Source organism: Microbispora sp. KK1-11 (genome assembly GCF_006874435.1).
Lineage (GTDB): Bacteria > Actinomycetota > Actinomycetes > Streptosporangiales > Streptosporangiaceae > Microbispora > Microbispora catharanthi.
In genome coordinates, this window is record NZ_VIRJ01000046.1 from 1 (window position 1) to 54,921 (window position 54,921).

Sequence of the window (54,921 nt, forward strand, 5' to 3'; positions counted from 1 at the left end):
CCCGACCAGACCAAGACCGTCGACCCCTGCAACCTGCAGCTGCTCTACCAGGGCCGCAGCCCCAGCTCCGGCGGCGACTACGGCCTCCTGCCCTACCGGCCGGGCCTGCTGACCCTGCAGCGCTGACCGCATGACGCCTGCCCGGGACGTTCGCGGCCACGTACACCGCATCAGGACCGGGTGGATCTGGAACGGCGGGCTCGGTGCACGACCGGGCCCGCCCGCGTCACGCGGCGACAGTCGATACCTGTGGATCGGTTGGGGTGTTGCCGAGTCAGTGAAGTTGTCCGGCCTGGTGCAGGTGATCGAAGATGATCTGGTCGACCGGGGACACGCGGTCGCGGTCGGCGTAGCTCAGCCAGGTGATTTCCTCGATCTCGCTGCTGGGCGCCGGCACGCCGTGATGGTCGGCGGTGTAGCAGGTCATCCGTACGGTGATGCCCTCGGCGTGGCCGTGTGCCTGGGCCTGGTAGGTGCCCACGTGGGTGGCGGTGGCGGGGACGATGGTGACGGAGAGTTCCTCGTCGATCTCGCGGACGAGGGTGTCGAGGTCGCTTTCGCCGGGTTCGCGTTTGCCGCCGGGGATGTAGTAGGCGTTCTTGCCTCGTGATCGGGTGCTGAGGATCTTGCCGTCGTCCAGGTGGATCCAGGCGATCTTGTCGATGATGCTGTTCACCGTGGTGCTCCTGTAGTCGGGGCAGAGGGACAGGTTTCGGTCATTGCTCATGCCGGGTAGGCGTGGGTCTCGGTGGCTTTGACCGAGGCCCAGATCCGCTGACCCGGGCTCAGCCGGAGGTCGGCCAGGGCCGCGGGGGTGATGTCGGCGAAGGCGGTGATCGGGCCGTCGAGGTGGACGCGGACGTTGTCGCCGTGCCGCTCGATGCCGCCGATCGTGGCCTGCCACAGGTTGCGGGGGCTGCCGTCGGGGCGGGTGCGATAGAGGGCCACGGCGGCGGGCGAGAAGGCCACGAACGCGGACCCGTCGAGCTGTTCGGAGGTGTGCAGCAGCAGTTCGCCGACCTTGACCCGGGCGCCGTCGCCGAGCCCGCGGTAGAGGTTGAGCCCGACGAGGCGGGCCACGTAGTCGGTGCGCGGACGGCGGGCGACCTCGGCGGGGGTGCCCTGCTGGACGATGCCGCCGGCCTCGACGACGACCAGCCGGTCGGCCAGCACCATCGCGTCGAGCGGGTCGTGCGTGACCAGCACGGTGGCGCCGTCGAAGTCGGCCAGGTGGCGGCGCAGCTGGGAGCGGATCTCCAGCCGGGTGTGCGCGTCCAGCGCGGCCAGCGGCTCGTCCAGCAGCATCAGCCGGGGCCGTACGGCCAGCGCCCGGGCGAGGGCGACGCGCTGTGCCTGCCCGCCGGACAGCTGACGAGGCTTGGCCGCCGCCCGGTCGGCCAGGCCGACGCGCTCCAGCAGTGCCGCGGCGACGCGGCGCGCCTCGGCTTTGGGGACGCCCTGACAGCGGGGCCCGAAGGCGACGTTGTCGAGCGCGGACAGGTGCGGGAAAAGCAGGTAGTCCTGGAAGACCATGCCGATCGGGCGCTGCTCGGGGGGCACGCTGTGCAGCGGCCGGCCGTCCAGGCTGATGTGCCCGCCGGACATGGCGGTCAGCCCGGCCAGGGCGCGCAGCGCGGTGGTCTTGCCCGCGCCGTTCGGCCCGAGCAGCGCGACGACCTCTCCTGGTGCGACGTCGAGCGTGATGTCCAGGGTGAAGGCGGATCGGTGGACGACCAGGGTCGCCCGCAGGCCGTCGGTGGTCATGGGCTGTTCACCCACCGATCGCGCAGGCTGGCCAGGATGACCACCGAGACGGCCAGCAGGACCAGGCTGAGCACGATGGCCGCGTCGGGCTCGGTTTCCAGCGCCAGATAAACGGCCAGCGGCATCGTACGGGTGGTGCCGGGGAAGTTGCCGGCGAAGGTGATGGTGGCGCCGAACTCACCGAGCGCCCGCGCCCAGCACAACACCGCTCCGGCCACGACGCCGGGCATGATGAGCGGCAGGGTGACCCGCAGGAAGACGGTCCAGCGGGAGGCGCCCAGCGTGGCGGCGGCCTCCTCGAACCGCCGGTCCGCGGCGCGCAGCGCCCCCTCGACGCTGATCACCAGGAACGGCATGGCCACGAACGCCTCGGCGACGATCACGCCGGCGGTCGTGAAGGGCAGCGTGATCCCGAAGGCGGACTCCAGCCACTGCCCGACCAGCCCGCGCCGCCCCAGCACCAGCAGCAGCGCCACCCCGCCCACCACCGGCGGCAGGACCAGCGGCACGGTCACCAGTGCCCGCACCACCCGCCGGCCCGGGAACTCGACCCGGGCCAGCAGCCATGCCAGCGGCACCCCGAACAGCACGCAGACGGCCGTGGCGGCGGTGGCGCACACCAGCGACAGCCGCAACGCCTCCAGCACCTGCGGCTCGGCCAGCCGCTGGAGCAGCGTGGACCAGGGCGCCCGGATCAGCAGCCCGGCCAGCGGCAGCACCAGGAAGGCCAGCCCCACCACGGCCGGTAGGACCAGCATCCACGGCAGACGACCGGAGACCTCACGGCGGGCGGCCGAGTGGCCGGCCGCACCGCCGCCGGGTGTGTCCGAGCGGCCGGGGCGCCGCGCCTGCGAAGAGGTCATGCCGGTCCGGGGGCCTCGAAGCCGGCCTTGGTCAGCACGTCCTTGCCCTGCTGCGACAGCACGAGATCGACGAACTGCTTGGCCACGTCGCCGGCGGGAGCGTTCGACAAGGTCGCGATCGGATAGTCGTTGATCGCTTTGTCCGCCTCGGGGAAGGCGACGCCCCGCACCTTGCCCGCCGCGGCGATCACGTCGGTCGTGTAGACCAGGGCGGCGTCCACCTCGCCCAGCTCGACCTTGGTCAGCGTGGCCTTGACGTCCTGCTCCAGGGTGACCGGCGTGACCTTCAGCCCGGCCGCGTCCAGCGCCTTGACGGCCGCCGCCCCGCACGGCACCTGCTCGGCGCACAACGCCACCTTCACCTTGGGATCGGTCAGGTCCTTCAGCTCGTCCACCTTGGCCGGGTTGTCCTTCGGTACGGCGATCTCCAGCTTGTTACGCGCGAAGGTGGTCGGCCCGCTCGCCAGCGACGCGTCGGTGACGGTCTTCATCGTGGCCGGGCTGGCCGCGGCGAACACGTCGGCCGGAGCTCCCTGGACGATCTGCTGGGCCAGCGTCGCGCTGGAACCGAAGTTGAACTTCACCGTCGTACCCGGGTGGGCGGCCTCGAAGGTCCTGCCGAGCTCGGTGAACGTCTCGGTCAGCGACGCGGCCGCGAACACGTTCACCTCCTTGGCCCCAGCGGCGGCCGAGGTCGCAGCGGGAGCGGACGACGTGGACCCGGCCGTATCACTCGAGCCGCAACCGGACAGCCCGGCGATCATCAACGCGACCGGCACGGCGACCGCCCATCGCGAAAGACGCCTGAACACCAAGGGAGCTCCTCATGGAGTAGTGGCCACGCGCTCGTGACCGGGAATCTCGACGACGACGTTGGTGGACTTGATCACGGCGACCGCCACCACCCCCGCCTCCAGGCCCAGCTCGTCGGCGGCCTGCCGGCTCATCAGCGACACCACCCGAAACGGCCCGGCGGCGATCTCCACCTGAGCCATCACCGCGTCCCTGATGACCTCGGTGACGATCCCGCGGAAGCGGTTACGCGCCGAGGACCGCCTGCCGTCGCCGGTCGCCTCGACCTGCGATCGGGCGAAGGCGGCCAGGTCGGCCCCGCTGATCTGCCGGTGGCCGTGCTCGTCCCGTACCGCGGCCAGCCGGCCCGCGTCCACCCACCGGCGGACGGTGTCGGAGCTGACCCCGAGCAACGCGGCGGCCTCGCTGATCCGAAACGTCGTCACAGACCTCACCTTACCTTTCGCACATTCCAGCCTGAATACCTCTCTGTCATAGCAGGAGCGATCCGGCCCACGTAGTTCTCATGGCATTCACGAGATCTGAGAGCACGCACCCCATCGGGGTGGGCTCCGTGCGCCGCCGGGGCGCCACGTCGGTGCTCGCGGCCGTGCCGCTGACCACGCTCACCCCACGGCCACCGCCGCCGTCACCGCTACTGCCGCCGGGCCATCCTTCACCGTCCGGGCGACGCCCGAAGCGGCGCCGGTCCCCGCCGGACGGGAACGACGACCTCGCCTCCCCCATGCGCCTGCCACTGGGCGGCCCGCTCTCCGGCACACCTCGCGTACGTCGTATGTCAGTGGCGGCGTCAGGACGGCGACAGCCCGGTATCAGCGCGGTCGGCGATGGTGGACATCGAAAGAACACCCCACAAGGAGCACATCATGCAGAAGTTCGACACCCCCGCCCCGATCTCCGCCGTCCTGAACATCCCCGCGGGACGCGTCCAGATCATCGCCGCCGACCGGGCCGACACCGTGGTCGAGGTCCGGCCCGCGAACGCCTCGAAGAGCCGCGACGTGAAGACGGCCGAGCAGACCACGGTCGAATACGCCGACGGCGTCCTGCGCATCGAGACCTCGGTGAAGAACCAGTACCTCGGCCCCTCCGGATCCGTCGACGTGACGGTCGAGCTGCCCGCCGGTTCCCAGGTCGAGGCGAAGACGGCCAGCGCCGAGCTCCGGACCGTCGGGCGCCTGGGCGACGTCGCCTTCGAAGGCGCGTACCGCCAGATCAGGCTCGACGAGACCGCACGCCTCCACCTCACCGCGACCGACGGAGACGTCGAGGTCGGCCGGCTGGGCGGCCCGGCGGAGATCAGCACCGCACGGGGCGACATCCGGATCGCCGAGGCCACCGGCGGCAAGGTCGTGCTCCGCACCCAGTCGGGCGACATCTCGATCGCCGCTGCCGGCGGAGTCTCGGCCGCCCTGGACGCCGGCACCACCCACGGCCGCATCACCAACGCCCTCAAGAACGACGGCACCGCCGAACTCGACATCCACGCCACCACCTCCAGCGGCGACATCACCGCCCGCAGCCTGTGACGACCTACCGGTTGGCCAGGTCGGCTCACCGCTGTCCCTGCGGCCGGAGGGCCGGTGCCCGCGGCCGCACCATCGGCCGCACCATCGGCCGCACCATGGCCCGGCCCCGGACCGCGGGATAGCATCCTGCTGTGTCCATCGCCATCCGCCTCGCCCCCGGGTGCCGGCCGCGCGGTTGCCGGGCCCCGGCGCGGCGCGTGCTCGGACGCAAGGTGCGGTATGTGCTCGGTGCCGAGGCCGGTCAGGTGAACGGGATGCGGTGGTCCGGCACCCCCCGTGCCGTGCGAGGTATCTGAGCGAGATCGCTCTCCTCGGTTCCGCCGTTCCCGTCCCGGAATCCGGGACGACGAGGCTTACTCAAGCTTCCTTACCAGCCGCCTAGAGCCGGGCGTGGCCCGCGCCAGGAGCGTATGTGCGATGAGCAGCAAATTCTTCTTCCCGGCGTTGCCGGACGAATCCCCCAGCGGGGACGGATGTTTCGGGGCGTTCGGCGGCACGTTCATCCCGGAGGCGCTTGTCGCCGCCGTGGACGAGGTCGCCGCCGAGTACGAGAAGGCCAAGGCGGATCCCGGGTTCGCCGCGGAGTTCGAGCAACTGCCCGCCCACTACGCAGGCCGTCCGAGCGTGCTCACCGAAGTCCCCGGATTCGCCAGGCACGCCACCGGGCGCGGCGAATTCCGCCCGGTCACCGACGCCGCCGGGGCGGAGGGAGCGCGGAAGTGAGCGGAAACCTGCGGCTTCTGGCCGACACGCTGGCCCGGGCGAAGCAAGAGAACCGGGCCGCGCTCATCACGTACATGACAGCCGGCTTTCCGACCGTCGACGACGGCATCGCCGCGACCCGGGCGATGCTGAACAGCGGAGCCGACATCGTCGAGATCGGCCTGCCGCACAGCGACCCGGTACTCGACGGGCCGGTCATCCAGGCCGCCGACGACATCGCCCTGCGCGCCGGCTTCCGGATCGCCGACGTCATCCGCACCGTGCGAGAGGCATACCAGGCGACCGGCAAGCCGGTCCTGGTCATGTCCTACTGGAACCCGATCGACAAGTACGGCGCCGAGCGCTTCGGCAGCGAGCTGGCCGAGGCAGGCGGCGCAGGATGCATCTTTCCCGACCTGCCCGTACAGGAGTCGGCGCTGTGGCGCGAAACCGCGGCCAGGTATGGCCTCGCCACCGTCTTCGTGGCCGCGCCGAATACCACCGACGAGCGGCTGCGGGAACTCACCGCGGCAGGGACAGGGTTCGTCTACGCCTCATCGCTGATGGGAGTCACCGGCGTCCGGGACGCTGTCGGCACCGCCGCCGGCTCGCTGGTGCGGCGCATCAGGGCGACCACCGAACTCCCCGTCTGCGTCGGAATCGGGATTTCCGACGCGGCGCAGGCTGCCCGGGTGGCTCGCTTCGCCGACGGCGTGATCGTCGCGTCCGTACTGGTCAAGGCCATGCTCGACGCACCCGATGCCGCCGCGGGAACCGCGGCCGTGGCGGAACTCACCGCCGAGCTCAGCCGGGCAACCCGTCGGCACGCGGATTGACCGGCATGGGTGTCATGGCGCGCTCGCCCGCCAGGCGAAAGTCGCACCTCAGCGCTGCGGGCTGCGATACCGGGTAAGGCGGGGCTCATCGCGCGGCTATAGGCGAGAACGAGCGGAAGGCGCAACATCGACATATGTCGGATAAGCCCCGCATGACTGGCCCGACCGTGAAAGTGATCGGAATCTTCCTCGCGGAACCGGACAGGGAGTTCTACGGGCTGGAATTACGCGCGGCCACCGGGCTGGCGAACGGAACGCTCTACCAGCGACTGATGGACCTGGAAGCGTACGGGTGGTTGGAGAGCCGGTGGGAGTACCCGGACTCGGACGAGCGCGCCGGGCGTCCACCGCGCAGGTACTACCGCCTGACAGAAGAAGGCGCCGTACGGGCCCGCGAGAAGGTGGAACGGGCTGCTCGCGCTCGGTTGAGAGGCGGCCTTCGCGCCCGGCTCGGAACGCAGGGGGCATGACCGTGGAGACGACGATCGGACCACTGCTCAGCCGGCTTGAGGATCGCTTCGGCGACGGTGACCTGGAGCTGGTCGATCTGGCCTACCAGCGCGCGGCGAAGCACCATGATGGCCGGCTCCGCCATAGCGGTGACCCGTACATCACGCACCCCATCGAGGTCGCGTCGCTGGCCGCGACGGCGAAGGCCGACGCGGCGACCGTCTGTGCGGCCCTGCTTCACGACCTCGTGGCCACGGGGTACGACCTCCACGTCCTGCACGCGGAGTTCGGCGCCGAGATCGCGGGACTCGTGGCTTCTGCCATGGCCGTGGATCCGGGCCGGCCGATGCCGTGCGACCGGCGGGTCCTGCTCCTCAAGCTCTTCGACCGTCTGCACAACATGCGGACGATCGAGTATCTGCCACGCCAGAAGCAGCGCCTCAAGAGCCTGGACACGTTGGGATGGTTCGTGCCCGTGGCGCGGCGACTCGGTCTGGAGCCCATCGCCGTCGAGCTGGAGTGCTTGGCCCACGAACGGCTGGATCCAGGCCCGGGGTTCATGACGGTACGTGCGGCATCTATGGTCTTTCCCCCGTCCGCGCGCAGCCGTTATCTGAGGGAATGGTCGGTCCAGTTCGCTGAAGTGGACACTCGCCGAGGCGCCTACATCCTCGAAACGCTCCGCGGTGTGCCTGGCATGGCGGTCCTTCTCTGGCGCCCCCATGCGCGCGTCCTGATCCGAAAGGTTCTCACTCCCGCATTTGCGACCCGTGGCCGGCCATGGCTCGTTCTCGCGCCTTCCCTTGCCTGGCTGACCTACCAGATGGGCCGCTCAAGCCTCGCCGACGCGTTCGCCTTCGTTCTGACCATCCCTCCCGCTCTGTCCACACTGATCATCAGGATCCGGATCCATCTCGGCCTTGAGCGGAAACGCGACAGCGAGAGCGGCTAGAAGGCCACTGAAGATCTTGCGTTGTGGTCTCGTTCTTCGCGGGATGAGGCCACAGTGGTTGCTGTCCAGGGATTCGGCGGTGCTGGACGATGCGGTGGCCACCCAGGACACTGTCGCCCAATTGATCGCCGCGATCCGGCGGCCACCGCTGTGGACCTGCTCGCCGAAGAGACCAGCCCGGTGGAGGTCTTCGGCGACGCCGCCTACTCCACCGGGGCCTGCCGTCAAGCGCTGATGGACGCGGCGCTGTGGCGGGCGGTCGTGGGCATGCCGGCGTCGACCGGCAGGAGGATCGGCACCGCCCTCGAGTTCGTCCCCGGCGACGACCCCGGCATGCTGGCCGGTGAGGCCGCCACCCTGCGGGCGCTGCTCGGCGGGCCGGCCGCCTCCGGTGGGGGAAGGTAGGCGGTGTATCCGGTGCCCCGGAGCCGGTGGGCGGACCAACCACGGGCGTAGCCGGGAGGCCCGGAGCGTGTTCTGGCGAGGGCGGCGGTGAGTTCGGTGTCCGCGCGGCGCAGCAGGGCGGCTTCTGTGGTGTTGCGGTTGTTGCCGCTGACGTCGGCGGAGGCGCAGCCGGCGTAGTAGCCGATCGGCTGGGAGTGGCTGCCGGTGACCAGGCAGGGCGGGTGCAGGCCGAGGCGGCGCAGGCCGTCGGCGACCGCCTGGTAGCGGTCGGAGGTGGCTCGTGCGTCGGCGGCCCTCTCCTGGAGAACCTCGCACTGCACTGTCAGGTGCACGACCAGCAGCGCGGCGAGGACGCCGGCGACGGCGCCACGCGCGGGGGCCGAGCGGCCGGCTCGCACCGTACGGCCGGCCAGGGTGGCGACGGGCAGGGCAAGCAGGGCGTAGACGGGCAGGAAGAAGCGCGGCGCGGAGTAGTCGATGAGGACGAGGTAGGGGACGCTCAGCGCGGCGGCGCACGCGACGGGCAGCACGGTTTCCGCAGGCCGCCCGGCGCGCAGGGCCACCGCGCATGCTGCCAGCGCGAGCACGGGAAGAGCCAGCCACCACGACGTGAATTCCGGGTGGGTCAGCGGGACGGTGCAGGGACGGCACAGCAGGGGTCCGTTGAGGCTGCGCCAGGCGTCGCCACCGGCCCAGTGCAGGCCCATGCCGCCCTCCGTGGCGCTGGAGGCGTGCAGGCGGGCGCCGATGCCGCCCCACCGTACGTACGCCTCGGTGATCCACTGGGCGCCTCCCGCGGCGAGCCCGGTCGCGACGGCGAGGGCGGGGGCCGGGCGCCGCCAGGCGGGCACCGCCGCGCAGGCGGCCAGCAGCGGCGCCGCGAGCCAGACGCCGTCGGAGAAGCGGAAAAGCGTGGCTACCGCGACGGCGCCGCCCAGGCCGAGGAGCACGGCCCCGGACGCGCCTGGCCGATGGGCGCGCAGGAACCAGCCGACCGCGGCCACTGCCGACAGCGCCACCCACAGGTTGGGCATGGCTTGCGGCCCGTACAGCACGGTGGTCCACAGGCCCGCGAACAGCAGGGCGGCAAGCGCGGTCCTGCGGGGCCCGAGCAGCGGCCGCCAGACGCGGTACGCCGCATAGAGCGCGGCGGCCGACAGCAGTGCCAGCACGGTCCTGATCACGGGGGTGGAGCCGGTGACGGCCAGCACGGGGGCCACCAGGAAGCTGATGCCCCGCGAACGCGGCGCGCTGAAGTAGGCGGCCGGGTTACGTGGGTCGACCTGGGACAGGTACACCGTCTCGTCCCAGCCGAGCCCGAGATGCGGCGCGGCGAGCGCCAGCTGGGCCGCCCCGTAGCAGGCGGCCACCAGGGCGAGCCATGGGATCCGCCGGTGCCAGGCGACCCGTACGGTCATGCGTGGACCACTCCGGCGCCCAGCAGCGCGAACAGCGCCACCCCGACGACGATCCGGTAGACCACGAAGGCGTTGAACGAGTGCCGGGCGACGTACCGCAGCAGCCAGGCGATGGAGGCGTAGGCGACGACGAAGGACACCGCCGTGCCCACCACCAGTGACGCCACGCCGATCCCGGCGCCGACGGCGTCCTTGAGCTCGTACAGACCGGCCCCCGTCAGAGCGGGGATCCCGAGGAGGAACGACAGCCGGGTGGCCGCGACCCTGTCCAGGTCCAGGAGGAGGGCGGTGGACATCGTCGCTCCTGAGCGGGAGAAGCCGGGGAACAGGAGGGCGAGAATCTGCGAGGAGCCCACCAGCATGGCGTCCTTCAAGCCGGTGTCGGCCTCGCCGCGCTTGTGGCGGCCCATCCGGTCGGCGAGCCACATCACCGCGCTGCCGGCCAGCAGCGAGCCGGCCACCACCCACAGCGAGGCGAGCGGGCCCTCAATGAGCGGCTTGGCGGCAAGCCCCACGACCACGATCGGGATCGTGGCGCAGATGACCCACCAGGCGAAGGCGTAGTCGCGGTCCTGCCGCTCCGCCGACCGGAACAGGCCGCGAAACCAGGCGGAGACGATGCGGACGATGTCGGGGAAGAAGTAGACCAGCGCGGCGGCGATCGCCCCGACCTGGATCACCGCGGTGAAGGCGACCACTGCGGCGTCGTCCACTGGGACGCCCATCAGGCCCTCGGCGATTTTCAGGTGGCCGGTGGAGGAGACCGGCAGGAACTCGGTCACCCCTTCGACGACGCCGAGCACCACGGCCTGCAGGAGACTGATATCACTCATCGGCGGTCCGGCTCTTTCTCACGGGAAGGGACAAAGACGAAACGGCAAGAGGCGGGCGCGAGTACGCGGCATGGGCCGACGGGCTTCTCCTCACCGGGCGCTCGGCGGACGGCGGGCCGAAGCGGCACGTATGCCGTCGCGCCATCGAAGACGGTGAGAGTCCGGCTACGAACTGTGCTCACGGGTCCGCTGCGCCGTGGGGCGGGTACGGCGGCGGCTCCGCAGCGCCTCCAGAGCGAGTGGCAGCAGCGAGACGGCGACGATCACGCCGATCAGGGGCAACAGGTAGCGGTCGACGTTGGGGACGCTGGCCCCCAACGCGTATCCGGCGAGCACGAGGCCGACCGTCCACACCAGCCCGCCGAGAACCTGCCAGAGCGTGAAGGTGCGCGCCGGCACGGCGACCACCCCGGCGAGCGGGTTGAGCACGGTTCGCACCAGAGGGATGAACCGGGCCAGGAAAACCGCCTTCCCGTGGCCATAGCGGCCGAGCAGGACCTCGGCCCGTGCCGCGCCGCGCAGCAGATGCTGGTTCCGGGTACGGCCCAGCAGAGCCGGGCCCACACGACGGCCGATCACGTAGCCGGTTTGCGCGCCGAGCAGCGCCCCCAAGGCTGCGGCGATCAGCACCGCCGGCAGGGAAAGGCGGACGCCGCCGACCGTGGTGGCGCACAGCAGACCCGCGGTGAACAGCAGCGAGTCTCCAGGCAGGAAGAACCCGATCAGCAGGCCGGTCTCGGCGAACAGCACCACGAACACGCCCGCGGCTCCGAAGGCCGTCAGCAGCGAGGTGGCATCCAGCGGATTGAACGCCTGCGACATTCGGCGGTCCTTTCCCTGCCTGCCCCTGTCCGCTGGGACAGGGCGCATGGCACACTCGGAGCACGGCGACTTTTACACCGCCGTAGAAGTTCTACACGACTGTAAAAGATGGGCAAGGAAAACGACAACCCATGAGCGCCACTCCACAAGGACGAGGCCCCAGGCGCGCCAACGGGGAGCGCGAGGCCGAGATCCTCGACGTGCTGCTGCACGCCGGCACCGCGCTGACCCCCGGAGAGGTCGCCGAGCGTCTCGGCGGCGGGCTGACCTACAGCACGGTGGTGACCATCCTCACCCGCTTGTACGCCAAGCAGTTGCTCGTCCGGCATCCGCGCGGCCGGGCCTACGCTTACGCCCCCGTCACGGACGAGGACGGATTCGCCGCCCGCCGCATGCGCAGCGTTCTTGAGGAACGGCCCGACCGTCAGGCCGTGCTCGCCCGTTTCGCCGACGGCCTGTCCCCCTCCGACGCCGACCTGCTGCGCCGGCTGCTCGGGTCCGACCCGCACGACGGGCGGTAGAGGACTCGGGATGCGCATCGCCGTCTATCTTCCGCTGCTGCTGTCGCTGCTGGCCCCGCTCGGCGCGCGAGTCCTGTCAGAACGGTGCGAACCCCGCCTGGCGACCTGGCTGCTCACCGTCTCGGCATTGGTGCTGGGCGCGGCGAGCACCCTCTCGCTGGGCCTGCTGGCCGTCACCGGGCTGATCCGCATCCCCCTGCTCGCCGACCTGGGCCACTGGTCGGTCCACGCCGTCCAGCGGGACGACCCCACCCGCCTGCCGGTCGCCGTGGTCGCGGGCCTTCTGCTCGGCGGCGCCGTACTCGCCGCCGCCCGGATGCTGTGGACCCGCGCCCGCTCACTGGCCGCCGCGGCCCAGCAGGCCGCCTGCATGCCCGCCCACGACGGCCTGGTCGTCATCGAGGACGAAACCCCCGACGCGTACGCTCTGCCGGGGCTGCCCGGACGCGTCGTGGTGTCCACCGGCATGCTGCACCTGCTGGACGACGGTGAGCACGACATCCTGCTCGCCCACGAACGCGCCCACCTGGCGGCCCATCACTACCTGTTTGTCGCCCTCGCCGGGCTGGGCGCCGCCGCCAACCCACTCCTGCGCCCGCTCGCTGCCGCCGTCACCTACACCGTCGAACGCTGGGCCGACGAACGCGCCGCCGCCGCGACCGGTGACCGCGCCCGGGTCGCCCACACCCTCGGCAAAGCCGCCCTGGCCGCGCCCCGCACCGCCGGGAGCCGTCTTCCGGGGTACGCCCTGGGCATTTTCGGCCGTCGCGGCCTGCCGCGGGATGCGGGCCCGGTGCCCCGCCGGGTCGCCGCCCTGCTCGCACCGCCCCTGCGCCACCGTCCCGCAATCACCATCGCCGCCGGCGTGGTCCTCGTCGCCGCCACCTGCTCCATCTCCGAAGCCACCCACGACCTGCACCTGCTGCTGGAGCTCATCGGCGCCTGACACTCCCGGGGCGCCGTACGCAACCATCTGCGACTACGGTCAGCGAGACCCGGGGGCTCCGGCCCGCCGCCAGGCGGCGTCTCGCAACAGGCGCAGCCCGTTGAGGCCGACGATGACGGTGGAGCCTTCGTGCCCGGCTACGCCGAGCGGCAGTGGCAGGTCGCCGAGCAGGTCCCAGGCCACCAGCACGGCGATGAACGCGGCGGCGATGACGAGGTTGGCGATGACCAGGCGGCGGGCGCGGCGGGCCAGGGCGATCACGGCGGGTACGGTTGCCAGCTCGTCGCGGGTGATGACGGCATCGGCGGCGTCCAGGGTCAGGTCGGCGCCGGTGCGGCCCATCGCGATACCGGTGTGTGCGGTGGCCAGTGCGGGGGCGTCGTTGACGCCGTCGCCGACCAAAGCCACCTGTGCCCCCTGCCGCTGTAGTGCGCGTACGGCGTCGACCTTGTGCTCGGGCAGCAGACCGGCGCGGACGTCGGCGATGCCGGTCTGGGCGGCCAGCCGGGCGGCGGCGCGGGGGTTGTCGCCGGTCAGCAGCACCGGCGCGGCGTGTGTGAGGGCGGTCAAGCGGGCCACGGCGTCGGCGGCGCCGGGCCGGATCCGGTCGGCCAGGGCCAGCACCGCAGCGGGGCGGCCGTCCAGCAGCATCACCACCGCGGTGTGCCCGCCGTCTTCCAGTTCGGCCGCCAGGGCGCGGGCCGGGCCGCCGATCCCTTCGGGTAGCAGGTGGGCGGGGCTGCCGATCTCGACCAGGTGTCCGCGGATGTGGGCGCGCACGCCCCGTCCGGGCATCGCCGCGAACCCGGTGGCCGGGGGCAGGTGCAGGCCCTTGTCGCGGGCGGCGGCGGTGACGGCCCGGCCCAGTGGGTGTTCCGAGCCGTCCTCGGCCGCGGCGGCGAGCGTGAGCAGTTCGCCCTCGCCGAGGGTGGTGCCGGGCAGAGCGCGGATGTGAGTCAGGTGGGGGCGGCCCTCGGTGAGGGTGCCGGTCTTGTCGAAGGCCACCTGGGTGACGCCGGCAAGCTGTTCCATGACCACGGCGGACTTGACCAGCACGCCGTGGCGGCCGGCGGTGGCGATGGCGGCCAGCAACGGCGGCATGGTGGCCAGCACCACCGCGCACGGCGAGGCGACGATCATGAAGGTCATCGCGCGGAGCAGGCTGCCCCGCAGGTCCTGGCCCAAGGCCAGCGGAACGGCGAACAGCGCGAGGGTGGCGGCGACCATGACCAGCGAGTAGCGCTGCTCGACCTTCTCGATGAACAGCTGGGTGCGTGCCTTCGTGTCGCGGGCCTGTTCGACCATGGCCACGATCCGGGCGATCACCGTCTCACCGGCCGGGCGGCCCACGCGCACCCGCAGCACGCCGGAGCCGTTGACGGTGCCGGCGAACACCTCGTCGCCGGCCCGCTTGTCCACCGGAAAGCTCTCGCCGGTGATGGTCGCCTGGTCGACGTCACTGGCCCCGTCGATCACCTGGCCGTCGGCGCCGATGCGCTCCCCCGGCCTGACCACGATGATGTCGCCGACGGCCAGGCCGGCGGTCTCGACGAACTCTTCTTGTCCCGCCGGGTCCAGCCGGGTCGCCTTTTCGGGGGCGAGGGTCAGCAGAGTGCGCACCGAGTCGGCGGTGCGTTTGGTCGCCACCGCCTCCAGCGCGCCGGAGGTGGCGAAGATGACGATCAGCAGCGCACCGTCGAAGACCTGCCCGATCGCGGCGGCGCCGATCGCCGCGGCGACCATCAGCAGGTCGACGTCCAGCGTCCGCTCGCGCAGCGCCCGCAGCCCGGCCAGCCCGGGCTCCCACCCACCTGTGGCATAGCAGCTCAGATACAGCCCCCACCACAGCCAGGAGGGCGCTCCGGCCAGCTGGCAGATGCCGCCGGCGGCGAACATGGCGGTCGCGGCGATCGCCCAGCGCACCTCGGGCAGCGATCCGGCCCCGGATCGCCACCACGTCCATCGGCGGCCGGGTGCGGCCGCCGCCCCGGAAGACGGGCGCGTCATCAGATCTGTCATCACCCTGCCAGCCTATATGCGCACTCATGCAGTTACGCAAATAGTGGGGTTCGGGGCTATGCTGACGGCATGCACACCTCGCTGCCCGACTTCGAGATGCCGAACGAGGAACAGGTGCACCTGGCCGCCGAGTCGTTCCGGCTGCTGTCCGACCCCACCCGCATCAAGATCTTGTGGGCGTTGCTGCAGGGCGAGTCGTCGGTGGCCTGCCTGGCCGAGCTCGCGGGCGCCGCCCCGACCGCGGTCAGCCAGCACCTGGCCAAGCTGCGCCTGGCCGGGCTGGTCAAGGGCCGACGCGAGGGGACCTTCGTCTACTACAGCGCCGCCGACGAGCACGTGCGCCGCCTGCTGGCCGAGGGCCTGTTCCACGCCGACCACATCGACCGGGGCGACCAGGACTCCGCCGCAGCACGCACCGCATCCTGACGCCGGCAAGCACGGCACCGACGGCCACCTCAGGTCCTCACCGTCATCCCCGCGCTCGTCATCCAGACCGGTCGTCCAGCACCGCGCCTGCCGGGTAAGAGCATGGACGATCTCCGCGTCATCGCCGAGTCCGCCGTCGCGCTGAGTGCGGCCCCGTCGCCGCGCGAACGCGGCGTGGCCGTGCCTTACATCGCAGAGCTGACCAGCCCTGTCTGATAAGCGATGACGACCAGTTGCGCACGGTCGCGCGCACCCAGTTTCGCCATCGCACGGCTGACATGGGTGCGCGCGGTGGCCGGGCTGAGAAACAACTCGCCCCCGATCTCGTGGTTGCTCAGTCCCCGTCCCACCAGGGCCAGCACTTCGCGCTCGCGCTCGGTCAGCACCGCGAGCCGGTCCTCCGCGGCCCGGGCAGCCGTTCGCAGCGCGGCGAACCGGCCGATGAGGCGTCGGGTGATCCGCGGCGCGAGCAGCGCGTCTCCGGCGGCGACCACCCGGATGGCGTGCAGGAGCTCGGCCGGCCCGGCGTCTTTGAGCAGGAAGCCGCTGGCGCCGGCTTGCAATGCGTCGAAGACGTACTCGTCGGTGTCGTAGGTGGTGAGGATGAGGACTCGGACCTGCTCCAACCCGCGCGTCTCGGCGATCTGGGCGGTGGCTTGAATCCCGTCCAGCTTGGGCATGCGGATGTCCATGAGGACGACGTCGGGGCGGGCGGCACGGGCCCGTTCGACGGCTTCGGCGCCGTTGGTGGCTTCCCCCACCACCGTGATGTCGTCCTCGAGGTCGAGCAGGACCTTGAACCCGGAACGCACGAGACCCTCGTCATCGGCGAGCAGCACCTTGATCTGCGCGTTGGTCGACGGTGAAGCGGCCGCGTTCACAGGCGCGGCCCGGTGGACGCGAGGGGCAGTCGTGCCCTGACTTCGAACCCGCCGCCCGGAAGCGGCCCGGCGTCGAGTTCCCCGCCCAGCAGCCGGCAGCGCTCGCGCATGCCGGCGATGCCGCGGCCGGGCTTGGCCGAGCCTCCGGCGCCGCTCGGATGCGGGGCAGGCAGGCGCGGATCCGCGGAGTCATGACCTGCGGCGGCGCGGCGGCCCTCATCGGTCACGCGGATCTCCAAGGCCTCGATCCCGGGGCTCAGCGCTACCGTCACCCGAGTCGGCCCGACGTGGCGGACCACGTTGGTGATCGATTCCTGAACGATTCGGTAGGCGGCACTGCCCACCGCGCTGGGCAACGGCGCCGCGGGCGAGGCCTCCTCGACCTCGATGTCGAGTCCCGCCTCGCGTGCCTTGGCGGCCAGTTCGTCGATCTGCCCCAGCCCGGGGTACGGCCCCCGCCCCTCGTTGTCGTCCCCGTCGTCGTCACGGAGCACCCCGAGGATGGCCCGCATCTCCCGCAGCGCCCGGGAACTGGTCTGCTCGATGGCGCGCAGCGCCTCGCGCGCCACCTCCGGCCGCTTGCCGAGCACGTGCGCGGTGACACCGGACTGGACGTTGATGATCGCTATGGCGTGCGCGACGGTGTCGTGGACCTCGCGCGCGATCCGGAGCCGTTCGGCGTCCACACGCGCCCGCGCCTCCTCCTCGCGACTCCGTTCAGCCAGCTCGGCGCGCTCCTGGGCCTCGGCCGCGATGACCTGCCGGGACCGGACGGACTCGCCAAGGGCCGCGCTCATGACCGACGCGCCGATACGGAAGAACACCCAGCCGACGGCGGCGCGTGGCTCGATGTCGGCCGCGGCGACCAGCCAGCCGATGGCGAGCACCGAGGTGCCCACGCCGGCGATCACCAGCGACCGGCGCCCGTCCCCGTAGGCGGCGAGGGTGTACAGCGCGACGAAGAGCCCGAGCCAGCCGGGCCCGTCCGGGAAGTCGAGGCCGTAGTACACCAAGCTGGCGAGCGCGGCGGTGACGAACACCGGCACCGGCCACCGGCGGCGGACGGCGACGACCAGACCACTCACGATCAGCAGGACATATCCCAGGTTTCCGAGGTCGGTAAGGGGACGCTGTACCACCTCGCCGGCATTGCGGACTATCGTGCCCTGAACCTGCATCACGGTGATGAACAGCGCGAGCGACATGTCCTGCGCCGGCACCGGCAGGCGCAACGACACCACGCGGTGTTCCATGCCGCGATCCTACGGTTCCCTGCGTGCGGGACCACTGCGCCCAGACGCGCGACGCCCTACCGCCGGGAGCGTACGTGGGTGCGAGTCGTCTACGCAGAACTGCGTAGACGCTGCCGTCTTCTGCCGGAGGCCCCGGCGGCCTCGAGACGCGACGATCGATTCCGTGAAGCCCCTCCCAGGCGCTCCGCACCGGCGCCTCGGCCGGCATAGGCCGAGTCAGCGTCCCGCACACGCCGCCGGCTCCCGTCATCCCACCGAAAGGATCCTCATGTCCCTCCGTCACCTAACGGCCACCGCCGCAGCCGCCCTGCTCGGAATCGTGGGGCTCGCCACACCGGCAGCCGCGCACGTTCTGGTCCAGCCCGTCGGTGCTTACACCTTGACCGCCGGGCGTCTCTGGTCCGTGGTGGCCGGGCTGCTGGGGCTGGCCGGCGTCGTCATCGGCGGACTCGCTCTGGCCCGCTCCGCGGGTCGTATCGGCGCCGGCACCGGGAGAAGGGGAGCCATCGCGGCCCTGGCGGCGGGGCTTGCCTGCACGGTCATCGGCGGGCTGGTTGTGGCCGCCGCCGACGGCGGCCCCGGGACCGGCTACGGCATAGTCGGGGGCTACGTGGACCTGGTGGTCGGGCCGATCGCCATGCTCCTCGGTGGGCTGGCTCTGGCCCGCTCCCGCCGCACCGCCTGACCCGGTCCCGGCGCCGGCGCCGATGGGCGGATCGCGACCGGCCCCTACCGGGTCGACTCGATGAAGCCGTTGACGATCGCGGCGAGTCTGGGGCCCTGGTCTTCCTGGACGAAGTGGCCCGCGTCGGCGATGGTGGTGTGCGGCTGGCCTTGGGCGCCCGGAATGCGCTCGCGCAACCACTGGTCGGGATTGGGGACGGCGTAGCTCGGGTCGTCGGTGTTCGGCGCCTGCGGCAGCAGGATCACGTGGTCGCTGAACGCGCACAGGAACGGTATGGACAGCGTTTGCAGCACAGCCCAGGCGTTGCGGTTGGGAACGGTGGCCTCGTCCCAGGGCGTGACGGGCACCAGGAGGGGGAACTGGCGGGCGCCCTGCCGATAGGTCTCGTCCGGGAACGGCGCATCGTATCCGGCCTTCACCGCTGGGCTGAGCTCGCTGATCGTGCCCGCCTCGACGACGGATCCGGCGTCGAACGGGTCGGCCCGCTGACTGTACTGCGTCCACGCGTGAAAGGCCCGGCCGGCGTCCTGGTCCCCGGTCGGAAGATAGGTGTTCGTCGCCACCACGCGGCGGAACCGGCCGGGATGTTCGGCCAGCAGCCGCAGCCCCAGCAGGCCACCCCAGTCGTGACACACCATTGTCACATCGAGCAGGCCGAGCCTGTCGAACACCGCTTCGCGCAGCCAGTCCACATGACGCTGGTAGGTATAGGCGAAACGGGACGCGGGCTTGTCGGAGCGGCCGAAGCCGACCAGGTCGGGGGCGATGCAGCGGTGCCCGGCGGCCACGAGCGGCGGGATCACGTGCCGGTAGAGGTAACTCCAGGACGGTTCCCCATGCAGAAGCAGGATCGTCTGCCCGGACGGCTTCACCGCGTCAGGCGGCCGCTCGTCGACGTAATGCATCCGCAGCCGGCCACCGGTGCCGTCGCCGGCGTCGACATGGACGTAGTGCGGCTCGAACGGGTAGTCGGCCAGGTCCCGGAATCGAGACTCCGGCGTACGCAACACCTTCACGTGGGGGGCCGGTGCCGATCGCGGCTGCCCGTCATGCGCCGGGGGCGGGAATCGGAGCAGACCGCTCGCCGCGGCGGCGGTTCCGACGCCGAGCATGTGGCGGCGGGTCAAGAAGGCCGGCGCGGGAGCGTCGTCGCGGTCGTCTGGGCGATTTGCGGTCATCGTGTTCCTCAGGGTCGTGGCCGATACGTCGGCCGGGTGGGCCGGCGGCGCCGTACGCGGCCGGGATGTCGTGCACGATCGATCGAGGCGGGGCCTCGGGCTTTCAGACGGTGATGAGATCGGCCGTCATCGCCATGTCCTGGTGCGCCGTCGTACCCCGGCACAGCAGGTACGGCCAGCGGCGGACGCGTCCGGAATCTCGCACGCCATCTGTCACGACAGACCCTCTTTCCGGTTCGCAGGCATGGTGAGGCCGTGCGGGACGGCACCCCTGGCGTGTCGACGGCGAGGCCGACCGACGTCAAGTTGAACACCTATGTTCAATTTCTGACGCTACCACCAATTCGAACATCTGCGTCCGACTTAGCGTCCTCGCAGGGCGGCACCGGGAAGGCCCGGACTTCTCACGCCGCCTCCTCCGGCCGTCGCCGTCAGGGCGAGGAAGCGGTACGCAGCGGCAACGTGAACTAAACTGTTCGAATTGCTCGGGAACGTCGGCTCAGGGAGCGCAGGAGCGGAAATGGCAGCCACACCGCGCGGCTCCGGTGACAGGTCGCGGTCCGCGCAGCGCCCCGCGGCGCAGGCCGAGCGGCGAGCCGACGCCCGGCGCAACATCAGGTCCATCCTGGACGCGGCCCAGCTTTGCCTGGCCCGCGACGCCGACGCCAGCGTCGCCGACATCGCCAAGGCGGCGGGGGTCGGCCGGGTCACGCTCTACGGGCACTTCAAAACCCGGGCGGATCTCGTCGACGCCGTCCTGACGCGCACGATGGAGCAGTCCGACGCCGCGCTCGACGCGACCGACACCACCGGTGACCCACGCCAGGCGCTGACCCGGCTCGTCGGCGCCTCATGGCAGATCATCCACCAGTTTCACTCCGTGCTTCAGGCCGCCCAGCGCGAACTGCCCCCGGAGCGGATCCAGGCCGTCCACGACCGGACCCTGCAACGGGTCCAGACGATCATCGATCGCGGGCGAAGCACCGGCGCCTTCCGCGACGACCTGCCCAAGAGGTGGCTCGTCACGACCGTGTTCAGCCTGATGCACGCCGCGGCGCAGGACACCGCCGCCGGCAGGCTGGACGCCGACGATGCCGCACGGGTCATCTCGGCGACGCTGCTCGCCGCCCTCACCGCGCCCGGCACGGCCGTACCCACGCCGGCCCCGTAACCGCCGGCGTCACCGGTCCCATCCCCGGTCGCGCACGCCGACCCCGCGACCACGCGGCACGGCATGGTCTCCGCCAGGAGACACCTCAGGACGCCAGGCCTCCTCACCACCGTGCCACGACCGCGCACGCCTCTTCCCAAGCGACAGCGGCCCGAACGCGAACATATGTGTACGAGTTAGCTGCTAGCCTGAAAACCGAACATGCTTGTTCAGGTTAGTCGGCGAATCGCGAATACCTTCCCCCGACTCGGCGGCGCACCCGGGCCGCCGCCCCGTCCACCGTCGCCGCCGCCGCGCTGAGCGCGTTCGTCGTGCCCGCGCGCCCCAACGCAACGAGATCCAGGAGAACGACGATGAGTAGCCACCGCTCGGCGCACGATGGCGCCGGCACGACGACACCGCCCCGCCCCCCTCGCCACCACGGCGCCGAGGACGACACCCGGTACGTACGGGTGATGGTGAAGCTCACCGCGATGATCGGGGGCCCGTTCTTCCTGCTCACCGTCGTCCTACACCCGGCCCGCGACGGGCACGACATCGCGGCGGGCGCGCAGTGGTACGCCTTCACCCATTCCATGGAGGCCATCAGCCTGCTGGTCCAGGCGACCTGCCTGGCCGGTGTCCTGGCTCTGGTCATGAACAGGTTCGGTCTGCGCGGACTCATCACGCTGTACACCGCCCTGGCCGGGACCATGCTCTGGTTCGGTCTGATCGTCTTCGACGGCGGCCACAACCCGGTGACGGCCAAGTACGCGCCCGACCTCGTGCACACCTCGAAGGACATCGACATCGAGGGCGGCATCATCGTGCTGGCCGCGAACATCGTCTTCCCTCTGGGATACGTGCTGCTCGCCCTGCTGCTCAACCGGTACGGACAACGGTGGACCGGCCTGCTCCTGGGATTCGGCGGCGTCGTCTACGCGATCGGCGGGACCGCGTCCCTGTTCGGCTTCGGACCGCACTCGGTGATCACATCAGTCGTCGAGATCATCGGTGCCGCCCCGTACGCGTTGGGCTACGTGCTGCTCGGCCGCGCCTTCGGACGGGCCCGGCACCTGTCCACCTGACGCCCTGGTCGCGCCTTCCCCCCTGTGACCGTCGTCACACATGAATCCGAACACTGATGTACGACTTAGTGCTAGAGTCAAACTCGAACATAGTTGTTCAGGTTAGTCGGGGGTCATGTCGCCCGCGATCGCCGTTGACGCACTCCCCCGCGACCATCTTCGCCACATGAGACTTCCCACCCTCAGGGAGGTGAATCGCCATGACCTCGTACCCCAAGGGCTGGTTTCCCAGCTAGACAGGCATGACCCAAGAAGTTGATCTCAGTCCGATTCGGTCACGAGATCGTCGTGCCGGGTCCGAGAGGCAGAATGCCGCGGCAGTCGTGCCGCCTCTCGGACCCGGCTTCGGCGCCCGCGGATACCTGCTGTGACCGTTATGACAGGGAAAAGCGAATCTCCGCATGGCAGAACCCTCCTCCGCGACCGAATCGCAGGACGCCTCGGCGGCCTCACGAAGCCGAGCACGCGTCAAAGCCGGATACGGCGCCGTGTTCGCGGTCAAGGAATTCCGGGCGATTTTCACGGCCCACGTTCTTTCCATGCTGGGAAGCGTCTTCGCCGACGCCTCACTGGCCGTGCTGGTATTCCGGCGGACCGGTTCGGCGCCGCTGACGGCGCTCGTCTTCGCCCTCGGCTTCCTGCCGTACGCTCTCAGCGGGATCCTGCTCTCCGACGTCGCCGACCGATACCCCGCCCGCCGGGTGCTGGTGGCCTGCGACCTGCTCTCGGCCGGCTGCGTGGCGTTGATGGCCGTTCCGGTGACTCCGCTCGCGGTGTTGTTCGTCCTCCGCTTCGCCGTCTCGATGATGTCGCCGTTGTTCACCGGCACCCGGGCGGCGAGCCTGGCCGACATCCTGCCGGATGACTTGTACGTCCTGGGCCGCTCGCTGGTGCGGATGGTCTCGCAGGGGTCCCAGATCATCGGCTACGGACTCGGCGGACTGGCCCTGGTATGGCTGTCACCCCGCACCGCGCTTTACGTGACCGCCGGCACCTTTCTCGGTTCCGCGCTGCTCCTGCGTCTGGGCACCCGCGGCCGCCCGGCCCGTGCATCGGGGGTCGAGGCGATGATGCGCGCTTCGATCACCTCCGCCCGGCGGTTGCTCGGCGTCCCCCGGGTCCGCGCGCTGCTGCTGATGTGGTGGATCCCGCCGATGTTCTTCATCGTCGCCGAAGGAACCGCCGCACCTTTCGCGGAGGCCGCGGGTGCGGGCTCGGCGGGGTTCGGGCTCCTCATGGCCGCGATGCCCGCGGGGACCGCGGTGGGCGAGGTGCTGGCCGGCACCCTGCTCGGGCCCGCCGCCCGCGAGCGGATCGCACTGCCGCTGGCAGCGGGGTCGATGCTGCCGATGGCCGCGTTCGCCGTCCATCCGCCGTTGCCGCTCGCGGTCGCGCTCCTGTTGCTCACAGGGCTGTGCGCCGCCTACACGCTCGGCATCGACCAGTGGTTCGTGCACGCGGTGCCTGCGACGATGCGGGGCAGCGCGATGTCCCTGCTGGGCGCCGGGCTCATGACCCTCCAGGGGCTCGGCGTGGCCGCCGGCGGCGCCATCGCCGCGTTGATTCCCCCGTACGCGGTGATCTGCGGAGCCGGCGCGGCCGGGACGGCCTGTATGGTCGTCATCCTGCGATCGGTGCGCGCGACGCGGACGACGGCGCCGGCCACGGACGCGCAAACGTAGACGCGATACCCCGCCGCCGCTCCGCAGCCTCTGACCGAGAAACTCCCGCAGCGAATCTCAGATCCGACCTGGTTCGCGCTGCCCGTCCCCGCTCCCGTCCGCACGCACGGCGTCGCACAGCAGCACGGTGAGCACGGCCGCGGCGGCGGCCATCGCCCAGCCGAGCGGCGGCAGCGGCACGAGAGCGAGCGGCGCCCCGAGCACGGGCACCGCCGTCACGAGGGCCTGCAGGACCAGCGTGACCGACACGGCCGCCGCCACCGCGCGGCCGTGCCACCAGTCCCGCTCGAACGTCCAGCGGCGCGCCCTGACCACGTACGCGAGGGTCAGGCGGGCGAAGACCAGGGCGAGCACGGCCTGGGTGCGGACCTGCTCGTCGCTCCAGCCGAGCCGCCTGGCCGTCTCCACGACGGCGAACACCAGCGCCGCGACGATCACCGAACGCACCGTGATGCGGCGCAGCACCCGCCACGACAGCAGCCCGTCGCGACGCGGGCGCAGGGCGAGCGGGTCGCCCGCCGGCCGGTCCACGCCGAGCGCGATTGCCGGGATACCGTCCAGGGCCAGGTTGATCCAGAGCAGGTGCACCGGCAGCAGCGGCACGACCAGGTCGGGCCAGACGAGCAGGCCGGTCAGGACGATGAGGATCTCCGCGAGGTTGCCGGTGAGCAGGTAGCCGATCATCGAGGCGACGTTGTGGTGCAGACGGCGGCCCTCCCGCACGCCGGTCACGATCGTGCCGAGCTCACCGTTGGTCACCACGACGGCGGCGGCCTCGCGGGCCACGTCCGTGCCCTCCTCGCCGGCCATGGCCACCCCCACGTCCGCGTGACGCAGCGCCGGGGCGTCGTTCACGCCGTCGCCCGTCATCGCCACCACCTCGCCGCGCTCCTGTAGGGCCCGTACGAGGTCGAGCTTGGTCGCGGGATCCACCCGGGCCACGACGGCGGCCTCGGGCAGCCGCGCCCGCCCGCGGTCCCCCTCGACCGCCGCACCGGTGACGAGCGGCTCGGGGTCGATGCCGACCTCCTTCGCGACGGCGCGAGCGGTCTCCGCATGGTCGCCGGTCACCATCACGACCCGGACGCCCGCGCCCCGGCAGTCGGCCACGGCCCGGCGGGCCGAGGCCCGGATCTCATCGCGCAGCGCGACCAGACCGACCGGACGCAGCCCGGCGGCGTCGAGGTCACCCGTCCGTCCCTCCGCCAGCGCGAGCACCCGCAGCCCCCGCTGGGCCAGCCCCGGCACGGCCTCCGCCAGCCGATCGGTCTGCCCGCCCGGCGCGCAGCGAGCCAGCACCACCTCCGGCGCCCCCTTGACCGTCAGCAGCGGCGGTGCGCCGTCCAGCGCGGTGACCACGGCCATCGACCGGGTCTCTGCGTCGAAGGGACGGGCGTCGAGTCTGGCTTCTCCGGGCGGCAGCCATACGCCCTGACGGGCGGCCGCGTCGGCCAGCGCCACGTCCACCGCGTCGCCCAGCCCGTTGTGGGCGTCGTTGCAGCGCAGCGCGGCCCGCCACAGATCGGCACCCGGGACGGTGAGATGGTCGGCGACGGTCAGGTGACCGGTGGTGAGCGTGCCGGTCTTGTCGGTGGCGATGACCGTCGTGGCGCCCATTGCCTCGATGGCCGGCAACCTGCGCACGATCACTCCAAGCGTGGCCATCCGCTGCGCGCCCAGGGCCAGCGCGGTGGTGACGGCGGCGGCCATGCTCTCGGGCACCGCGGCGATGGCCAGCGCCACCCCGGCCAGAATGATGTCGATCAGGGCCGCCTCGCCCCTGCTCACCCGGGTCAGCCCGATGAGGATCATCAGCGTTCCCGCCGCGACCGCCAGCAGGCCGATGCGCCGCGACACCTGGCTGAGTTCGATCTCCAGCGGCCCCTTGCCCCGGCCGCCGAGGGCGGAGGCGATGCGCCCCACCTCGGTGCCGGCTCCCGTGCGCAGCACCTCGGCCGTACCCGAGCCGCGCACGACGAGCGTGCCGGAGAAGATCTCGCCCGCGCGGTCGCCCAGGGGCACACGCGGGCCGCCCGCGCCACCCGCCCGCTTGTCGGCCGACAGCGACTCCCCCGTCAGCGGCGCCTCGTCCACCGCGAGCGCGCGGGCCTCGACCAGCCGGGCGTCGGCGGGGACCCTGTCGCCGGCCGCGACGGCGACGATGTCGCCCGGGACGACCTCGGCCGCCGGGATCCGCTGTGCGACGTCGCCGCGTACGACGGTCGCCATCGGCGCGGTGAGGGTGCGCAGGGCCCGCACGGCCCTGTCGGCCCTGGTCTCCTGGCCGACCCCGATGACGACGTTCACCAGCAGGATGGCCAGGATCGCGCCACCCTCGGGCACCTCGCCGAGCACGAGGAGCGTGACCAGACCGGCGACGAGCAGCAGGACGGACATCGGATCCGCGAGCTGGCGGGCGGCCCGGACGAGCAGGTTGGGCGGCTGCGGCTGGGGGATCTCGTTGGGCCCGTGCTCGGCCAGGCGGCGCGCGGCCTCTTCCTCGGGCAGCCCGGTCAGGGCGCGCACAGCGGGTTCCATGCCCTCAGCAGATCATCCGGGCCTCCGCGACGGCTCCAGGCGAAAGCCACCGACGCAGGGGACCTTCGGCCCGGCGGGAAGGCATGGCGGAAAGACCATCGAGAACGTTCGGGCTCGGGCCTGGCCGCCCGTCCCAGATCGGGCGCGTCGGCCGCCTCATGGACGACCAGCCTGACATCGCCGAACTCGACCTCAACCCCGTCATCGTCACGCCAGAGGAAGCGATGGCCGTGGACGCGCCCAACCGGCCATCACCGCCGCCCCTGAGGAGCGTCACCGAGGAGTCCCCGCCTGCGCGGCGGAAAGTGTCAGCTCGACGTGGGGCACTGCGTGCCGAGCCTGGACACCTGGCGGGAGAAGGCCTTCGCGTGCTTCAGCTCGTCTTTCGCGGTGCCGCTGAGCAGATCGGCCGCCTCGGTGTCACCGGCCGCCGAGGCCCGGCGGGCGTAGTCGGGATACATCTGCGTGCCCTCGTACGTCTCCCCCTTGATCGTCGCGCACAGGTTGGTCCCGGTGTCGCGCACCGCGCCGGCGAGATTCGCGTGCTCGGCGAAGTGCTCGGTGCGCTCGACTGCGGCCGTCCGGTGAAACAGCCGGGCCAGTCTCGGTTGCCCGGTCTCGCGTGCCTTGTCTCCATACAGCGTGTACTTGGCGTAGGCGAAGGCCTCGCCCTTCATCGCCGTCCGCAGGTTCTCCAGCGTCCGGGAGGAGGAGACCTTGGGCGGACCCGCCTGGATCTCCACCGGTTCGGCCCGCACGCCGGTCGGGATCGTCGCCCCGGACGACGGGTCGGTGATGGCCTTCTGCGCCTGGAGGAACTTCTCTCGGTGATTGGCCTCGTCCCGGCCGACTTCCGAGAAGAGCCTGGCGGCCTCCTGGTCGCCGTCCGCCCTGGCCTGCTCGGCGAACTGCTTGTACATCGTCGTCGCCTCGTAGGACTCACCGCCGGCGCTGTCGCGTAGGTTCGCCGCGTTGTCGCCGACCAGGCCGATCAGCTTCGCCTGCTCGGTGAGGTGTTCACGCAGTTCCGTGTGCGCGGTGCGCCGGTAAAGCGCGGCGGCATCGGGCAGGTTCTCCTTGTCGGCCTGCTTCGCGTAGGCGCGGTAGGTGACGTTCGCCAACGCCTCGCCCTTCATCGCATTGGTGACGTCGGTACGCGTGGACGGGTCTACATCGTCCGAATGAGGAACGGACGCGGCCATCGCGCTCCCGGCTCCCACGGAGAGAAGGGCGACCGTGCCCGCAACCATGAGACAGGTTCTCCAGCAGACGAGACCTCGGGTTTCCATGCGACCCCCCGATGTGCGTGCGGTCCTGCACAAGCAGAGTGGTTTCCTGTCCAGCCGCCGAAGCGGTTTCCCTGACCGTGGTACCCCAACGCGTCAGCCGAACCTCCCGAAGCACATTGGGCTCGGGCGGGATTGGGCAAAGTGGCAACGCCTCCGGCGGGGCCTGCGCCGGGGGGTGATCGCCCGCGCTTTGGCTCACCGCCTGAAGGCGGTTTCCACACCCGGTGTCACCACAGCGCGAAACGCCCCGTCCATCTCGGCCGGTGTGGCGGTCAACTCGCCGTCGGCCCACTTGCGCAGCAGCGCCATGAACGCCCCGACGACGCAGGTGACCACCAGGTCGAGCGAGTCCGGTGGTGTGCTTCGCGGAGGGAACGCTGCCAGCAACTCGTCACGTACGACCGTGGCCAGGATTTGCTCTCCGCGCGCCATCACGGCGCTGCCCCCGCGCCGCCCGAGCAGCGCTCGCGCCAGCCGGCGCTGCTCATGAAGGTGCTCGAACATCGGCAGGCTGAAGGCGAACAGCGGGCCCGGCCTGGACGCGGGAGCGAGACGGAGAAGACTGGAAAGCTCGTCGAGGTTGCTGAACAGCACATCCTGTTTGTCCGTGAAGTGCGCGTAGAAGGTCGAGCGGCCGACGTTGGCGCGGTTGATGAGATCAGTGACGGTCACCGCCTCATAGCCCTTCTCCAGAATCAGCTCCACCAATGCCTGCTGAACGGCCTTCCGAGTGCGCCGCACCCGGCGATCGGAGCTCCCCCGCCGCGAGTTTCCGAACATGTCCCCCACCTCTGTCCAGTACGGCACAGCCCAACGAATTTGCTTGTTGACCATGCCGTGCCGACGAATCGATCATTTATAACCGAACACATTGTTTCGAAACAAGAAGGAGAAGCCCTATGGACAGGGGAAAGTTGATGCATAGTCACTCGAAACACAGTGACGGTGGTGGCACCATCAATTATCCGCGGGGTTATGAGGTTTTGGCCGAACTCGGTTTCGCCGGGCGCCGTCGCAGCGTTTTCACCCGCCTGGCCGCGTTGTCCGGCGCGGGGCCGAGCCATCAGATTCTGGACGTCGGCTGCGGCACGGGCTACCTGACCCGGATGTTGGCTCCTCTCGTGGGCCCCGAGGGGCGGGTCACCGGCGTTGACCCGTCGCTTCCGATGATCCAGCACGCCCGCCGTCGCTCACCTGGCAACTGCTCCTATCAGGTGGGCGAGGGGCAGGCGCTGCCCTTCCCCGACGCCTCGTTCGACATCGTGGTCTCCAGCTTCGCCGTTCACCACATGCCCGTCTCCGCCCGCGGCACCGCCATGAGGGAGATCTTCCGCGTCCTGCGACCGGGTGGGCGACTGCTGATCGCCGAGTTCCGTCCGCCGGTCAACCCCCTCGCCGCCCGCCTCGTCGGGATACTGGCCGGTCCCGCGATGCGGCCTACCATGCCGGAACTGCTCGCCGATCTGGTCCCCGGTGCCGGTCTCCGCATCGAGAGCACAGGCACCGTGGGGCCGGTGCTGTACTACGTCAACGCCGTCCGTCCGCTCGAAACCCGTTCCTGAAATACCCCGCTGTTTCACCTGTCGGGCAGATCGTCCGCCCAAGCACTGAGCACGACTCCCGGCCTGAGCAACCGACGCCGGGTCGTCGGACAGGCAATCGCCCTTCTCCACCGCTGACGGGCCGGCAGTGACGATTTGGGGTCGTTCGGCTCTATCGGTCGGTAGGGCAGGGCGGTCGTATAGAGGGCAGCACTCTCATCGCCTCGTCATTGTGGAGGCGCGACATGCTGCGCTCTCTTGGTGCCGTGAGTGATCGGTGGCGTGAGCCGGTGTTCCTGGCAGCGACCGGGGCCGCGCTGGTCGGCGGTGGTGTGGCCTGGTTGGCCGGGGCTGCGGGTGTCGCGGATGGATTCTGGACGGCCGGGACCGCGGTGGCCGTCGTGCCCGCGGTGGTGTGGGTGGTCGCCGCAGTGCGGAAGGGGCGGGCGGGCGTCGACCTGATCGCGGCGCTGGCGCTGGCAGGGACCCTGGCGGTCGGAGAGTACCTGGCCGGGGCGTTGATCGCGGTGATGCTGGCCACCGGCCGCGCGCTGGACGCGGCGGCGGAGCGCCGGGCGTCGCGTGACCTGCGCGCGCTGCTGGAGCGTGCGCCGCGCTCCGCTCGCCGCCGAAGCGGCGACGACGTGGTCGTCGTCGCCCTGGCGGACGTGCGGATGGGAGACGTCGTCGTGGTCGGCCCTGGCGAGGTGGTGCCGGTGGACGGCCGGGTGACGACCGGACCGGCGATGCTGGACGAGGCAGCGCTGACCGGGGAGTCCACTCTGATCGAACGCGGTCTCGGCGAGGCGGTCCGCAGCGGCGTGGTCAACGCCGGTGGTGCGGTCGACATCGAGGCGACGGCTACCGCCGAGGACAGCACGTACGCGCAGATCGTCCGGCTGGCCGAGCAGGCGGGTGCGCAGCGGGCGCCGGTGGTGCGGCTGGCCGAGCGGTACGCCGCCTGGTTCCTGCCGTTGTCGCTGGGGGTCGCCACGGGGGCGTGGCTGATCAGTGGATCAGCCGTGCGGGCGGTGGCGGTATTGGTGGTGGCGACCCCGTGCCCGCTGCTGCTGGCCGCTCCGGTCGCGATCGTGTCGGGGTTGTCGCGGGCGGCGCGCCAGGGCGTCATCATCCGGGACGGTGGAGCGCTGGAGCGGCTGGGGCGGGCCCGCACTCTGCTGCTGGACAAAACAGGCACGTTGACCAGGGGCCGTCCGCGGGTTCTCCAGGTCGCCGCCGCTCCCGGCCGGACACCGTCGGAGGTGCTGCGGCTGGCGGCGTCGCTCGACCAGATGTCCGCTCACGTGCTGGCCGAGGCGATCGTCGCGGAAGCGCGGGCCCGCGGCTTGGCGCTGTCGGCGCCCCGGGATGTCACGGAGGATCCCGGCCGCGGAGTCGCCGGCACGGTGGACGGGCAACGCGTGAGCGTGGGTAAGACGGTGCTACCTCTCGAGGCTCGTCCCGGCTGGGCTCGCGCGGCTGACAACCGGGCCGCCTTGGACGGCGCCGCCGTCGCCTGGCTCACCGTCGACGACGCGCTGTGCGGTGCGATCCTGCTGCTGGACCCGTTGCGTCACGACGCTCCTCGTACGCTGCGGCGGCTGCGCTCCGCGGGAATCGGCCGCCTGCTGATGCTGACCGGCGATCGCGCCGAGCCCGCACGGGAGGTGGCCGCGGTGGTCGGGCTGGACGAGGTGCGGGCCGAGCAGTTGCCCGCCGACAAGGTCGCCGCGGTCAGAGCGGAAACCTCACGGGCCGTGACGGTCATGGTCGGCGACGGCGTCAACGACGCCCCGGCCCTGTCGGCGGCCGACGTCGGGGTGGCGATGGGAGCGCGCGGGTCCACCGCCTCCTCCGAGGCCGCCGACGTGGTGCTGGTCACCGACCGGGTGGACCGGCTCGCCGATGCCATGGAGATCGCGATGCGCACCCGGCGTATCGCGGTGCAGTCGGCCGCGGGCGGCATGGCCATGTCGCTGGCGGCCATGGTGGCCGCGCTGCTGGGCCTGCTTCCGCCCGCGGCCGGGGCACTGCTGCAGGAGGGGATCGACGTGGTGGTCATCGTCAACGCGTTGCGTGCCGTGCTACCCCAGCGCGGCGCCCGGCCGGTGCTGGAGCCGGCCACCGAGGACCTGATCCGCCGATTCGCCGCCGAGCATGACGATCTCGCCGACGTGCTGGACGCCGTACGCGATGCCGCGAGCCTGCTGGCCACCGAGCACGGACCGCGGGAGCTGGGCGCCGTGCGGGAGGTCGACCGGTTGCTGACCGAGCGGCTGCTGCCGCATGAGTACGCCGAAGAGCATGAGCTCTACCCGGCGCTGGCCGGTCCCCTCGGCGGAGGAGAGGCGACCGCGACCATGAGCCGCGCCCACAGCGAGATCGATCGCCTGGCCCGCCGGATCGCCACGCACGTGAAAGTCGCCAACGCCGCGGGCCGGTTGCGGCCCGAGCAACTGGAGGACCTACGAGCCTGCCTGTACGGGCTGCACTCGGTGCTGCGGCTGCATTTCGTCCAGGAAGAGGAGAACTACTTCTCCCTCGCCCCTTGACCGTCGGCGGCGAGAGGCGGTCTTCGGCAGGACGGCGTGTTCTGCCTGGTGGTCGTCGCCGACACCGGGATCCGCATCCTCCAGGAGCCCGTCAGGTGCGGCCGAGTTCCCCGGCACGCAGAGCGCGGCGTCCCTGACACAGGAGCAGGTAGGTGATCGCCGCGATTGCGGCCGCGGCGCCGGCGAGCAGCGCGGTGACGCCCCACGCGGTGTGGAACAAGGCGGGCGGGACCTGCTGGATCAGCACGAATCCGCCCATCACGAGGACGAACCAGCCGAATCCCGTGCGCAGGCGGTCGGCGTGGATACGCCCCGCGAGCCATCCGCCGAGGAGACCGCCGGCGACCGCGGCCGCCGTGGCGGGAAGGGCGATCGACCAGTCGACCGGGACGGTCTGCAGGTAGCCGGCCAGCCCGGCGAACGACTTCATCGCGATCACCACCAGGGAGGTGGCGACGGCCGTGCCCATCGGCATGCCGCCCAGCAGCACCAGGGCGGGGACGACCAGGAACCCGCCGCCGGCCCCGACCAGCCCGGTGACCAGGCCGACGACGACGCCTTCGACGACGACGTGGAGGATCGGCAACTCCTTGTGGGCCGGGGCGGGCTCGGGCGTCCCTCGGCCGCAGATCATCGCGACAGCGGTGGCCAGCATCATCAGTGCGAAGCCCGCCAGCAGCATCGCCGCGGGCAGATGCGGCCCGAGCAGGCCCCCGCCGTACGCGCCGGCCATCCCGGCGAGACCGAAGACAAGTCCGGTCTTCCACCGGATGCGGCCGGCACGGGCGTGGCCCGCGGCGCTGACCACACTGGTCACGCCGACGACGAACAGAGACATGGCGATCGCGGCCTTGGCCGGGACGCCCGCGACGTAGACGAGCAGGGGGACGGTCAGGATCGATCCTCCGCCGCCGAACAGGCCCAGGGTCAGGCCGACGACGACGGCGCCGGCGAGAGTGAGAGCGGTCATGTCGTCGCCTCGGATCCGTCAGGCCGCGCCGCGGCCGGGGCGGCGGATACAGGCGAGTGCGGCGTCGATGTCGGCGCCCTCGCCGCGGTTGTACGGCAGGCGGGCGAGCAGCATGCCCATCGCGCAGGTGTCGGTCAGCCCGGCGAAGACCAGGCCCGCGCCGACGACGGCGCTAACGAAGCGCGCCCCCGGCAGCCAGAGGTCGGCCACGACGGACGCCAGCACGATGCCACCCGCGACCAGGCGGACCTGACGCTCCAGGCTCCACCGCTGCCTGCCGCGCACCACGGGGGCGCCGGAGGCGATCCATGCGTTCATCCCGCCGGTGAGTACGACCGCGTCGCGCAGCCCCCCGTCGCAGAGCTTCTTGTGCGCCTGGGCAGCCCGGCCGCCGGACTGGCAGATGAGCAGCATCGTGCCGCCGCCGCCGGCGTCGTCGGCGATCCGCCGCGGGTGGGCGTCGACCTGGTCGAGCGGCAGGTTGATCGCGCCGCTGATGTGCGCGGTCTCGAACTCGGCGGGGGTCCGCACGTCCACGACGAGCACGTCCGGGTTGGCAGCGATCATTGCGCGGGCCGTCGCGGTGTCGATGTTCGGGGATTCGGTGTTCACGGCTTCCTTCTCGTTTCGCAGGTGGGGTGGTCAGGCCGCGCGGCGGGCCCGCAGTTCGGCGACCACGTCGGGCACGCCCGCGCCGTCCAGCACGACCGGGGCGTATCCCTCACGGGCGAGCACCGTGGCGGCGATGGCCGCGCGCCGGCCCGATCCGCAGGCCACGAGCACTGGACGGTCGCGGTCCAACTCGGCGGGCACGCCCTCGGTCACCAGATCGGCAAGGAATCGCTCGACGGCTCCTTCCAGGTGCGCGGCCGCGCGCTCGTTCGGCATGCGCACGTCCAGCACCTGGGCGCCGGGCTGGGCAGCTCGCGCGGTGAAGGTCGCCAGGTCCAGCCGTTCGAACGTCGCGGTCGCGGCCGGGCCGAGGTCGCGTACGACGCCGCGTACGGTGTCGATCCCGATCCGTGCGAGCTGGGTCACCGCCTCTGCCGCGTCCTGACCGGGCTCGGCCACGAGCACGATCGGGGACCGGTACGGCAGCAGCCACCCGGCCCAGCTGCCGAAGTCGTCGCCGAGTTCGATGCCGATCGAGCCGGGCAGGAAGCCGTCCGCCTGCCTCGTGCGCGGGCGGACGTCGATCACCTGCGCGTCCCGGGGCAGGTCGGCGACGGCCAGTTCGGGTGCCGCGGTCGAGGGCATCGGCGGCACGCCGAGCGTGTTGGCGGGGCCCATGTGCTGGTAGAAGGCCGGGATCGGCATGGGCGCGGCGAGCAGTTCGCCGGCCAGATGTTCGGCGTCCTCGACGGCGAGCAGCGGGTTGGACCTGATCTCCTCGCCGATCGTCGAGGTGTGGCGGCCCGCCCCGCTCGCCGTGCAGAATGACCCCTCACCGTGCGTCGGGAACAGCCCGACCTCGGGCGGCAGCGCCGCCAGCCGGCGCAGCGAGCCGTGCTGCAGTCGGGCCAGGGTCCTCGCCCGGGCGGTGCCGAGCAGGTCGGGCCGGCCCGCGGAGGCCACCAGGAGGCTGCCGCCGGAGAACACCGCGACCGGCTCACCCTCGATGAGCACCAGGTAGCTGGTGTGCTCGGGGGTGTGCCCCGGGGTGTGGATCGGTCGTAGGGACAGGCCGTCCCCGCCCTCGATGTCCTCCAGGTGGAAGGCCGGGGTGTGAGGGTAGGCGGGCGCGGCGGCGGCGGGCAGGACCAGCTCGGCGCCGGTACGCAGAGCCGCCTGCTCGCCACCCGACACGTAGTCGTTGTGCAGGTGGGTCTCCAGGACGAAACGCAGCTCGACGTCACGCTCGGCCGCCGCCCGCAGGAACCTGTTGATGTCGCGCTGGGGGTCGACGAGCACCCCCGTGCCCTCGTGAGTCAGCAGGTAGGTCTGGTCACCGAGACCCGCAGTGCGGAAGGACACGATCTCCACAGGGAACACCTCTCTTTTAAATACCCCTGGGGGTATGTGGCAAGCAAAAAAAGGGGGACCGACGGTCAGGCGCCTGCGGCGCTTGCCACTGGGCCGCCCGCGGACCTGCAGCCGGAGGCCACGCCGGCGGACACCGCGTACGCCTCGCCATCGGCGCGGCGCGGGATCACCGCCCTGTTCCGGTTCCAACGCTCAGACGACGAGACGGGATGGTACGGGCGATACCCCCGGGGGTATCGAGGGGACATGAAAAGGCGAACCTTCCCAGAAGGGCCGCCTATGCCAGGGCCAGAAACAACTTCTCCAACTCGGCCACGCTCATCGGAGCCTCCTCGCCCCGCTCCTGCGCGGCCTGACAATGCCGCAGTCCGCTGGCGACCAGCTTGAACCCGGCCCGATCGAGCGCTTTGGAGACCGCGGCCAGCTGGGTCAGCACCTTGGCACAGTCCTCGCCGGCCTCGATCATCGCGATCACCCCGGCGAGCTGACCGTGCGCTCGCCGCAGTCGCGTCACCGCATCGCCGACCATCGCCTCGTTCATCTGCACGCCTCGTTTATACCCCCGGGGGTACTTGTCGAGCAAGTCGGCGAGCATCGGCGCAGGAGCGTCACGCCCAGTGCTCCGCGAGCCTTCCGCCACGCTCACCACGGACTGGTCCCGTGCTCGGCGACGCGGCCCGGTTCAGCAAGGACTTCGCGAACGTGATCGCCGCTGGGGCGAACCAGGAAGACCCCGGCGGTCTCGGTTTCCGCGACCCACCCGAGCACACGCGCCCGCGGCGCCTGCTGACGCCCGGGTTCACCATGCGGCGGCTGCGGTGAACCCACGACGCCGAGATGCCTCGACGTCCTCCCGGCACCACAGCCCTCGCCGCGACAGTGCGCATCGCCGTAGCAGCGACTAGAAGGTACCGCCAACCGCAACATTCTCTACTTCTGCTGTCAACGATCCAAGTTCTGTTCTTCTGTGGTGAAAGTCGTTAACCTCGACGGAATTGGTCCCACAGGCCCAAGCCGCATCTCCCCGCCCAGGGGCCGTACCTCATGGAGAGCAGAAGTGACGTTGGCGCGCTGGTTGGGCCGGTTGCTTCTGCCAGTCGTCGTCGGCGTGGTGGCGATGGCCACCCTGTCGGCTCCGGCGTTCGCCCACGGACAGCTCGCGATGTCGACACCGGTCAAGGACAGTACGGTGCGCGAGCCGCTGGAGTCCCTCTCCCTCTACTTCACCGAGACTCCCGCTCCGAACGCGTACTTCGCGGTAACCGCTCCCAGCGGCGCCCGGGTCGACCAGCCCTGGACGCACGGTCAGCCCAAACGTCTCGACAAGCCGGTCCAGGAGTACAACCTCGTCGACGGGGTGTGGGAACCGAGTGTGTACAACACCGGATTCCCGGCGGTGATCCCCGTCGCCTACTGGCCGGAGCGGGGCAAGTACGTCATCCGGTATCTGTCGATCGCCTCCGACGGAGAGCCGGTGCGGGGAGAACTGCGGTTCACCTACAAGGGCAGGACCTCGGGACCGCCCAAGGGCTGGCAGGCTCCGGACAACGAGCCCGACGCCATCCTGCTCGCCTCGGCCGAGCCCGGGAGCGGCACCCAGGCCCCGGTGCCCGAGGCCGGCGGGAGCCCGGCCTCGGTAACACAGACCGGCGGCAGCCCGGCGGCGATGGGCCCGGCGGTTCCCGAGGCCGGTGCCAGCGCAGCCGCGGTCCCGGAGACCGGCTCCAGCCCGGCCGCGGTCACGGAGATCGGCGGCACTGCGGCCGGGACAGCGGAGCCGGCCGACTCCGGCACCGGGCTGTCGGTATGGCTGGTGCCCGCGCTCCTCATCGTGGGAGCGGGTGTCCTGGTGGCGCGGGCGGCGCGGAGGCCCGCGCCCGCCACCACGGCGGCCCGGCGGCCTTCCGGCCGCCCACAGGCCAAGAAGCCCGCACGCGCGCCGGTGTCACGCACCCCCCACCGCCCGAAGTCCACCAAGCGACGCTGACTCGCCCCGCCCCCTCAGGAGAACCCCCCATGACGATCGCCCCTGCACGCCTGCGCCCGTTGCTCGCCGCGCTCCCACTCGGCGCGGCCCTGCTGATGGCCACGTCGGCCTGCGGTGAATCGGATGCCGCCGCCCCCGCCCAGTCGGCCGCCGCGGCATCTACCGAGTCGGCTCCCCCGGCTCCTGCCGATTCACCTCCCGCCGCCCCCGGCGAGTCGGCCGTAGCCGTCCCCGCCGACTCGGCCGTGAAGGAGATCACCGTCACCATCGCCGGCCGGAAGGTCACGCCGCCGCCGGGACGGATCGAGGTGACCAAGGGCCAGACGGTGCGGATCACGGTCACCGGCGATGCCGCCGACGAGGCGCACCTGCACGGGTACGACAAGGAGGCCAGCCTGAAGCCCGGCACCCCCGCGAGCATCGAGTTCGTCGCCGACGAGACCGGCCTGTTCGAGATGGAGACCCACGAGTCGGGACTGCAGCTGTTCCAGCTCGTCGTGCGTTAGGCGGGCGGGATGCTGCTGGCTCACGGCATCGGCGGCCGTCAGGACCTGCCGATCCCGTTCTCGGCCGCGCTGACCGGCGCGGCCCTCGCGTTGCTGCTGTCGTTCGTGGCGCTCGGCGCGCTGTGGAAACAACCGCGGCTGGGTGGCGCCCTCACCACTGCCCGCTCGCTGCCCGCCGCCGTCCAGACGGCGGTGACCGCACCGGCCTGGCGGTGGGTCTGGCGAATCGCCGGGCTCGTCGCCGCGGCCTACTTCTGCATCGGGTTGGTCTTCGGTCCCGATCGGGCCGACAATCCCACGGCCGGGGCGTTCTACGTACTGTTCTGGGTCGGCCTGGTGCCGCTGTCGCTGTTGTTCGGCCCGGTGTGGCGCGGCCTGAACCCGCTGCGGACGCTGCATCTGCTGGCCTGCAGAGGGCTCGGACGCGACCCTGAGCTCGGCCTGCGGCCGCTGCCCGCCGGTTTCGGATACTGGCCCGCCTGCGCCGGCCTGTTCGCCTTCGTCTGGCTGGAACTGGTCGCCCCCGAACGGGCCACCCTGCCGGTCATCGGCGCCTGGCTCGCGGCCTACGCCGTGCTCATGCTCGCCGGAGCGGTCGTCTTCGGCTCCCGGTGGTTCGACCACGCCGATCCGTTCGAGGTCTACACCGACCTCGTGGGCAGGCTCGCCCCCGCGTACAGGCGCCGCGACGGCGTCGTGGTCTGGCGCAACTCCCTGGACGGCATGGCCGGGCTGCGACCGGCACCGGGACTGACCGCGCTGGTGGTCGTGCTCCTGGGCTCCACCATGTACGACAGCCTGTCCAACGCCCCGGTATGGGTGCGCTTCGTGCAGGAAAGCTCGGTGCCCGCGCCGGTCACGGGCACCACCGGCCTGGTCGCCGTCATCGGCCTGGTGCTCGCGGCGTACCGGGCCGCGACCGCGCTCGCCGGCCGATGGGGCTCGGCCCAGCCCGGCACGACCGCGGGCGAGATCGCCCACTCGATCGTGCCGATCGCCGTCGGGTACGTGGTGGCCCACTACTACACCCTGTTCCTCCTGGAAGGGCAGCGGACCATCGCCCTGCTGTCCGACCCGCTGGACACCGGAGCCGACTGGCTCGGCACCGCCGGGTGGACCATCCAGGCGCTCGGCACCACTCCGGCCGGAGTCGCCACCCTCCAGGTCACGGTCATCGTCCTCGGCCACGTGCTGGGCACCGTCCTGGCCCACGACCGCGCGCTGGCCCTGTTCCCGCGCCGGACCGCCGTCCTCGGGCAGATTCCCCTGCTCGTGCTGATGGTGGTCTACACCGTCGTGGGCCTGCTCCTCCTCTTCGCCGCCTAGAAGCTCAGCGGAGATCCTGCGTTCTCGCCGAAACGGGCGGAGCACCGGCGCCAGCTCGGCTGGATGCCGCCGCCCGGCGACGACCACCTGCCGGAGGCCGCGCTGCAATCCCTCGCCGAGGCGGGCGGCCGTGCTTCCGAGATCTCCGCGGACGTTCTCGCGCCGTCCTGGGACCGGTCCGTGCTCGGCTTCGCCTCGCCGGCGTCGCCCCGATCGGGCTCGCTCCGTAGCCCGCCACTACTGGTCCTGGTTCTTCTCCGTCTGACGCTGCTGCTCGCGGTAGGCACGGCGCTGCTCCTCGGCCCGCTCCCGGCAGCGGCGGAGAAACTCCTCGTCGTCGTCGGGGTCGGAGGGGACGAACCGGCCCGGCCGGTCGTACTCGGGGAAGCGCCCGGTGTTGCCCTTGTACGGTAGCCCGCCGGGCCGCGTCACGATCTGCGGCCGACCCGCGACCAGCCAGAAGATCGACCCGACCTCGGGGAGGAACAGGACGATCAGGATCCACAGCCCCTTGGGCAGGTTGCGGCAGTCCTCCTCCGCCGCGACGATCACGTCGAACAGGCAGAAGATCCATAAGGCGAGCAGAACCAGACCGAACCCGCCGTAGATGAGGGGCATCCCGAATCCTCCCAGTTTCAGACGCGCAGAGCGTAGTGGATCCGATCTTCGTCTGACGGGACTTTCCCGGTATGCGATCTTTCCCGATGGGGCGCCGACCCTCAGCTCCGACCGCTCGCAGCCCGGGGAGATCCGCGACGCCGTGTCAACCGTGGGGGGTATTCCGGGTCGTCCGGGCGGACCTCTCGGGTGCCGTCGACTTCGGTGCCGCCAGGTTCCACGCCACCGCCGTCCCGGCGACTCGGGTGCCGCCCAGTACGGCCGCGTGTCCGCCCTGCCGGCTGCCCCACCACCACCGCCCTGGCCCCTTCGCCGGGCAACCCTCGCCCCACCGCTGGCGCTACCCCGGCTGCCGCTTGAACCCGCCTAACTCCAAACGGACCGCCCACCATCAAGGGGCTGGGCCGCCTGATGGCGCAGAGGGGCCACCGCCACAGCGATCTCGGCCTCCAACCGCGTCGCGACAGCCTCCGGCACCTCATCGGAGGACATCACGTCCGAGCCGGATGTCTTGTCCTGATCACGCTGCATTCGCTGCCTTACCTCAGCTGTTTGCACTGATCTCGCCGGTTGCCGGGCCGATCAGTCGTTCCGCCTCCTCGTGGAGAGCGGCCACGAGGATGAGCTCGAGACGCAGGTCGGCATCGACGAACTGATCGAGGACATCCATCCGAGCCTCCCGAAGTCACTACCATCTCGGACACCCTTAATACTCACTACAGATGACCATAAACCATGACCAAGAGTGAACCGAGGGTCGCTAGGCGCGTTTCGCCTCTTCGTCCATCGAGGTCGGCAGGGCCTCGTAGCAGGGGGAGTCGTATCGTCACCAACGTGGCGCCGACCGCTCGGCTTCGCCCCCCATCGCCTAGCGATCACCGAGGTCCTTCGTAGTCGGCGGGCGGCTCGTCGCCCTCGTATTCCGGCACTGGACGGCCGGCGAGAAACGCTCGCAGGCTCGCCATATAGAGGCCCGGTTGATCCTGGTAGGCGTCGTGACCCGCGTGACGAAGGTAGACCAATTCGGCTCCGCGCAGCACATGCCGGTACTCGGCGGCCGAGGACCAGCTCAGATAGTCGCACGAGCCCTTGAGGACCAGGGCGGGCGTGGTGGTCGCCGCGAGCGCGGATCGCAGGTCGGGAAGTGGCGGTGCCCCCGACGCCTGGGGGGACAGATTCGCGTAGGCCCCCAGGCCTGCCACGCTCCGCCCGACGGCCGCGCCCCTGCAGTGAAGCGCCGGCTGGAGGAGTTCGTAATAGCGAGCGAAGCGGGCGTCCATCTCGTCGTCTCCGACCAGGGCGTGGGCGGCTTGGGGATTCACCTGCACCAGGGTGTAGGCGGCCAGAGCGCGCGGGTGGAGCAAGCCTAAGGAAAGCGCACGGCCCTGGCCGGGGTCCAGCCGGCTCAGCAGCGCGCTTCCGGTCGGGCTGGGCGTCAGGGAGCCGGGCGAGGAGAAGACCGCTTTGGCGACGTGATCGGTGTGGTGGGCGAGATAGGCGGCGGCGACCTGGGCACCGTAGGAGTGCCCGATCAGAATCATCTGCTCGGCGCCGACGGCCTGGCGGATGGCGTCCAGGTCCGCGACGTCGCGGGCGAGCCCGTAGCCGCGGGGATCGGCGAGCCGCCCGGAACTGCCGGCGCCCACCTGGTCGTACACGTAGACGACGTATCCGTCGGAGGTGAGAGCGCCGAAGAAGGCGGCGTCCCGCTTCATGTCCGCGACCCCCGGTCCGCCGTGCAGGAACACCACCGGTGTCGAGGTCCGAGGCCGCTTGGGCGTCAGGCGGACGTAGGCGATATGAGAACCGGTCGGCAGGTCCCAGTATCTCCGCCCCGCCACCTCGGACCGGGCCGGTGGGGCGTCGGGGAACGGACGGAAGGTCGCCGGCACGACACGTACGACGACGAAGGTCTCGACGAGGAGAAGGACCGCGGCTCGCACCCGGCGCCAGGGAGCCGTCCTCGGCCGCGGCAGGAACAGCAGCAGGCCGAGAAGGAACACCGACGCGAAGACGGCCAGGCCGAGGACCACCGCCGGGGCCGGGTCCGTGGTCACGCTCGCCAAGCCGGCCAGCGACGCCAAGCCGAGCACCGGTGCGAGGGCCAGCACGGTGAGGGCCACCAGCAGGCGCGCCAGGACGGCGAACGCTCCCCTCCGGCGGGGACGCCCTGCCGGACGAGTCGTGTCGCGAGAATCCGCCGTCATCCACTCTCACCTCACCCAACGGGGGGTCATGGGACCAGGATGCGGAGTTTAGGCCGAGATGTTCCGGGAGCTACAGGGGTGGTCACGCGACGCTACGGCCCGGCCCCAGTTCACAGAAATGTCTAGAGAAGTGGTTTTCATCCTCAAGTGAGCGGTACGCCGGTAAAGGACCGATCAAGCGACAACGCAAGGAGAAGCACGTGATCACTCACGAGCAGATCCCCATGGTGCTCGACCACCCGGTCTACGACCTCAACGGCGACAAGATCGGCGAGGTCAAGCACGTCTACCTCGACGACGCCACCGGTCAGCCCGAATGGCTGTGCGTCAAGAGCGGGCTGTTCAACATGAAGGAGACCTTCGTCCCGCTCCGCGACGCCGACCTGGTGGCCGACCACGTCGAGGTTCCCTACGACAAGGACCGCATCGAGGACGCGCCCGACGTCGACCTCGACACCGACGGGCACCTGCCGCCCGAGCAGGAACGGCAGCTGTACCGCTACTACGACCTCGACTGGGACTCCTCCTGGGCACGCGCCAACCAGCCCGGTGAGACCGGCTGGGCCGACGCGGGCGGGCGCAGGGAGCGCGAGCGGATGGGCGTCGGCGGCGACGATGCGATGACCCGCTCGGAGGAGCAGTTGGAGGTGGGCACCGAACGGCACCGCACCGGCCAGGCCCGGCTGCGCAAGTACGTGGTCACCGAGCACGAGCAGGTCGACGTACCCGTGACCCGGGAGAAGGTCCGGGTCGAGCGTGAGCCGATCACCGACGCCAACCGGGACGAGGCGCTGAGCGGCCCGGACATCACCGGCTCCGAGCACGAGGTGACCCTGCACGAGGAGCGCCCGGTGGTCGACAAGCGGACCGTGCCGGTCGAGCGGGTCCGCATGACCAAGGACCAGGTGACCGACCGGGAGCGGGTCGGCGACGAAATCCGCAAGGAGCGTATCGACGTCGAGGGCGACGTCGACGGAACCGGCCGCGCCTACGGTTCCGGCTACGGCTCCACCCGCTGAGCTCCTCCCCCTTTTCGCTCCTCAACCGGCTCCGTTGCCCCGGTGCAGCTCCAGCGCCGCCGGGGCAACGGCGTGCCCGGTCACATTGGCTTCCACCGGTGGGAACGGCAACGTGTCCCGGCCCAGCTCCCCGTGCAGTCTGCGGTGGTTGTACCAGTCGATGTACTCGGCGACAGCGATCTCGACCTCGTCGATGCCCGCCAGGGGCCCTTGTTACGGATCACTTCGGCGCAGTGCTGTGGGAGGACACCTACCGCATCGACGGCAACCTGCTGCTGGAGGCCGCGCCGGGTCACACCCCCGGTTCGCCCGTCCTCACCCTGCGCTCGGGCGCCGACCGCGCCGTCTTCGTCGGGGACATGCTGCACAGCCCCGTCCAAGTCCTTGAGCCCCGATGGAAGAGTTGCTTCTGTGACGACCTCCAGCTCGCTGCCAAGATGCGCCGCGCCCATCTCGCGCGCGCCGCCGAACTGCGCGAGCTCGTCATCCCGGCCCACTGGCCGGGGCAGGGAGCCGCCGAGATTCGAAAAGACGGCGAAGGCTCCGCCATCTCCGCATGGGCCGCCTTCCCCACGGCGGCCACCGGTGAGCAGTAGTCGCTGAGCTTCCCATCCCTGAACGAGACAGCGGCAGAGTGGGAGTCGTTGAACCGGCCGGGCGGGTGTTCTGGCGGGCCCATACGTGAGACCGGGCGACGTTCCCTCGGCGACTCCCGATCGCCACGTTGATCAGGTCCGCCGGGTTGTTCTTAGCCTGAGCCGCTGACTCCGCCAGTTGTCGGGCGAGGCCCGAGGAGGGGAACGGACCGCTGCCAGCCGGCGACTTCGTGTCAGACCAGCCGGTCCGCCAATAACGCACCTGATGTGACCCGTGCAGGGCACCGAGGCGGCAGAGCCGGCTTCAACGAGGGATCACGGCACCGAGAACGGGACGCTCGGCGTGCGCCGGTGTCACCATGACGCCGGAGATCCGGCTGGCAATCGCGAGAACGGCCTGGATGGCGTTGTCGATCCACTCGTCGGAGGCCGGGTCGATGCCGAGCTCGCGAAGATGCCGGTTGTGCCGGTCGGGTGCGGTGCCCCACCGGGTTCCGGGCCGGCTCGGATCGAAACCGGTGACGAGCTCACCGTCGAGGGCGTAGGCGAAGTCGTGCCTGGCGGCGTAATCGTGTCGCATCACCGCGACGGCCTCGCCGCCATCGCGGGACAGCTCACCGATGACCTCGCGTTGCACTCCGCGCCAGCCGCACTCCTCGATCACGATGGTCCAGTCTCCCGCCCGCCGTACCATGACGATCTCAGTGCGGCTGGAGTCGGGGTACTCATCCACGTCGATCAGGCGGATGTGCTCTGTGGCGGCGCCCAGCCGCCGGAGCACCTCGCGCTCCTCCACTCCCCTGACGAGTGTGATCGTGTAGATCGGTCCCAGCGGGCCCTCGTCCTGCCACACATAGTCTTCCGGCGAAGCACCGGGTGTGCGGGCCGTGGCGTGCACCGCCCCGCTTTTCTCAGCCTGCTCATACGCTTCGGGGTTGGCGGCGAAGAATGCCTCGACGAGCTCGTAAGCAACCCGGCCGCGATCGCTTACCGCGTGTCCGTTGGCCCGCGCCCACTCCCGGATCGCAATGCTGATGTCACGCCCGAACACGAGTTGGGTGACACGGAGCGGAGTGAAGTCGGCGTCGGGCATGATCGGAACCTACCGATGTCCGCTACAGGTGACAACGCACTGCCCCCAGCCGCGGCTGGTAGCCTTCCGCGTCCCGAGCGTCGGTGTGGCGAACGATGCTCACCAAGTCATAGACAAGAAGGTCGCCATGGCGCACACACGCGCGTCTGCCACGGCTCCCTGCTGAGAATGCGTTGTCAATCAAGTTCGTACCACTCAGAAGCGGGTTCCTTTACGGTGTAGATCTCGTAGTCCGTTTGAACACGAGGCGCTTTCGGAACGGCGGGATTCGAACCCACTACCCAACAACGTCTGATGACGTGCCGGGTTGTTCGGCTGCGAGCATGACGTGTGTTCCCCGGATGGTCCCCACAGTGCCAGCCCTACTAGAACCGTTCGATGTGCATGCCATCCGGGTTGATTCGGTAGTAATAGAGACGGCGGTCCTTCGCGTGCTTGGCCTGCTCCTCGCGGTAGAAGGCGGTCAGCCGGCGCCATGACGGAATCTCGCGTGCCGCGATGCCGCGCAACCAATCTGTGAAGCGCTCATGCGTGGCGGTGGGAACATTCTCTGGACTACCACCCTCGCAATACGACCAAACTTCGGGATCGTCTTCCGCACCCCGCAGAAAATCGAATTGATAGCCCTGGTGCATGGAGATCACCCTGTCAGTCTCCTGGAGGCGGAACGGTGACGCATTCTCCTCCAGAAGCTCCTTCGCCGCGGACCACAGACCAAGGATGCGCGGATAGTAGACGTCAGTTCCCTGCATAAAGTGGCCTGCACCACCGCCGAGCAACAGAAGAAAGCATCGATATGCTTCCGGCAACGGCGCCGACTGGTCGCGTTCTACCTCGTGGATCTGCTCAGTTGTCAGCCCTATCACCTGATCAGCTACAGCCGTGCTCCCATCCACAACGGCTGCGGCAACGGCACGCACTCGTTCCGCTGACGACAGCGACGACCAACTGTCAGGCCAACCGCCCTGCCGGACCGACTGCCGTTCATCTCCCACAGTCCGAGGTCTCCTCTCGACCACCCCGCCGCACCGTATCAGGCGAAAACCGGCCACGCGGCAGTAGTGCGATCAAGCCAAGAATTCTACGGTGTGAATACCCGCATGAATGTCAACGGCCGCCTACTAGGTCCCCGTTCTGCTGACCGTAAGCTTCTCCTGCCCGTCCCGCCGTGTGGCTTCCGCAGTCCCTTGGTGATCAGGGGGTGGCTGTTTCCGTATCGCGCTGGCCCCCTAACTGGTGCCTGGCATGACTGCACCCGTCCATGCAGTAGCGCTCGCGCCGGCGTCGGTCTGCGACAGCAAGAAGCGCGACCAGTAATCGAAACGCCTTCACGCGCTCAGCCAGTGGCAAATTGGTGATCTTTGCCAACTGCTCAGGCAGCCGCCCTCGCGTGATCAGTACCGCCGGAGTGTGGGTCCGCCGTATCCCCGCCAGGAGGACACTCTCTGGCCCATCCTCCGCAGTAGCTCCAGCCTGAGCGGAGTACACAGCCAGATCGCACAGAACAGCGAACCTCACGCCCGCATCCGGGCCATCGGTGAACGTGCCGTTTCGACCGTGAAGTCCTGGAAGGTGCTGACCAAGCTGCGCTGTTGCCCGCATCGCCCGACCCGCACTCGTGCAGGCGATTCTTGTGCTGCAGCTCCTCGAAGAGGGCCGCTGCTCAGGGTGAAGGGCTCATTGTGTCGGTCGGCACTGAGAGCATGACGAAATGATCGCGACCTTTGACGACTATGCCTGGTTCTCCTACGAGCGTTTCCCCGAGCTGGCGGAGGCCTACTGCTTCACCTACGTCCGCGGCCTGGCACCCGAGCAACTGGTGGTCCGGCTCGGTGGCCAGCCGGAGGATTTCACGCCCATGACGCTTGAGGAGCTGATCGAGACTCGCTACAGGAACAGCTACGACACCGCGTTTCTCGGCGCCACGACCATAGGCGACTGGGTGTTCATCGTTGAGCCCAACGGCGGGCTCGGCGCCGATGAAAAAATCATCACTTCGTTGTCGGCGGGAACCCGCCTCGTCTCCCACTTCCGCGACGTCGAAGGCGTCGAGTACTTCTACTGGAGCGAAGATGGAAAGATCCGGTTCTGCTTCATCGCTGATGAAGGTTACGCGGAAGAGGTGCCGGACGAGGTCATGAGGACCATGCAGCGGATCGACGCCGACTACAGACACCTCTACCCCAGCGACGGGCCGGCGTTCCTCCTCGCCGAGGATCTCACCGGCATCACGCTGACACCGGAACTGCTTGAGGGGTCCACCTACCTGTGCGGAGTCATCCCCGAACCGAGGTGAGCAGGATCCATCGTCTGCGACCCCCTCCGGCCAGTCGCAGCCGGTGGATCACACCGCTGCAAACTCCCCCGAGATTCACCGGGGGCACCGTTCCGCACGGATCCGATATACCAAGCCCAGGATGAAAAGCTTCAGTCCAAGCGCTACCCGGACAGCGAGGCGGAATACGCCATCGTGACAGCTCGACCGTCACCATGTCGCCCATGTCCTCTGACGGCATCGCTCAGTCCTCCGCTCGCCGCTCACACGGCGACAGCTGCTCGTCGAAGACGAGGCGCCCGCCGAGCTGGGTGTAGAGCTCCAACTGGTCGAAGTACATCCGGTGACTGACGATCTTGTCGATGCTGACCGAACAGGTACTGGTGCCCCGGACGGCGACATGGCGGCCGGTTCGTTCCAGCGCCTGGCCCCCGGGCAGCATGAAGGGCCCGGTGTGGGTGCCGGTGAGCAGCCATTCGGTCACCGCCGGATCGGTGCACAGGACGGTGTGCCAGACCGTCATGCGTATGTCGGGGAAGCCCCTGAACAGATCTTCGTAGTAGGAGGCGATCTGCTCGTGCCCCTCCGCGACGCCCGCCGGGGTCACCAGGACCGCGTCCTGACTGTGACACTGCATCACCTCGTCCAGATCGTGCCTGTTGAAGGCGTCGTGCAGCCTTTGCTTGAGCCAGTCGGCGTCCGGCATGCGCATGGCGCGTCGCCCCCTCACTGCCGGAGCAGTCGGACCGCGGGGCCCGCGGCCGCCGCGGGAGGGTCAGCCGGTGCCGTCGGGATGCAGGACGACCTTGGTCCAGCCGGAATCCCTCCGGTCGAAGTGCTCGTAGCCGCCGGGCGCGTCGTCCAGATCCAGCTCGTGTGAGACGACCCACGACGGCCGGGCCTTCCCCTCGTGGATGAGGGTGCAGAGCTGCCGGTTGTAGTTCTTGACGTTGCACTGACCGTTGCCCATGGTCTGGCCCTTGAACCAGAACATCCCGTAGTCGAAGGCGATCTCGCCCTGCTTGTAGAGATCGTCGGGGCTGCCGGGATCCACGGGGATGAACACGCCCACGACCCCGATCGTCCCGGCGAACCTCACCGACTTGACGAGGTTGTTCAGCGTCATGTTGGGATGCTCGTGCCCTTGGGGGTCGTGCGCCTGGTAGCCCACGCACTCGCAGCCCCGGTCGGCGCCCCTGCCGTGCGTGAGCTCCATGACCTGGTCGACCGGCGACGTCTTGGAGTCGTCGATCGGGATCGCCCCGATCTCCTCGGCCTTGGCCAGCCGGTCCGGGTGGCGGTCCACGACCATCACCATGCCCGCGCTCTTGAACGTCGCGGAGTAGGCGGCCATCAGGCCGACCGGGCCCGCCCCGTAGATCACGACCGAGTCGCCGGCCTGCACACAGGCGAGCTGGGTCGCGTGCCAGCCGGTGGGCCAGATGTCGGCCAGCATGACGTAGTCGGTCTGCTTCTCCCGGGCGTCGTCCGGCAGGACCAGGCAGTTGAAGTCGCCGAACGGCACGCGCAGCAGCTCGGCCTGGCCACCGTTGTACGGGCCCATGTCCGCGAACCCGTAAGCGGCCCCGTCCACCCCCGGCTCCGGGTTGGTGGTGAGGCAGAAGGCGGTCAGGCCTCTCTCGCAGTTGGCGCAGAAGCCGCACGCGACGTTGAACGGCACGCAGACCATGTCGCCGACGCGGACGCGCACCACTCCTGGCCCCACCTCGACCACCTCGCCGAGGTTCTCGTGGCCGAGGACACGGCCCGGCTCCAGGTCGGTCCGGCCTTCGTACATGTGCAGGTCCGACCCGCAGATATTGGTCGTGGTGACACGGACCAGGACGTCGGTGGGCATCTCTATCCGCGCGTCCGGCACGTTCTCGACGCCGACCTGTCGGGGTCCCTCGTATACGACTGCCTTCATGATGTCCTCACTTCTAGAGCAGCAGCTCGAAAACGCGGATCACGCGTTCCCACTGCTCGGTCCTCGGGTTCTTCAGGCCGGGATCGAGGATGGTGAACGTGCGCGCCAGCGCCAGCGACAGCCCGCCGACGATCTCGGGCAGCCGTTCCCTCACCTCCTCGCCGATGGACAGGTCGAGCGGAGGCAACGCCGCGAGCTGCTCCAGGATGGGCTTCAGCTCGATGTCCTCGTCGAGGTTGCGGAACCGGTGGACGCTCTCCTGGAGGCCCTTGGTGATGGGCAGGTCCCAGGTCTCGATGATGTCCCGGACGTTCGCCTTCGCGTGGGCCTCGCCGATCACCAGCAGGTCGTACAGCTTCTGGTTCACGAAGTCGCTGTAGCGCCGGAGATCCTCCTTGTCGACGTCGAGGCCCGCCGCCGTCCTGAAGAACCGCTCGAACCTCGGCACCGCCATCACTTCTGCCATCGCCAGTCCCCTTCCTCCCCGCGTGGACGGCTCAGCCCCTCAGCTGAAGGTGTTCGTGCACGAGGCGCACGGCCATCGCGCCCTCGCCGACGGCCGACGCGACCCGTTTGATCGATCCGTTCCGCACGTCTCCGGCCGCGAACACACCCGCTCTGCTGGTCTCCAGCGGGAACGGCCGGCCGGTGGAGTCCGGTACGCCCTTCCTGCCGGAACGAGCGGCGTCCAGCCCGGTCAGGATGTATCCCCGGGAGTCGAGCGCGACCTCGTCGGCCAGCCACCGGGTGTACGGCTCCGCACCGATGAAGACGAACATGGCGCGGGCCTCGACGGTGAACCGCTCCCCGGTGACGTTGTGCTCGGCGACGACCGCCTCGAGCGTCTCCCGCCCGACCAGCCGCCGGACCTGGCTGTTCAGCATCACCTGAATGCCGGGATGTTGTTCGATCTCGACCGCCAGGTAGCGGGACATGTTCCTGGTCAGCTCGCCGTCGCGTACGAGCAGGCGGACAGAGGCGACGTGGCGGGCGAGGAACAGCGCGGCCTGGCCCGCCGAGTTACCTCCGCCCACGACGACGACCGGGTCCCGGCTGCACATCTGTGCCTCGAACGCGGTGGCCGCGTAGTAGACGCTGGTCGCCTCGAACCTCTCCAGGTCGGGCACGACGAGCCTCCGGTAGCGGACGCCTGTCACGATGAGCAGCGTGCGCGCGTGGACCGTCGTGCCCTCCTTCAGGGTGACGAGGTGATGGCCTTCGTGCTCTCGCAGCGTGCACGCCTCCGCCGGGACGCAGAGGTCCGCGCCGAACTTGCGGGCCTGGATCATCGCCCGCTCGGCCAGCTCGCCACCGGAGATCCCGGCGGGAAAGCCAAGGTAGTTCTCGATCCGCGACGAGGTGCCCGCCTGGCCGCCCAGGGCGACACTGTCGAGGACGACCGTGCCGAGCCCCTCGGAGGCTCCGTAGACCGCGGCGGCCAGGCCGGCCGGCCCGGCTCCGACGATGAGCAGGTCGCACACCGCCTCCCGCGTGCTCGGCGCCGGGAGGCCGATGGCCCTGGCCAGCTCCGCGTTGGTGGGGTTGCGCAGCACCAGCTCGCCGCGCCAGATCACGACCGGCGTCTCCGCCGGGGTGACGTCCATCCGCCGCAGGAAGCGCTCGACCTCGGCGTCCTGTTCCAGGTCGATCCACTGGTGCGGCAGCCGGTTGCGCGCCGCGAACTCCCGCAGCCGGCGGCAGTCCGGCGAGTAGCGGGAGCCCACGATCCGGAAACCGGCCCCCAGTCCGATGAGCATCGAGCGGCGGATGAGGTAGGCGCGCAGGACGAGGTCGCCCAGGATCTCGTCGCCGGCGACAAGCCGGCGGAGCTCGTCCACGGGCACGGCGAGCACCTCGCCGTCCTCCGCCACCACGGCGGTTATGAAGCTGGCCTGGCCGGTGAGCACGTTGAGCTCGCCCAGGAACCGGCCCGCGCCGTGGACCCTGATCACCTGATCGTCGACTCCGTACCCCTTCACGGTCGCCACCTTGCCGCTCAGTACGACGAAGAAGGCGGCGCACGGGTCGCCCTCCGCGAACAGCACGTCGTCCCGGTGAGCCGGGCGACGCTCGCCGTGGGCGGCCAGCGTCCGCATCTGCACATCGCTCAGCCGGGGGTAGGCGCCCTGCAGATCGGGCGACTCGGTCAGCTCATCCGGCCAGCGCATCGCCGACCCACTTCCGCAGCACGGGCGCCGGCGCCGCACCGGCCCGCTGGGCCACGACCCGCCCGAGCCGCAGGACGACGAGCGTCGGGACGGCCTGCACGCCGAAGCGCCGCGACGTCTCGGGCGCCTCGTCGATGTTCACCTTCACCAGCTTGATCCGCCCGGCCAGCTCGGTGGCGACCTGCTGGAGCGCCGGAGTCACCATGCGGCATGGTCCGCACCAGGACGCCCAGAAGTCGACGACGACCGGAATCGGCGCCGCCTCGGCGACCTCGCTGAAGTCCTCGTCCCCCGCGTCCACCACCCAGGGCAGCGACTCGCGGCACTCGCCGCAGCGCGGGACCCCGGCACCCGCCCGGGGCACGTGGTTGTTGCGGCCGCAGTGCGGGCACCGGACGACGCTCGACTCCGTGACCTTCGGCGGCATCGGTCAGCCCTCCGGGTTCTCGTACGTGACCACGATCTCGCCGCCGGACAGTTCCACCCGGATGGTCGCGCCGTCGCGGACGTCGCCGGCGACCAGCGCCCGCGCGACCCGGGTCTCCACCTCGCGGGCGATGTAACGCCGCAGTGGGCGGGCTCCGTAGATCGGGTCGAATCCGCGCTCGGCGATGTGGCGCACCGCCTCCGGGCTGATCTCGAGCGTCATCCTGCGCTCGGCGAGCCGCGCTCTGATGTCGTTGAACATCAGCGTGACGATCTGCTCGATCTCGGCCTCGGTGAGCGGCTTGAACAGCACGATGTCGTCGATGCGGTTGAGGAACTCGGGGCGGAAGCGGGCGCGCAGCTCCGCCATGACCATCTCGCGTACCTCCGGGTCGATCTCGCCCGAAGGCGCCGCCTTCTCGCTGAGGTAGTGCGAGCCGATGTTGGACGTCATGATGATCACGGTGTTGCGGAAGTCGACCGTGCGCCCCTGGGCGTCGGTGAGCCGCCCGTCGTCCAGCACCTGCAGCAGGGTGTTGAACACGTCCGCGTGTGCCTTCTCGATCTCGTCGAAGAGCACCACGGAGTAGGGCTTGCGCCGCACGGCCTCGGTGAGCTGGCCGCCCTCCTCGTAGCCGACGTACCCGGGCGGGGCGCCGACGAGGCGGCTGACGGTGTGGCGCTCCTGGTATTCGCTCATGTCGACGCGGACGATGTTCTCCTCGGTGTCGAACAATGCCTCGGCCAGCGTCTTGGCCAGCTCGGTCTTGCCGACTCCGGTCGGCCCGAGGAAGATGAACGACCCGATCGGGCGGCGGGGGTCCTTGATCCCCGAGCGCGCCCGGATGATGGCGTCGGCGACCGCCCGTACGGCCTCCTCCTGGCCGATCACCCGCTGGTGCAGGATCTCGTCGAGCCGTAGCAGCTTGTCCCGCTCGCCCTCCTGCAGGCGGCTGATCGGGATGCCGGTCCACCGCGACACGATGCCGGCGATCTCCTCCTCGGTCACCACCTCGCGCAGCAGCCGGTGCCCGCCCTGCTTGCTCTCCAGCTGCTCCTCCGCGGCACGCAGCCTGCGCTCCAGTTCGGGAAGCCTGCCGTGTCGCAGCTCGGCCGCGCGGTTCAGGTCGTACATGCGCTCGGCCTGCTCGGCCTCCCGGCGTACGCTCTCGATCTCCTCGCGCAGCTGCTGCACCTTGCGCAGGGCGTGCCGCTCGGCCTCCCACTGGGCCCGCATGGCGTCGGCCTCTGCCCGCAGGTCGGCCAGCTCCTTGCGCAGCGTCTCCAGGCGCTCCCGGCTCGCCGGGTCGTCCTCCTTGGCGAGCGCCGCCTCCTCGATCTCCAGTCGCGTCACCCGGCGGGTCAGCTCGTCCAGCTCCGCGGGCATCGAGTCGATCTCCGTACGGAGCATGGCGCACGCCTCGTCGACCAGGTCGATCGCCTTGTCGGGAAGGAAGCGGTCGGAGATGTAGCGGTGGCTCAGCACGACCGCGGCGACGATCGCGCCGTCCTGGATCTTCACGCCGTGGAAGACCTCGAGCCGCTCGCGCAGCCCGCGCAGGATGGAGATGGAGTCCTCGACCGACGGCTCGTCGACGAAGACGGGCTGGAAGCGGCGCTCCAGCGCCGCGTCCTTCTCGATGTGCTTGCGATACTCCGCCACGGTCGTCGCGCCGATCATGTGCAGCTCGCCCCGGGCCAGCATCGGCTTCAGCATGTTGCCGGCGTCCATCGCCCCCTCGGCGGCGCCCGCGCCGACCACCGTGTGCACCTCGTCGACGAACAGCAGGATGCGTCCCTCGGACGCCGTCACCTCGGTGAGCACGGCCTTCAGCCGCTCCTCGAACTCGCCGCGGTACTTCGCCCCCGCGACCAGCGCGCCCATGTCCAGACTGAAAATCGTCTTGTCCTTCAGGCCCTCCGGCACGTCGCCGCGCGCGATGCGCTGCGCGAGGCCCTCCACGATCGCCGTCTTGCCCACGCCCGGGTCGCCGATCAGGACCGGGTTGTTCTTGCTCTTGCGGGACAGGATCTGGACGACCCGGCGGATCTCGCCGTCCCGCCCGATGACCGGGTCGAGCTTGTCCGCCCGCGCCGCGGCGACGAGGTCGCGCCCGTACTTCTCCAGCGCCTCGTAGGCGACCTCCGGATTGGCGGAGGTCACCCGCTGATGCCCGCGTGCCTGCGTCAGGACCTGCAGGAAGCGCTCACGGGTCAGCCCGTGTCCCTTGAGCAGCCGGCCGGCGGCGCTGTCGACGCCCTCGTCCAGCAGCGCCACCAGCAGGTGCTCGACCGACACGTACTCGTCCTTCAGCCGGCCGGCCTCCCGCTCGGCGGCGTCGAGCAGCCGCGACAGCCGTTGGGTGACGTAGACCTGGCCGGGGGCGGCGCCGGGACCGGTGACGCGCGGCCGCCGCTCCAGCTCGTGCTCCAGTTCGAGCCGGAGCTTGTCCGGGTCGGCGCCGGCGGCGGACAGCAGGCGCGGGACGAGCCCGTCGGGCTGCCGGACCAGCGCCAGCAGCAGGTGCTCCCCGTCGACCTCGGTGTGTCCGAAGCGGATCGCCGCGGTCTGGGCGTCGTGCAGGGCCTCCTGCGACTTCTGCGTCAGGCGGTTCAGGTCCACGATCTGTCTCCGGTCCTTCTCGTACGGGTACGCAGAGCCGCCTCCAGCTCCGCGATGCGGTCCAGGAGGTCCGTCACGAGGCCGAGGGAGGCGTAGTTGACGGCGAGCCCCGCGTGCAGGCGTTGGAGGCGGCCCGCGGCGACGACCTGGGCGAGCGGGAAGCGCAGACCGCCCGAGGAGTCCCTCCAGGCGTCGATCAGCCCCAGCGCCACCAGGCGGCGCACCAGCTCGGGGTGCAGTCCCGTGGCCCGGGAGAAGGACTCCAGGTCCAGGTGCCCGACGTCCACCTGGGCGAGCCGGATGAGCGGATACGTCATGACGGGCTCCTCGGGTTGAACGTCGAGATCCTGGCGAGCTGCTCGTACAGGCGGCGCTCCTCGTCGCTGAGCCTGGGCGGCACCATGATCTGGACCTCGGCCAGCAGGTCTCCGGGCCGGCCGCGCGGGTTCGGCATGCCCTGTCCGCGCAGGCGCAGGCGGCGCCCGGACGAGGTGCCCGGCGGCACCTTGACCTTCGCCTCCCCGCCGGGCGTGTCGACCGCGACGGTCGCCCCCAGCGCGGCCTCCGACGGCGTCAGCGGGAGGCGGACGTGGATGTCGCGCCCCTCCAGGCGGTAGCGGGGGTGGTCGGCGATCCGCGCGATCAGGTAGAGGTCGCCCGCCCTGGCGCCGTCGCTGCCCGCGCCGCCCTGGCCCGCGAGCCGGATCCGCTGGCCGTCGGTCACGCCAGGGGGAATGTTCACCTGGAGGGTCCGCCCGCCTCCTGGGCCGGGGATCGTGATCGTCCGCCGGCCGCCGCGGTAGGCCTCCTCCACCGTGAGCGGCAGCTCGGCCTCCTGGTCGGCGCCGGGCACCGGGCCCCAGCCGCGGCCGGTCGCGCCGCGCCTGCGCCCGCCGAAGACGCCGCCGAGCAGGTCTTCGAGGTCGATGCCCTCGAAGCCCTCGCCGGTGGTGAAGTGGATCTCCTCCCCGCCGGGTCCGCGCGCCCAGCCGGGCCCCGGCCGCGCCCAGCCCGGCCCCGCGCCGGCTCCCGCTCCGGCGCGGGCGCGCGCGTACGCCGCCGGGTCCACGCCCTCGGGCACCCGGCGGAAGTCCGGCCCGAACGCGTCGTACCGCCGCCGCGTCTCGGGGTCCGACAGCACCTCGTACGCCTCCGAGACCTCCTTGAAGCGGTCCTCGGCGTCCGGAGCCTTGTTGACGTCGGGATGGTAGGTGCGGGCCAGCTTCCGGTAGGCCCGCTGGATCTCGTCCTGGTCCGCCGTCCTCGGCACTCCGAGAGCCTCGTAGAAGTCGCGCTCCGCCATCACTCGTCGGCCTTCGTGGAGACGATGACGGAGGCCGGGCGCAGTTGCAGCGCGCCGTCGCCGTAGCCGGGCCGTACGACGTCGACGACGGTGCCGGGGTCGGCGTCCGGGACGGCGACCGTGCTGACCGCCTCATGCCTCGCGGGGTCGAACCGCGTCCCGACGTCGTCCCTGCGCGGGAAGCCCAGACGCGCGAGCACACCGACCGCCTGGTCGCGGACTGCCCGAACCCCCTCGATCACCGCGTCGGCGTCGGCGCCCGCGTGCTTGAGCGCGAGTTCGAGGTTGTCGATCACCGGCAGCCACTCGGCCGCGACACGCGTACGCTCCTCGACCCGCTGCCGGTCCATGTCGCGCGCGACACGCTTGCGGAGGTTGTCGAGCTCTGCGACGGCCCGCAGCCACCGGTCCTCGATCTCGGCGAGCTGCTCCTCCGCGCTACGCGTCTCCTCACCGGCCGGCTCGGGCTCAGGAGGAGGCGTCCCGTTCTGCTCGGTCATGTCGCGTCACGTCAATCGGGGCTGGTGAACTCGGCGTCGATGACGTCCTCGTCCGAGGGGCCGGCGGCCGCCTGGCCGGGCCCGGCCTGATCCTGCCCCTGAGTCTGGGCCTGGGCGGTGGACGCCGCCACGCCGAGGCCGTGGTAGACCTGTTGCAGCTCCGCGGTCAGGCTGCGCAGCCGGTCGACGGGCACCTCCTCCTTGATGGCCTGGCGCGCCTCCATGATCAGCTGCTCGGCCCGGGCCTTCTCGTGCACC

Annotated in this window: 57 protein-coding genes and 3 pseudogenes (1 of these 60 only partly in view); 24 read left to right on the top strand and 36 right to left on the bottom strand. The window is 70.7% G+C overall.

Annotated features, from left to right (window positions below; genetic code table 11):
• Positions 1–274: 274 nt before the first annotated feature.
• From FLW16_RS39675 to FLW16_RS39695, 5 genes are all read right to left on the bottom strand, one after another.
• Positions 275–727, bottom strand: coding sequence for an NUDIX domain-containing protein (locus tag FLW16_RS39675; RefSeq protein ID WP_142566143.1), 453 nt, complete (start codon positions 725–727; stop codon positions 275–277).
• The gene (locus FLW16_RS39680; RefSeq protein WP_142566144.1) at positions 724–1,764 is read right to left on the bottom strand and encodes an ABC transporter ATP-binding protein; all 1,041 of its coding nucleotides are present in this window, start codon (positions 1,762–1,764) and stop codon (positions 724–726) included. Before FLW16_RS39680 ends, FLW16_RS39675 begins: the two co-directional genes overlap by 4 nt.
• A complete protein-coding gene (locus FLW16_RS39685) occupies positions 1,761–2,522 on the bottom strand; it encodes an ABC transporter permease (protein WP_221891524.1) in 762 nt (253 codons plus the stop codon). The genes FLW16_RS39680 and FLW16_RS39685 overlap by 4 nt, the downstream gene beginning before the upstream one ends.
• Positions 2,523–2,623: 101 nt before the next feature.
• Positions 2,624–3,442, bottom strand: a complete 819-nt coding sequence (gene modA, locus FLW16_RS39690) for a molybdate ABC transporter substrate-binding protein (protein WP_260616103.1) — start codon at positions 3,440–3,442, stop codon at positions 2,624–2,626.
• Between the two features lie 9 nt (positions 3,443–3,451).
• Positions 3,452–3,865: a molybdopterin-binding protein gene (locus FLW16_RS39695; RefSeq protein WP_142566146.1), complete on the bottom strand. Its 414-nt coding sequence runs from the start codon at positions 3,863–3,865 to the stop codon at positions 3,452–3,454.
• 441 nt (positions 3,866–4,306) lie between these two features.
• On the opposite strand from FLW16_RS39695, the gene FLW16_RS39700 reads away from it, so the two are divergent.
• The 6 genes from FLW16_RS39700 (at position 4,307) to FLW16_RS39720 (ending at position 7,909) form a co-directional block, all read left to right on the top strand.
• Positions 4,307–4,969, top strand: a complete 663-nt coding sequence (locus FLW16_RS39700; protein WP_142566147.1) for a DUF4097 family beta strand repeat-containing protein — start codon at positions 4,307–4,309, stop codon at positions 4,967–4,969.
• 131 nt (positions 4,970–5,100) lie between these two features.
• Positions 5,101–5,265 (top strand): tryptophan biosynthesis modulator TrpM, encoded by a 165-nt coding sequence (trpM, locus tag FLW16_RS46370; RefSeq protein WP_396687112.1) that lies wholly within the window; start codon positions 5,101–5,103, stop codon positions 5,263–5,265.
• Positions 5,266–5,386: 121 nt separating this feature from the next.
• Positions 5,387–5,692 (top strand): hypothetical protein, encoded by a 306-nt coding sequence (locus FLW16_RS39705; protein WP_221891518.1) that lies wholly within the window; start codon positions 5,387–5,389, stop codon positions 5,690–5,692.
• Positions 5,689–6,507, top strand: coding sequence for a tryptophan synthase subunit alpha (gene trpA / locus FLW16_RS39710; protein ID WP_142566148.1), 819 nt, complete (start codon positions 5,689–5,691; stop codon positions 6,505–6,507). The genes FLW16_RS39705 and trpA overlap by 4 nt, the downstream gene beginning before the upstream one ends.
• 152 nt (positions 6,508–6,659) lie before the next feature.
• Positions 6,660–6,977, top strand: a complete 318-nt coding sequence (locus FLW16_RS39715) for a PadR family transcriptional regulator (protein ID WP_142566149.1) — start codon at positions 6,660–6,662, stop codon at positions 6,975–6,977.
• Between the two features lie 2 nt (positions 6,978–6,979).
• The gene (locus tag FLW16_RS39720; protein WP_185949799.1) at positions 6,980–7,909 is read left to right on the top strand and encodes an HD domain-containing protein; all 930 of its coding nucleotides are present in this window, start codon (positions 6,980–6,982) and stop codon (positions 7,907–7,909) included.
• 224 nt (positions 7,910–8,133) lie between these two features.
• On the opposite strand, the gene FLW16_RS39730 is transcribed toward FLW16_RS39720, so the two are convergent.
• From FLW16_RS39730 to FLW16_RS39740, 3 genes are all read right to left on the bottom strand, one after another.
• A complete protein-coding gene (locus FLW16_RS39730; protein ID WP_185949800.1) occupies positions 8,134–9,732 on the bottom strand; it encodes a glycosyltransferase family 39 protein in 1,599 nt (532 codons plus the stop codon).
• Entirely contained in the window at positions 9,729–10,565 is an 837-nt protein-coding gene (locus tag FLW16_RS39735) for an undecaprenyl-diphosphate phosphatase (protein WP_142566152.1), read from the bottom strand. The genes FLW16_RS39730 and FLW16_RS39735 overlap by 4 nt, the downstream gene beginning before the upstream one ends.
• Before the next feature lie 165 nt (positions 10,566–10,730).
• Positions 10,731–11,387 (bottom strand): DedA family protein, encoded by a 657-nt coding sequence (locus FLW16_RS39740; protein ID WP_142566153.1) that lies wholly within the window; start codon positions 11,385–11,387, stop codon positions 10,731–10,733.
• Between the two features lie 131 nt (positions 11,388–11,518).
• Here FLW16_RS39740 and FLW16_RS39745 point away from each other — a divergent pair, with 131 nt between their 5' ends.
• Together FLW16_RS39745 and FLW16_RS39750 are read left to right on the top strand one after the other, a co-directional pair.
• Complete coding sequence (locus FLW16_RS39745; protein ID WP_142566154.1) at positions 11,519–11,908, top strand: BlaI/MecI/CopY family transcriptional regulator; 390 nt, start codon at positions 11,519–11,521, stop codon at positions 11,906–11,908.
• 10 nt (positions 11,909–11,918) lie between these two features.
• Positions 11,919–12,854, top strand: coding sequence for a M56 family metallopeptidase (locus FLW16_RS39750; protein WP_142566155.1), 936 nt, complete (start codon positions 11,919–11,921; stop codon positions 12,852–12,854).
• Between the two features lie 39 nt (positions 12,855–12,893).
• Here the strand turns inward: FLW16_RS39750 and FLW16_RS39755 are convergent, their stop codons facing one another.
• Positions 12,894–14,873, bottom strand: a complete 1,980-nt coding sequence (locus tag FLW16_RS39755) for a heavy metal translocating P-type ATPase (protein ID WP_142566187.1) — start codon at positions 14,871–14,873, stop codon at positions 12,894–12,896.
• A 69-nt stretch (positions 14,874–14,942) separates the two neighbouring features.
• On the opposite strand from FLW16_RS39755, the gene FLW16_RS39760 reads away from it, so the two are divergent.
• A complete protein-coding gene (locus tag FLW16_RS39760) occupies positions 14,943–15,299 on the top strand; it encodes a metalloregulator ArsR/SmtB family transcription factor (RefSeq protein ID WP_142566156.1) in 357 nt (118 codons plus the stop codon).
• Between the two features lie 185 nt (positions 15,300–15,484).
• Here the strand turns inward: FLW16_RS39760 and FLW16_RS39765 are convergent, their stop codons facing one another.
• Together FLW16_RS39765 and FLW16_RS39770 are read right to left on the bottom strand one after the other, a co-directional pair.
• A complete protein-coding gene (locus FLW16_RS39765) occupies positions 15,485–16,180 on the bottom strand; it encodes a response regulator transcription factor (RefSeq protein ID WP_142566157.1) in 696 nt (231 codons plus the stop codon).
• Positions 16,177–17,433 (bottom strand): sensor histidine kinase, encoded by a 1,257-nt coding sequence (locus FLW16_RS39770; RefSeq protein WP_142566158.1) that lies wholly within the window; start codon positions 17,431–17,433, stop codon positions 16,177–16,179. The genes FLW16_RS39765 and FLW16_RS39770 overlap by 4 nt, the downstream gene beginning before the upstream one ends.
• Before the next feature lie 268 nt (positions 17,434–17,701).
• Between FLW16_RS39770 and FLW16_RS39775 the strand changes: the two genes are divergently transcribed.
• Complete coding sequence (locus FLW16_RS39775) at positions 17,702–18,118, top strand: DUF6223 family protein (RefSeq protein ID WP_185949801.1); 417 nt, start codon at positions 17,702–17,704, stop codon at positions 18,116–18,118.
• Positions 18,119–18,162: 44 nt separating this feature from the next.
• Here FLW16_RS39775 and FLW16_RS39780 read toward each other — a convergent pair whose 3' ends face one another.
• A complete protein-coding gene (locus FLW16_RS39780) occupies positions 18,163–19,296 on the bottom strand; it encodes a haloalkane dehalogenase (RefSeq protein ID WP_260616104.1) in 1,134 nt (377 codons plus the stop codon).
• A gap of 520 nt (positions 19,297–19,816) precedes the next feature.
• Here FLW16_RS39780 and FLW16_RS39785 point away from each other — a divergent pair.
• The 3 genes from FLW16_RS39785 to FLW16_RS39795 all read left to right on the top strand — a co-directional run bounded on the left by FLW16_RS39785 (position 19,817) and on the right by FLW16_RS39795 (position 23,216).
• Complete coding sequence (locus FLW16_RS39785; RefSeq protein ID WP_142566159.1) at positions 19,817–20,467, top strand: TetR/AcrR family transcriptional regulator; 651 nt, start codon at positions 19,817–19,819, stop codon at positions 20,465–20,467.
• A 353-nt stretch (positions 20,468–20,820) separates the two neighbouring features.
• Positions 20,821–21,534 carry a hypothetical protein gene (locus FLW16_RS39790; RefSeq protein ID WP_142566160.1) on the top strand — a complete coding sequence of 238 codons (714 nt, stop codon included), beginning with the start codon at positions 20,821–20,823 and terminating at the stop codon, positions 21,532–21,534.
• A 401-nt stretch (positions 21,535–21,935) separates the two neighbouring features.
• Complete coding sequence (locus FLW16_RS39795) at positions 21,936–23,216, top strand: MFS transporter (RefSeq protein ID WP_142566161.1); 1,281 nt, start codon at positions 21,936–21,938, stop codon at positions 23,214–23,216.
• 57 nt (positions 23,217–23,273) lie between these two features.
• Here FLW16_RS39795 and FLW16_RS39800 read toward each other — a convergent pair whose 3' ends face one another.
• Positions 23,274–25,754 carry a cation-transporting P-type ATPase gene (locus FLW16_RS39800; RefSeq protein ID WP_142566162.1) on the bottom strand — a complete coding sequence of 827 codons (2,481 nt, stop codon included), beginning with the start codon at positions 25,752–25,754 and terminating at the stop codon, positions 23,274–23,276.
• 83 nt (positions 25,755–25,837) lie between these two features.
• Here FLW16_RS39800 and FLW16_RS46375 point away from each other — a divergent pair.
• Positions 25,838–25,981 (top strand): annotated as a pseudogene (locus FLW16_RS46375) (hypothetical protein); the annotation flags it as partial.
• Positions 25,982–26,062: 81 nt separating this feature from the next.
• Here the strand turns inward: FLW16_RS46375 and FLW16_RS39805 are convergent.
• Together FLW16_RS39805 and FLW16_RS39810 are read right to left on the bottom strand one after the other, a co-directional pair.
• Positions 26,063–27,004 carry a rubrerythrin family protein gene (locus FLW16_RS39805; RefSeq protein WP_221891520.1) on the bottom strand — a complete coding sequence of 314 codons (942 nt, stop codon included), beginning with the start codon at positions 27,002–27,004 and terminating at the stop codon, positions 26,063–26,065.
• A gap of 234 nt (positions 27,005–27,238) precedes the next feature.
• Positions 27,239–27,748 (bottom strand): TetR/AcrR family transcriptional regulator, encoded by a 510-nt coding sequence (locus FLW16_RS39810; RefSeq protein WP_185949802.1) that lies wholly within the window; start codon positions 27,746–27,748, stop codon positions 27,239–27,241.
• 194 nt (positions 27,749–27,942) lie between these two features.
• On the opposite strand from FLW16_RS39810, the gene FLW16_RS39815 reads away from it, so the two are divergent.
• Positions 27,943–28,605 carry a class I SAM-dependent methyltransferase gene (locus FLW16_RS39815; RefSeq protein WP_142566164.1) on the top strand — a complete coding sequence of 221 codons (663 nt, stop codon included), beginning with the start codon at positions 27,943–27,945 and terminating at the stop codon, positions 28,603–28,605.
• Positions 28,606–28,829: 224 nt separating this feature from the next.
• Entirely contained in the window at positions 28,830–31,136 is a 2,307-nt protein-coding gene (locus FLW16_RS39820) for a heavy metal translocating P-type ATPase (protein ID WP_142566165.1), read from the top strand.
• A gap of 91 nt (positions 31,137–31,227) precedes the next feature.
• Here the strand turns inward: FLW16_RS39820 and FLW16_RS39825 are convergent, their stop codons facing one another.
• The 4 genes from FLW16_RS39825 to FLW16_RS39840 form a co-directional block, all read right to left on the bottom strand.
• Positions 31,228–32,106, bottom strand: coding sequence for a sulfite exporter TauE/SafE family protein (locus FLW16_RS39825; protein WP_142566166.1), 879 nt, complete (start codon positions 32,104–32,106; stop codon positions 31,228–31,230).
• An 18-nt stretch (positions 32,107–32,124) separates the two neighbouring features.
• Positions 32,125–32,673: a rhodanese-like domain-containing protein gene (locus tag FLW16_RS39830; protein WP_142566191.1), complete on the bottom strand. Its 549-nt coding sequence runs from the start codon at positions 32,671–32,673 to the stop codon at positions 32,125–32,127.
• Positions 32,674–32,748: 75 nt separating this feature from the next.
• A complete protein-coding gene (locus FLW16_RS39835; protein ID WP_142566167.1) occupies positions 32,749–34,089 on the bottom strand; it encodes a rhodanese-like domain-containing protein in 1,341 nt (446 codons plus the stop codon).
• Positions 34,090–34,366: 277 nt separating this feature from the next.
• Positions 34,367–34,630, bottom strand: a complete 264-nt coding sequence (locus tag FLW16_RS39840) for a metal-sensitive transcriptional regulator (RefSeq protein ID WP_142566192.1) — start codon at positions 34,628–34,630, stop codon at positions 34,367–34,369.
• A gap of 119 nt (positions 34,631–34,749) precedes the next feature.
• On the opposite strand from FLW16_RS39840, the gene FLW16_RS39845 reads away from it, so the two are divergent.
• The 4 genes from FLW16_RS39845 to FLW16_RS39860 all read left to right on the top strand — a co-directional run bounded on the left by FLW16_RS39845 (position 34,750) and on the right by FLW16_RS39860 (position 37,908).
• On the top strand, positions 34,750–34,911 hold the full coding sequence (locus FLW16_RS39845; protein WP_221891530.1) for a hypothetical protein: 162 nt from the start codon (positions 34,750–34,752) through the stop codon (positions 34,909–34,911).
• A gap of 262 nt (positions 34,912–35,173) precedes the next feature.
• Positions 35,174–36,076, top strand: a complete 903-nt coding sequence (locus FLW16_RS39850) for a copper resistance protein CopC (protein WP_142566168.1) — start codon at positions 35,174–35,176, stop codon at positions 36,074–36,076.
• A gap of 29 nt (positions 36,077–36,105) precedes the next feature.
• Positions 36,106–36,582 (top strand): hypothetical protein, encoded by a 477-nt coding sequence (locus FLW16_RS39855; protein ID WP_142566169.1) that lies wholly within the window; start codon positions 36,106–36,108, stop codon positions 36,580–36,582.
• 9 nt (positions 36,583–36,591) lie between these two features.
• Entirely contained in the window at positions 36,592–37,908 is a 1,317-nt protein-coding gene (locus FLW16_RS39860) for a hypothetical protein (protein WP_142566170.1), read from the top strand.
• Positions 37,909–38,145: 237 nt separating this feature from the next.
• Here FLW16_RS39860 and FLW16_RS39865 read toward each other — a convergent pair whose 3' ends face one another.
• The 3 genes from FLW16_RS39865 to FLW16_RS39870 form a co-directional block, all read right to left on the bottom strand.
• Positions 38,146–38,526 carry a PLDc N-terminal domain-containing protein gene (locus FLW16_RS39865; protein ID WP_142566171.1) on the bottom strand — a complete coding sequence of 127 codons (381 nt, stop codon included), beginning with the start codon at positions 38,524–38,526 and terminating at the stop codon, positions 38,146–38,148.
• Between the two features lie 544 nt (positions 38,527–39,070).
• Positions 39,071–39,196, bottom strand: coding sequence for a hypothetical protein (locus FLW16_RS45720; protein ID WP_260616108.1), 126 nt, complete (start codon positions 39,194–39,196; stop codon positions 39,071–39,073).
• A gap of 205 nt (positions 39,197–39,401) precedes the next feature.
• Positions 39,402–40,733, bottom strand: coding sequence for an alpha/beta hydrolase (locus FLW16_RS39870; protein ID WP_142566172.1), 1,332 nt, complete (start codon positions 40,731–40,733; stop codon positions 39,402–39,404).
• A gap of 200 nt (positions 40,734–40,933) precedes the next feature.
• Between FLW16_RS39870 and FLW16_RS39875 the strand changes: the two genes are divergently transcribed.
• On the top strand, positions 40,934–41,752 hold the full coding sequence (locus FLW16_RS39875) for a DUF2382 domain-containing protein (protein WP_142566173.1): 819 nt from the start codon (positions 40,934–40,936) through the stop codon (positions 41,750–41,752).
• A gap of 21 nt (positions 41,753–41,773) precedes the next feature.
• On the opposite strand, the gene FLW16_RS46380 is transcribed toward FLW16_RS39875, so the two are convergent.
• On the bottom strand, positions 41,774–41,956 hold the full coding sequence (locus FLW16_RS46380; protein ID WP_142566193.1) for an IS3 family transposase: 183 nt from the start codon (positions 41,954–41,956) through the stop codon (positions 41,774–41,776).
• A gap of 17 nt (positions 41,957–41,973) precedes the next feature.
• Here FLW16_RS46380 and FLW16_RS45730 point away from each other — a divergent pair.
• A pseudogene (locus tag FLW16_RS45730) lies at positions 41,974–42,348 on the top strand (MBL fold metallo-hydrolase); the annotation flags it as partial.
• A 304-nt stretch (positions 42,349–42,652) separates the two neighbouring features.
• Here FLW16_RS45730 and FLW16_RS39890 read toward each other — a convergent pair.
• From FLW16_RS39890 to FLW16_RS46385, 3 genes are all read right to left on the bottom strand, one after another.
• Entirely contained in the window at positions 42,653–43,441 is a 789-nt protein-coding gene (locus tag FLW16_RS39890) for a histone-like nucleoid-structuring protein Lsr2 (RefSeq protein ID WP_142566174.1), read from the bottom strand.
• 365 nt (positions 43,442–43,806) lie between these two features.
• Positions 43,807–44,436, bottom strand: a complete 630-nt coding sequence (locus FLW16_RS39895) for an SMI1/KNR4 family protein (RefSeq protein WP_142566175.1) — start codon at positions 44,434–44,436, stop codon at positions 43,807–43,809.
• Between the two features lie 199 nt (positions 44,437–44,635).
• Positions 44,636–44,959 carry a DUF5958 family protein gene (locus tag FLW16_RS46385; protein ID WP_396687124.1) on the bottom strand — a complete coding sequence of 108 codons (324 nt, stop codon included), beginning with the start codon at positions 44,957–44,959 and terminating at the stop codon, positions 44,636–44,638.
• Between FLW16_RS46385 and FLW16_RS39900 the strand changes: the two are divergent.
• Positions 44,957–45,113 (top strand): annotated as a pseudogene (locus FLW16_RS39900) (IS5/IS1182 family transposase); the annotation flags it as partial. The gene FLW16_RS46385 and the pseudogene FLW16_RS39900 sit on opposite strands and share 3 nt — an antisense overlap.
• 39 nt (positions 45,114–45,152) lie before the next feature.
• Positions 45,153–45,737, top strand: a complete 585-nt coding sequence (locus FLW16_RS39905) for a DUF6461 domain-containing protein (RefSeq protein ID WP_142566176.1) — start codon at positions 45,153–45,155, stop codon at positions 45,735–45,737.
• 223 nt (positions 45,738–45,960) lie between these two features.
• On the opposite strand, the gene FLW16_RS39910 is transcribed toward FLW16_RS39905, so the two are convergent.
• From FLW16_RS39910 to dnaK, 10 genes are all read right to left on the bottom strand, one after another.
• A complete protein-coding gene (locus FLW16_RS39910; protein ID WP_260616111.1) occupies positions 45,961–46,428 on the bottom strand; it encodes an ester cyclase in 468 nt (155 codons plus the stop codon).
• Between the two features lie 63 nt (positions 46,429–46,491).
• Complete coding sequence (locus FLW16_RS39915) at positions 46,492–47,643, bottom strand: glutathione-independent formaldehyde dehydrogenase (protein ID WP_142566177.1); 1,152 nt, start codon at positions 47,641–47,643, stop codon at positions 46,492–46,494.
• A gap of 13 nt (positions 47,644–47,656) precedes the next feature.
• Positions 47,657–48,109, bottom strand: a complete 453-nt coding sequence (locus FLW16_RS39920; protein WP_142566178.1) for a DUF1931 family protein — start codon at positions 48,107–48,109, stop codon at positions 47,657–47,659.
• Between the two features lie 31 nt (positions 48,110–48,140).
• Complete coding sequence (locus FLW16_RS39925) at positions 48,141–49,811, bottom strand: FAD-dependent oxidoreductase (protein ID WP_142566179.1); 1,671 nt, start codon at positions 49,809–49,811, stop codon at positions 48,141–48,143.
• Positions 49,795–50,238: a thioredoxin gene (gene trxA, locus FLW16_RS39930; protein ID WP_142566180.1), complete on the bottom strand. Its 444-nt coding sequence runs from the start codon at positions 50,236–50,238 to the stop codon at positions 49,795–49,797. Before trxA ends, FLW16_RS39925 begins: the two co-directional genes overlap by 17 nt.
• A gap of 3 nt (positions 50,239–50,241) precedes the next feature.
• Positions 50,242–52,860, bottom strand: coding sequence for an ATP-dependent chaperone ClpB (gene clpB / locus FLW16_RS39935; RefSeq protein WP_142566181.1), 2,619 nt, complete (start codon positions 52,858–52,860; stop codon positions 50,242–50,244).
• On the bottom strand, positions 52,851–53,177 hold the full coding sequence (locus FLW16_RS39940; RefSeq protein WP_142566182.1) for a chaperone modulator CbpM: 327 nt from the start codon (positions 53,175–53,177) through the stop codon (positions 52,851–52,853). Before FLW16_RS39940 ends, clpB begins: the two co-directional genes overlap by 10 nt.
• Positions 53,174–54,163: a DnaJ C-terminal domain-containing protein gene (locus FLW16_RS39945; RefSeq protein WP_142566183.1), complete on the bottom strand. Its 990-nt coding sequence runs from the start codon at positions 54,161–54,163 to the stop codon at positions 53,174–53,176. The genes FLW16_RS39940 and FLW16_RS39945 overlap by 4 nt, the downstream gene beginning before the upstream one ends.
• The gene (locus tag FLW16_RS39950; protein ID WP_142566184.1) at positions 54,163–54,663 is read right to left on the bottom strand and encodes a nucleotide exchange factor GrpE; all 501 of its coding nucleotides are present in this window, start codon (positions 54,661–54,663) and stop codon (positions 54,163–54,165) included. The genes FLW16_RS39945 and FLW16_RS39950 overlap by 1 nt, the downstream gene beginning before the upstream one ends.
• Positions 54,664–54,674: 11 nt before the next feature.
• On the bottom strand, positions 54,675–54,921 hold the 3' end of the coding sequence (gene dnaK, locus FLW16_RS39955; protein ID WP_142566185.1) for a molecular chaperone DnaK. 1,652 nt of this gene lie beyond the right edge of the window; the window shows 247 of its 1,899 coding nt (coding positions 1,653–1,899); its start codon lies beyond the right edge, outside the window — the gene reads right to left on this strand; the stop codon is at positions 54,675–54,677.

Excerpts from the sequence above, each read along its gene's own strand:
- FLW16_RS39705 (WP_221891518.1), top strand. The coding sequence starts at position 5,387 with ATGAGCAGCAAATTCTTCTTCCCGGCGTTGCCGGACGAATCCCCCAGC.
- FLW16_RS39785 (WP_142566159.1), top strand. The coding sequence starts at position 19,817 with ATGGCAGCCACACCGCGCGGCTCCGGTGACAGGTCGCGGTCCGCGCAG.
- FLW16_RS39750 (WP_142566155.1), top strand. The coding sequence starts at position 11,919 with ATGCGCATCGCCGTCTATCTTCCGCTGCTGCTGTCGCTGCTGGCCCCG.
- FLW16_RS39800 (WP_142566162.1), bottom strand. The coding sequence starts at position 25,754 with ATGGAACCCGCTGTGCGCGCCCTGACCGGGCTGCCCGAGGAAGAGGCC.
- FLW16_RS39865 (WP_142566171.1), bottom strand. The coding sequence starts at position 38,526 with ATGCCCCTCATCTACGGCGGGTTCGGTCTGGTTCTGCTCGCCTTATGG.
- FLW16_RS39905 (WP_142566176.1), top strand. The coding sequence starts at position 45,153 with ATGATCGCGACCTTTGACGACTATGCCTGGTTCTCCTACGAGCGTTTC.
- FLW16_RS39730 (WP_185949800.1), bottom strand. The coding sequence starts at position 9,732 with ATGACCGTACGGGTCGCCTGGCACCGGCGGATCCCATGGCTCGCCCTG.
- FLW16_RS39755 (WP_142566187.1), bottom strand. The coding sequence starts at position 14,873 with ATGACAGATCTGATGACGCGCCCGTCTTCCGGGGCGGCGGCCGCACCC.
- FLW16_RS39950 (WP_142566184.1), bottom strand. The coding sequence starts at position 54,663 with ATGACCGAGCAGAACGGGACGCCTCCTCCTGAGCCCGAGCCGGCCGGT.
- FLW16_RS39745 (WP_142566154.1), top strand. The coding sequence starts at position 11,519 with ATGAGCGCCACTCCACAAGGACGAGGCCCCAGGCGCGCCAACGGGGAG.
- FLW16_RS39910 (WP_260616111.1), bottom strand. The coding sequence starts at position 46,428 with ATGCGCATGCCGGACGCCGACTGGCTCAAGCAAAGGCTGCACGACGCC.
- FLW16_RS39715 (WP_142566149.1), top strand. The coding sequence starts at position 6,660 with ATGACTGGCCCGACCGTGAAAGTGATCGGAATCTTCCTCGCGGAACCG.
- FLW16_RS39920 (WP_142566178.1), bottom strand. The coding sequence starts at position 48,109 with ATGGCAGAAGTGATGGCGGTGCCGAGGTTCGAGCGGTTCTTCAGGACG.
- FLW16_RS39675 (WP_142566143.1), bottom strand. The coding sequence starts at position 727 with ATGAGCAATGACCGAAACCTGTCCCTCTGCCCCGACTACAGGAGCACC.
- FLW16_RS39680 (WP_142566144.1), bottom strand. The coding sequence starts at position 1,764 with ATGACCACCGACGGCCTGCGGGCGACCCTGGTCGTCCACCGATCCGCC.
- FLW16_RS39780 (WP_260616104.1), bottom strand. The coding sequence starts at position 19,296 with ATGACCGCAAATCGCCCAGACGACCGCGACGACGCTCCCGCGCCGGCC.
- FLW16_RS45720 (WP_260616108.1), bottom strand. The coding sequence starts at position 39,196 with ATGGATGTCCTCGATCAGTTCGTCGATGCCGACCTGCGTCTCGAGCTC.
- FLW16_RS39815 (WP_142566164.1), top strand. The coding sequence starts at position 27,943 with ATGGACAGGGGAAAGTTGATGCATAGTCACTCGAAACACAGTGACGGT.
- FLW16_RS39890 (WP_142566174.1), bottom strand. The coding sequence starts at position 43,441 with ATGCCCGACGCCGACTTCACTCCGCTCCGTGTCACCCAACTCGTGTTC.
- FLW16_RS39700 (WP_142566147.1), top strand. The coding sequence starts at position 4,307 with ATGCAGAAGTTCGACACCCCCGCCCCGATCTCCGCCGTCCTGAACATC.
- FLW16_RS39925 (WP_142566179.1), bottom strand. The coding sequence starts at position 49,811 with ATGCGCTGGCCGGATGAGCTGACCGAGTCGCCCGATCTGCAGGGCGCC.
- trxA (WP_142566180.1), bottom strand. The coding sequence starts at position 50,238 with ATGCCGCCGAAGGTCACGGAGTCGAGCGTCGTCCGGTGCCCGCACTGC.
- FLW16_RS39735 (WP_142566152.1), bottom strand. The coding sequence starts at position 10,565 with ATGAGTGATATCAGTCTCCTGCAGGCCGTGGTGCTCGGCGTCGTCGAA.
- FLW16_RS39940 (WP_142566182.1), bottom strand. The coding sequence starts at position 53,177 with ATGACGTATCCGCTCATCCGGCTCGCCCAGGTGGACGTCGGGCACCTG.
- FLW16_RS39805 (WP_221891520.1), bottom strand. The coding sequence starts at position 27,004 with ATGGTTGCGGGCACGGTCGCCCTTCTCTCCGTGGGAGCCGGGAGCGCG.
- FLW16_RS39855 (WP_142566169.1), top strand. The coding sequence starts at position 36,106 with ATGACGATCGCCCCTGCACGCCTGCGCCCGTTGCTCGCCGCGCTCCCA.
- FLW16_RS39870 (WP_142566172.1), bottom strand. The coding sequence starts at position 40,733 with ATGACGGCGGATTCTCGCGACACGACTCGTCCGGCAGGGCGTCCCCGC.
- FLW16_RS39770 (WP_142566158.1), bottom strand. The coding sequence starts at position 17,433 with ATGGAACACCGCGTGGTGTCGTTGCGCCTGCCGGTGCCGGCGCAGGAC.
- FLW16_RS39820 (WP_142566165.1), top strand. The coding sequence starts at position 28,830 with ATGCTGCGCTCTCTTGGTGCCGTGAGTGATCGGTGGCGTGAGCCGGTG.
- FLW16_RS39790 (WP_142566160.1), top strand. The coding sequence starts at position 20,821 with ATGAGTAGCCACCGCTCGGCGCACGATGGCGCCGGCACGACGACACCG.
- FLW16_RS39860 (WP_142566170.1), top strand. The coding sequence starts at position 36,592 with ATGCTGCTGGCTCACGGCATCGGCGGCCGTCAGGACCTGCCGATCCCG.
- FLW16_RS39915 (WP_142566177.1), bottom strand. The coding sequence starts at position 47,643 with ATGAAGGCAGTCGTATACGAGGGACCCCGACAGGTCGGCGTCGAGAAC.
- FLW16_RS39760 (WP_142566156.1), top strand. The coding sequence starts at position 14,943 with ATGCACACCTCGCTGCCCGACTTCGAGATGCCGAACGAGGAACAGGTG.
- FLW16_RS39830 (WP_142566191.1), bottom strand. The coding sequence starts at position 32,673 with ATGATCGCTGCCAACCCGGACGTGCTCGTCGTGGACGTGCGGACCCCC.
- FLW16_RS39685 (WP_221891524.1), bottom strand. The coding sequence starts at position 2,522 with ATGCTGGTCCTACCGGCCGTGGTGGGGCTGGCCTTCCTGGTGCTGCCG.
- FLW16_RS39945 (WP_142566183.1), bottom strand. The coding sequence starts at position 54,163 with ATGGCGGAGCGCGACTTCTACGAGGCTCTCGGAGTGCCGAGGACGGCG.
- FLW16_RS39740 (WP_142566153.1), bottom strand. The coding sequence starts at position 11,387 with ATGTCGCAGGCGTTCAATCCGCTGGATGCCACCTCGCTGCTGACGGCC.
- FLW16_RS39795 (WP_142566161.1), top strand. The coding sequence starts at position 21,936 with ATGGCAGAACCCTCCTCCGCGACCGAATCGCAGGACGCCTCGGCGGCC.
- FLW16_RS39840 (WP_142566192.1), bottom strand. The coding sequence starts at position 34,630 with ATGAACGAGGCGATGGTCGGCGATGCGGTGACGCGACTGCGGCGAGCG.
- FLW16_RS39825 (WP_142566166.1), bottom strand. The coding sequence starts at position 32,106 with ATGACCGCTCTCACTCTCGCCGGCGCCGTCGTCGTCGGCCTGACCCTG.
- FLW16_RS39775 (WP_185949801.1), top strand. The coding sequence starts at position 17,702 with ATGTCCCTCCGTCACCTAACGGCCACCGCCGCAGCCGCCCTGCTCGGA.